Source organism: Butyrivibrio hungatei, assembly GCF_001858005.1.
Lineage (GTDB): Bacteria > Bacillota > Clostridia > Lachnospirales > Lachnospiraceae > Butyrivibrio > Butyrivibrio hungatei.
In genome coordinates, this window is record NZ_CP017831.1 from 2187128 (window position 1) to 2244798 (window position 57671).

The 57671-nt window shown below is 40.7% G+C and carries 44 protein-coding genes and 1 tRNA gene (2 of these 45 running past the window's edge); 9 read left to right on the top strand and 36 right to left on the bottom strand.

Features of this window, described 5'->3' with window-relative positions; genetic code table 11:
- Window positions 1-512: the 5' portion of a flagellar motor switch phosphatase FliY gene (gene fliY / locus bhn_RS10145; RefSeq protein WP_071176594.1), read on the bottom strand. Its footprint begins 94 nt before the window's first position; 512 of the gene's 606 nt are visible here — the first part of the coding sequence; its start codon is at window positions 510-512; its stop codon lies off the left edge, out of view.
- A gap of 293 nt (window positions 513-805) precedes the next feature.
- Between fliY and bhn_RS10150 the strand changes: the two genes are divergently transcribed.
- Genes bhn_RS10150 through ptsP form a run of 5 tightly spaced genes read left to right on the top strand, consistent with a single transcriptional unit; the run spans window position 806 to window position 6621 of the window.
- Window positions 806-1552 (top strand): DeoR/GlpR family DNA-binding transcription regulator, encoded by a 747-nt coding sequence (locus tag bhn_RS10150; protein WP_071176595.1) that lies wholly within the window; start codon window positions 806-808, stop codon window positions 1550-1552.
- A gap of 14 nt (window positions 1553-1566) precedes the next feature.
- Complete coding sequence (gene pfkB / locus bhn_RS10155) at window positions 1567-2472, top strand: 1-phosphofructokinase (protein ID WP_071176596.1); 906 nt, start codon at window positions 1567-1569, stop codon at window positions 2470-2472.
- Between the two features lie 15 nt (window positions 2473-2487).
- The gene (locus tag bhn_RS10160) at window positions 2488-4578 is read left to right on the top strand and encodes a PTS fructose transporter subunit IIABC (protein WP_071176597.1); all 2091 of its coding nucleotides are present in this window, start codon (window positions 2488-2490) and stop codon (window positions 4576-4578) included.
- A gap of 60 nt (window positions 4579-4638) precedes the next feature.
- Window positions 4639-4902 (top strand): HPr family phosphocarrier protein, encoded by a 264-nt coding sequence (locus tag bhn_RS10165; protein WP_071176598.1) that lies wholly within the window; start codon window positions 4639-4641, stop codon window positions 4900-4902.
- 12 nt (window positions 4903-4914) lie between these two features.
- Complete coding sequence (gene ptsP / locus bhn_RS10170; protein ID WP_071176599.1) at window positions 4915-6621, top strand: phosphoenolpyruvate--protein phosphotransferase; 1707 nt, start codon at window positions 4915-4917, stop codon at window positions 6619-6621.
- A gap of 65 nt (window positions 6622-6686) precedes the next feature.
- On the opposite strand, the gene bhn_RS15720 is transcribed toward ptsP, so the two are convergent.
- The 6 genes from bhn_RS15720 to bhn_RS10195 all read right to left on the bottom strand — a co-directional run bounded on the left by bhn_RS15720 (window position 6687) and on the right by bhn_RS10195 (window position 13420).
- On the bottom strand, window positions 6687-6845 hold the full coding sequence (locus bhn_RS15720; protein WP_161487320.1) for a hypothetical protein: 159 nt from the start codon (window positions 6843-6845) through the stop codon (window positions 6687-6689).
- A 150-nt stretch (window positions 6846-6995) separates the two neighbouring features.
- Window positions 6996-7907 carry a hypothetical protein gene (locus bhn_RS10175; protein WP_071176600.1) on the bottom strand — a complete coding sequence of 304 codons (912 nt, stop codon included), beginning with the start codon at window positions 7905-7907 and terminating at the stop codon, window positions 6996-6998.
- A gap of 152 nt (window positions 7908-8059) precedes the next feature.
- Window positions 8060-9394 carry an NADP-specific glutamate dehydrogenase gene (gene gdhA / locus bhn_RS10180; protein ID WP_071176601.1) on the bottom strand — a complete coding sequence of 445 codons (1335 nt, stop codon included), beginning with the start codon at window positions 9392-9394 and terminating at the stop codon, window positions 8060-8062.
- Window positions 9395-9588: 194 nt separating this feature from the next.
- Complete coding sequence (locus tag bhn_RS10185; RefSeq protein ID WP_161487321.1) at window positions 9589-10959, bottom strand: cell wall hydrolase; 1371 nt, start codon at window positions 10957-10959, stop codon at window positions 9589-9591.
- A gap of 32 nt (window positions 10960-10991) precedes the next feature.
- Window positions 10992-12107 carry a Gfo/Idh/MocA family protein gene (locus bhn_RS10190; protein WP_071176603.1) on the bottom strand — a complete coding sequence of 372 codons (1116 nt, stop codon included), beginning with the start codon at window positions 12105-12107 and terminating at the stop codon, window positions 10992-10994.
- Between the two features lie 26 nt (window positions 12108-12133).
- Complete coding sequence (locus bhn_RS10195) at window positions 12134-13420, bottom strand: SH3 domain-containing protein (RefSeq protein ID WP_071176604.1); 1287 nt, start codon at window positions 13418-13420, stop codon at window positions 12134-12136.
- A 176-nt stretch (window positions 13421-13596) separates the two neighbouring features.
- Here bhn_RS10195 and bhn_RS10200 point away from each other — a divergent pair.
- Window positions 13597-13668: transfer RNA gene (locus tag bhn_RS10200), tRNA-Arg, on the top strand.
- Here bhn_RS10200 and bhn_RS15455 read toward each other — a convergent pair.
- From bhn_RS15455 to bhn_RS10325, 26 genes are all read right to left on the bottom strand, one after another.
- The gene (locus tag bhn_RS15455) at window positions 13639-14325 is read right to left on the bottom strand and encodes a hypothetical protein (protein WP_148661939.1); all 687 of its coding nucleotides are present in this window, start codon (window positions 14323-14325) and stop codon (window positions 13639-13641) included. The genes bhn_RS10200 and bhn_RS15455 overlap by 30 nt on opposite strands.
- The gene (locus tag bhn_RS10205) at window positions 14322-15206 is read right to left on the bottom strand and encodes a DUF5688 family protein (RefSeq protein ID WP_071176605.1); all 885 of its coding nucleotides are present in this window, start codon (window positions 15204-15206) and stop codon (window positions 14322-14324) included. Before bhn_RS10205 ends, bhn_RS15455 begins: the two co-directional genes overlap by 4 nt.
- A gap of 125 nt (window positions 15207-15331) precedes the next feature.
- Window positions 15332-15889, bottom strand: a complete 558-nt coding sequence (gene efp / locus bhn_RS10210) for an elongation factor P (protein WP_071176606.1) — start codon at window positions 15887-15889, stop codon at window positions 15332-15334.
- 124 nt (window positions 15890-16013) lie between these two features.
- Window positions 16014-16256, bottom strand: a complete 243-nt coding sequence (locus tag bhn_RS10215; RefSeq protein WP_071176607.1) for a hypothetical protein — start codon at window positions 16254-16256, stop codon at window positions 16014-16016.
- Between the two features lie 13 nt (window positions 16257-16269).
- Window positions 16270-16509 (bottom strand): hypothetical protein, encoded by a 240-nt coding sequence (locus bhn_RS10220; protein WP_071176608.1) that lies wholly within the window; start codon window positions 16507-16509, stop codon window positions 16270-16272.
- 182 nt (window positions 16510-16691) lie between these two features.
- Window positions 16692-18932 (bottom strand): rhamnogalacturonan lyase, encoded by a 2241-nt coding sequence (locus bhn_RS10225; RefSeq protein WP_071176609.1) that lies wholly within the window; start codon window positions 18930-18932, stop codon window positions 16692-16694.
- A gap of 18 nt (window positions 18933-18950) precedes the next feature.
- A complete protein-coding gene (locus bhn_RS10230) occupies window positions 18951-19679 on the bottom strand; it encodes an SGNH/GDSL hydrolase family protein (RefSeq protein WP_071176610.1) in 729 nt (242 codons plus the stop codon).
- A gap of 10 nt (window positions 19680-19689) precedes the next feature.
- Window positions 19690-22275, bottom strand: coding sequence for an exo-rhamnogalacturonan lyase family protein (locus bhn_RS10235; protein WP_071176611.1), 2586 nt, complete (start codon window positions 22273-22275; stop codon window positions 19690-19692).
- A 71-nt stretch (window positions 22276-22346) separates the two neighbouring features.
- On the bottom strand, window positions 22347-23927 hold the full coding sequence (locus bhn_RS10240; protein ID WP_071176612.1) for an extracellular solute-binding protein: 1581 nt from the start codon (window positions 23925-23927) through the stop codon (window positions 22347-22349).
- 66 nt (window positions 23928-23993) lie between these two features.
- Window positions 23994-24908 (bottom strand): carbohydrate ABC transporter permease, encoded by a 915-nt coding sequence (locus bhn_RS10245; protein ID WP_236845906.1) that lies wholly within the window; start codon window positions 24906-24908, stop codon window positions 23994-23996.
- Window positions 24909-24925: 17 nt separating this feature from the next.
- Window positions 24926-25846 carry an ABC transporter permease gene (locus bhn_RS10250; RefSeq protein ID WP_071176613.1) on the bottom strand — a complete coding sequence of 307 codons (921 nt, stop codon included), beginning with the start codon at window positions 25844-25846 and terminating at the stop codon, window positions 24926-24928.
- Between the two features lie 165 nt (window positions 25847-26011).
- Window positions 26012-28285 (bottom strand): helix-turn-helix domain-containing protein, encoded by a 2274-nt coding sequence (locus bhn_RS10255; RefSeq protein ID WP_161487322.1) that lies wholly within the window; start codon window positions 28283-28285, stop codon window positions 26012-26014.
- A gap of 176 nt (window positions 28286-28461) precedes the next feature.
- Window positions 28462-28896, bottom strand: a complete 435-nt coding sequence (locus bhn_RS10260) for a type II 3-dehydroquinate dehydratase (protein WP_071176615.1) — start codon at window positions 28894-28896, stop codon at window positions 28462-28464.
- 15 nt (window positions 28897-28911) lie between these two features.
- Entirely contained in the window at window positions 28912-29574 is a 663-nt protein-coding gene (locus tag bhn_RS10265) for a DUF1961 family protein (RefSeq protein WP_071176616.1), read from the bottom strand.
- A 22-nt stretch (window positions 29575-29596) separates the two neighbouring features.
- Window positions 29597-32863: a carbamoyl-phosphate synthase large subunit gene (carB, locus tag bhn_RS10270; protein ID WP_071176617.1), complete on the bottom strand. Its 3267-nt coding sequence runs from the start codon at window positions 32861-32863 to the stop codon at window positions 29597-29599.
- A complete protein-coding gene (locus tag bhn_RS10275) occupies window positions 32863-34074 on the bottom strand; it encodes a carbamoyl phosphate synthase small subunit (RefSeq protein ID WP_071176618.1) in 1212 nt (403 codons plus the stop codon). Before bhn_RS10275 ends, carB begins: the two co-directional genes overlap by 1 nt.
- A 26-nt stretch (window positions 34075-34100) precedes the next feature.
- The gene (locus bhn_RS10280; RefSeq protein ID WP_071176619.1) at window positions 34101-37907 is read right to left on the bottom strand and encodes a phosphoribosylformylglycinamidine synthase; all 3807 of its coding nucleotides are present in this window, start codon (window positions 37905-37907) and stop codon (window positions 34101-34103) included.
- 78 nt (window positions 37908-37985) lie between these two features.
- Entirely contained in the window at window positions 37986-38582 is a 597-nt protein-coding gene (locus bhn_RS10285) for a TetR/AcrR family transcriptional regulator (RefSeq protein ID WP_071176620.1), read from the bottom strand.
- A gap of 91 nt (window positions 38583-38673) precedes the next feature.
- A complete protein-coding gene (locus bhn_RS10290) occupies window positions 38674-39141 on the bottom strand; it encodes a hypothetical protein (RefSeq protein ID WP_083385907.1) in 468 nt (155 codons plus the stop codon).
- A 1276-nt stretch (window positions 39142-40417) separates the two neighbouring features.
- Window positions 40418-42715: a mannose-6-phosphate isomerase, class I gene (gene manA, locus bhn_RS10295; RefSeq protein ID WP_071176621.1), complete on the bottom strand. Its 2298-nt coding sequence runs from the start codon at window positions 42713-42715 to the stop codon at window positions 40418-40420.
- Window positions 42716-42737: 22 nt separating this feature from the next.
- Window positions 42738-43883 (bottom strand): SGNH/GDSL hydrolase family protein, encoded by a 1146-nt coding sequence (locus bhn_RS10300; RefSeq protein ID WP_071176622.1) that lies wholly within the window; start codon window positions 43881-43883, stop codon window positions 42738-42740.
- 9 nt (window positions 43884-43892) lie between these two features.
- Window positions 43893-44915: a glycoside hydrolase family 130 protein gene (locus tag bhn_RS10305; RefSeq protein WP_071176623.1), complete on the bottom strand. Its 1023-nt coding sequence runs from the start codon at window positions 44913-44915 to the stop codon at window positions 43893-43895.
- Between the two features lie 16 nt (window positions 44916-44931).
- Window positions 44932-46101: a glycoside hydrolase family 130 protein gene (locus tag bhn_RS10310; RefSeq protein WP_071176624.1), complete on the bottom strand. Its 1170-nt coding sequence runs from the start codon at window positions 46099-46101 to the stop codon at window positions 44932-44934.
- 213 nt (window positions 46102-46314) lie between these two features.
- Window positions 46315-47328, bottom strand: a complete 1014-nt coding sequence (locus bhn_RS10315; protein WP_071176625.1) for a LacI family DNA-binding transcriptional regulator — start codon at window positions 47326-47328, stop codon at window positions 46315-46317.
- Between the two features lie 31 nt (window positions 47329-47359).
- Window positions 47360-49552 (bottom strand): alpha-galactosidase, encoded by a 2193-nt coding sequence (locus tag bhn_RS10320; RefSeq protein ID WP_071176626.1) that lies wholly within the window; start codon window positions 49550-49552, stop codon window positions 47360-47362.
- Between the two features lie 98 nt (window positions 49553-49650).
- Window positions 49651-50553: a hypothetical protein gene (locus bhn_RS10325; RefSeq protein ID WP_071176627.1), complete on the bottom strand. Its 903-nt coding sequence runs from the start codon at window positions 50551-50553 to the stop codon at window positions 49651-49653.
- 115 nt (window positions 50554-50668) lie between these two features.
- Between bhn_RS10325 and bhn_RS10330 the strand changes: the two genes are divergently transcribed.
- On the top strand, window positions 50669-51562 hold the full coding sequence (locus bhn_RS10330) for a LysR family transcriptional regulator (protein ID WP_071176628.1): 894 nt from the start codon (window positions 50669-50671) through the stop codon (window positions 51560-51562).
- A gap of 57 nt (window positions 51563-51619) precedes the next feature.
- Here bhn_RS10330 and bhn_RS10335 read toward each other — a convergent pair whose 3' ends face one another.
- On the bottom strand, window positions 51620-53335 hold the full coding sequence (locus bhn_RS10335; RefSeq protein WP_071176629.1) for a methyl-accepting chemotaxis protein: 1716 nt from the start codon (window positions 53333-53335) through the stop codon (window positions 51620-51622).
- A 241-nt stretch (window positions 53336-53576) separates the two neighbouring features.
- Here bhn_RS10335 and bhn_RS10340 point away from each other — a divergent pair, with 241 nt between their 5' ends.
- Window positions 53577-54872 carry an adenylosuccinate synthase gene (locus bhn_RS10340; protein WP_071176630.1) on the top strand — a complete coding sequence of 432 codons (1296 nt, stop codon included), beginning with the start codon at window positions 53577-53579 and terminating at the stop codon, window positions 54870-54872.
- Between the two features lie 682 nt (window positions 54873-55554).
- A complete protein-coding gene (locus bhn_RS15600) occupies window positions 55555-55743 on the top strand; it encodes a potassium channel family protein (RefSeq protein ID WP_071176631.1) in 189 nt (62 codons plus the stop codon).
- A gap of 117 nt (window positions 55744-55860) precedes the next feature.
- Here the strand turns inward: bhn_RS15600 and bhn_RS10350 are convergent, their stop codons facing one another.
- Together bhn_RS10350 and bhn_RS10355 are read right to left on the bottom strand one after the other, a co-directional pair.
- Window positions 55861-56790 (bottom strand): DNA/RNA non-specific endonuclease, encoded by a 930-nt coding sequence (locus tag bhn_RS10350; RefSeq protein WP_071176632.1) that lies wholly within the window; start codon window positions 56788-56790, stop codon window positions 55861-55863.
- A 127-nt stretch (window positions 56791-56917) separates the two neighbouring features.
- A protein-coding gene (locus tag bhn_RS10355) for a glycoside hydrolase family 28 protein (protein WP_071176633.1) crosses the window boundary here: on the bottom strand, window positions 56918-57671 show its final stretch. It continues 842 nt past the right edge of the window; only the last 754 of its 1596 coding nucleotides appear in the window; the start codon falls outside the window, past its right edge; its stop codon occupies window positions 56918-56920.

The following is a 57671-nucleotide window of genomic DNA, read 5'->3' on the forward strand; positions in this document are numbered from 1 at the left end:
GTCATCCTAAATGCTATTTTAACAAATTTATCGTAAGTAGTATCAAACATTTTTTCAAAAACTTTAATACTCTCAACATCAATCTGATTAACTATAGGCGTACTGATATCTGTAGCTATTCCAAGCATTGAAGAAAGAGATGTGGCACTTGTTCCCATCATCTGATTCATGGCTTCAGAAGCAGCAGAAAGATGAAGCTCTGTGATCTCTCCTGCAGTGTTTGTTCCATCTCCGCCCATCATCAGATCTGTCATAACCTTTACATCATGTTCCTTGAGCACAAGCACGTTATTGCCCTCAAGTCCTTTTACATAATGTATCTGTACGAAAATGCATGTCTTTTCATAATCATCGAGAGCTTCACTTCTCTTGATGATCTTGACATTAGGAGTTGTTATATCAACCTTACGATTAACCATCATGCTAAGGGTGGTCGCGGAATTACCCATACTGATGTTAGCTATTTCACCAAGGATATCAATCTGATCATTTGTTAAGATAATCTCTTCCAAGTTACGCACCTCCACCAAATTTAATGATAAACCATACATATATTTTAATTTATTATAGTTTACATTGTAAAGATGATTTACGTTATTACCGCAAGGTTTATTCTTTTTTAAGAATATTATGATGTCATTTATCGTCATACCTAGTATAATAAAAGAGAGCATTTTTGAACACTTATGAATTTCTATGATTATTATTCTTTTTGCATTTTGATTATTTTTGATTTTTTGTGATTGCCTTTGATTAAGTTTGATGTTATTATCAAATTATCAAAAAAATTATATAAGAGGCAAGTATGCTTACAAAAGAACGACGTGATCTGATAGTTTCATATATTAATGAAAATAATGCAGTTACTGTTGCGCAGCTTATGGAGCAATTTGATGCTTCCGCTGCCACTATCCGCAGGGATCTTTCAGTCCTCCACGATGAAAAGCGAATTCTTAAGGTTTTTGGCGGCGCAACTTCTTTAAGTTCTACTGATGTCAACACTATTGAGCCCACAGTATCAGCCAAGGCTTCACTTAATATTGCTGAGAAAGAAGCAATCAGCAAATATGCTGCTTCTCTCATAAACGATGACGACTTTGTATATATTGACTCTGGTACAACAACTTTGGAGATGATCAAATTCATTGACAATGCCAAGGCTAAATACATTACTAACGGTATCGTTCATGCCAAGAAGCTTCTTGAAAAGAACTTAAGCACAATGATAATTGGTGGCAGATGTAAGTTTGCTACAGAGGCCATAATTGGTCCTGATTGTATTGAGGGCATCAGCAAGTATCATTTCACCAAAGCTTTTATGGGAACTAACGGCATCTCTTTAACCGCAGGCTTTACTACTCCTGATGTAGACGAGGCCCTTGTTAAAGCAGAAGCCGTTAAGCATGCTTACATCTCTTATATTCTTGCAGACCACAGCAAATTCGGACTGGTAAGTTCCGTTACTTTTGCTGATATTACCAAATGTTGCATCATAACTGACAAAGAACCCAAGGCTAGTTATAGCAGCAAGACAATAATAAAGGTCGTATAAAAAGGAGGAAAGCAATGATTTACACCGTTACCTTTAATCCTGCAATTGATTATGTGGTACGAATGAGCGATGAGCTGCTCCCAGGAATGACCAACCGCTCCGATTCCGAAGAATGCTACTTTGGTGGCAAAGGAATAAATGTTTCTACTATCTTAAAAAATCTTGGACTTGATAATACAGCCCTTGGATTTGTTGCAGGCTTTACAGGCGATGCCATTGAGAAAAGCGTAAATGAAAGAGGCATCAAAGCTGATTTCATCAAGTTAAAAAATGGCATTTCAAGAATCAATGTCAAGATCAAAGGCCAGGCAGAAACTGAGATAAACGCTCAGGGTCCTATGATTCCAGAAGAGGATCAGAAAAAGCTCTTTGACAAGTTAAACACATTAAAAGATGGCGACATCCTTATCCTCGCTGGAAGTATTCCTAATTCTCTTCCAAGCGATGTATATGAAAAGATCATCGCCCTTGTAAATGACAGAAAGATCGAGGTTGTTGTGGATGCTACAAAGGATCTTTTGAAAAACGTCCTTAAATATCATCCATTTTTAATAAAACCAAACAATCATGAACTTGGTGAGATGTTTGGAACCGTCTTAAAGACAGACGAAGAGATTGAGGCTCATGCCAAGAAGCTTCAGGAACTTGGTGCCAGAAACGTCCTCATCTCAATGGCTGGGGACGGCGCAATGCTCATTACTGAAGCCGGCGAAAAATACAGAGTAGGTGTACCAAAGGGGAAGGTTAAAAACTCCGTAGGCGCAGGCGATTCAATGGTTGCCGGATTTGTAGCCGGATACCTCAAGACAGGTAGCTACGAAGAGGCACTCAAGATGGGTACTGCCGCAGGAAGCGCAACAGCTTTCTCAGACGACCTGGCAACAGGTGAAGCAATCAACGAACTGTACAATAACCTATAAGGTAAAGGAGGGTCTATGAAAATCACAGATTTACTTAAAAAAGAAGGCATTAGCCTTAACTGCAACGCAAATGATCAGATTTCAGCTATTGATGCTCTCGTAGAGCTTCACTCAAAGGTAGGCAATCTTTCAGATGCAAAAGAATTCAAAAACGCTATCCTTGAACGTGAAGGAAAGGGTTCAACAGCTATAGGAATGGGAATTGCAGTTCCTCATGCCAAGTCAGCTTCAGTTGCTAAGGCTGGTCTTACTGCTATCACTATTCCTGGTGGTATTGATTACAAGTCACTTGATGGCAACCCAAGTAATCTCTTCTTCATGATCGCAGCTCCTGATACAGCAGCTGACACACATCTTGAAGTTTTATCAAAACTCATGACTCTTCTTATGGATGCTACTTTTGCCAAGAAGCTTGTAGAAGCTAAGACAGCAGATGAATTCCTTAAGATCATCGATGACAAAGAAGCAGAAAAAGATAAAGAAAACGAAGCAAAGAATGCTACTTCTGCTCCAGCAAAGACAAGTTCAGCTAAAAAGCTTGTTGGTGTTACTGCCTGCCCTACAGGTATCGCACACACATTTATGGCTGCTGAAGCTCTTGAGCTTAAGGCAAAAGAACTTGGTATAGATATCAAGGTTGAAAAAGATGGATCAGGCGGAGCAAAGGATGTTCTGACAGCTTCTGAAATTGCAGAGGCCGATGCAGTTATCGTAGCTTGCGACAAAAATATCGAAATGGGCAGATTTGATGGAAAGCCTGTTATCATAACTTCTACAAAAGAAGCTATACACACTCCAGAAAAGCTCCTTGAAAAAGCTGCATCTGGTAATGTATCAATCTATCATCATACAGGCACAGTAACAAAGCGTGATGAAAGTACCGGAAACGAAAGTCTTGGAAGAAAGTTCTACAAGCACCTTATGAACGGTGTTTCACATATGCTTCCATTCGTAATCGGTGGTGGTATCATGATTGCTCTTGCATTCCTTATTGATACTATCTGCGGATACGGTGCAGATGGTGGTTATAACTTTGGTAACATGCTTCCACTTTCATCCTTCCTTAAATATGTAGGTGGCCTTGCAATGGGCCTTATGGTTCCTGTCCTTGCAGGATATATCGCTGAGTCAATCGCAGACAGACCTGGTCTCGCAGTTGGTTTCACAGGTGGTCTCCTTGCAGCCAATGGTAATGCTGCCCTTTTTGCAAATGACAAGCCAGCCTTCCCATGGGTTACAAGATTCTTTGGTGAGGGTGCTCCTCTCGATGGTTTCAACCATTTCATCGGATCATTTGCTTTCACAAATGAAGGTGCAACTGTTTCCGGATTCCTTGGAGGTATTGCAGCTGGTTTCCTTGCTGGTGCTATCGTACTCCTGCTCAAGAAACTTACAGCTAATTTCCCAAAGAGCTTAGAAGGAATCAAGCCTACACTCATTTATCCATTATGCGGTGTATTTATCATGGGTGTAGCAATGTGCTTTATCCTTAACCCAATTATCGGACTTATCAACACAGGTCTTTCAATCATGCTTACAGCCCTTAGTAATGCTGGTCTTCTTGCTCTTCTTGGTCTTCTCCTTGGAGCTATGATGGCTATCGATATGGGCGGCCCTATCAACAAGGCAGCTTACGTATTTGGTACTGGTATGCTGGATACAGCAGCTACTCTTATGGCTGCAGGTGCTCTGGCAACAGATCCTGAGGTACAGGCATGTTATATAGCAATGGCTTCTATCATGGTTGGTGGTATGGTTCCTCCAGTTGGTATCGCTATTGCATGTAAGTTGTTCCCTAACAAATTCACAAAGTCAGAACGTGATTCTTGGCTTTCAAATATCGTAATGGGAAGTTCATTCATCACAGAAGGTGCTATTCCATTTGCTGCTGCAGATCCACTTCACGTAATACCATGTACCCTCGTAGGTGCTGGTGTTGCCGGTCTTCTCTCAGCAATCTTCAAATGCACACTTATGGCTCCACACGGTGGAATATTCGTATTCGCAACAGTTGGTCATCCACTTCTTTACATCGTGGCTTGGCTTGTTGGTTCCATCATTACAGCAGTTATGCTCGGCTTGATCAAAAAGCCTGCAAATAAATAATTAACATAATCTACCCGAGGGACTTGTTCCCTCGGGCATTGAAAAGAAAGAGGTATTAAAATGGTTTCACAGGTAGTAAAAGTAACAAATGAACAGGGAATGCACATGCGCCCAGCAAGTCTTTTTTCACAGACAGTAACACCATTCACAAGTGACGTTAAGATTGTATTTAACGGAACTTCTTATGATGCAAAAAGCGTTATGATGCTTATGAGCGCTTGCATCAAGTGTGGTGCTGAGATTGAGATCCAGTGTGATGGTCCTGATGAGCAGGAAGCTCTTAAAAAGGCTGTTGAGCTTGTAGAAAGTGGACTTGGAGATTAATTGGAGGTACACATGTTTAAAGGCATTGCTGCTTCACGCGGAATCGGTATCGGAAGCGTATGTGTCATAAAAGAGCACGATCTCAATTATGAGGCAAAAAAGGTTGAAGATACTGCCGCCGAAAAAGATCGCTTTAATAATGCAATTGAAAAGTTCAAAAAAGAAACTTCAGAAATGGCTGAAGATATCAGAAAGAGAATTGGTCCCAAGGAAGCTGAAATCCTTGAGGGCCACCTTGTTATGATATCAGACCCTTCAATGTCCGGTGAGATGGCAAAAATGATTGACTCAGGTCAATGTGCGGAATCAGCTGTAGAAGCTGTATGCGACATGTTCATCAATATGTTTTCCAAGATGGATGATGACATGATGCGTCAAAGAGCCTCTGACATAAGCGATGTTAAGGTAAGTATTCTTAAGATCCTTCTCGGAATCGAGGACGTTAACATCAGTCAGGTTGCGCCTGGTACTGTGCTTGTTGCCAAGGATCTCACTCCTTCTATGACTTCTCAGATCAACAAAGAAAACGTAGTTGGAATCATCACAGAGGTTGGTGGAAAAACTTCCCACTCTGCTATTCTTGCCAGAGCACTGGAAATTCCAGCTGTTCTCTCTGTTCCTGATGCAACAGAGCTCGTAAAAGATAAAGAAACAGCAATCGTGGATGGAACAGAAGGCGTCGTGTTTGTAAATCCAGATGGTGATGTTCTTTCACAGTACATCAGAAAACGCGAAGATTATATACGCAAGCAGTCTGAACTTAAAGGATTCTACGGCAAGGAAACAAAGACCAAGGACGGAACAAGCCTTGAGCTCTTCTGCAATATCGGAACTCCTAAGGATGCCAAGAAAGCCATTGAATGCGATGGTGAAGGTATTGGTCTTTTCCGTTCAGAATTTCTTTTCATGGATAACAATCATATGCCAACTGAGGATGAGCAGTTTGCAGCTTACAAAGAAGTAGCTGAAACAATGGGCGGTAAGCCAGTCATCATCAGAACATTGGATATCGGTGGTGACAAGGATATTCCTTATCTCAACATGAAAAAGGAAGAGAATCCATTCCTTGGATATAGAGCTGTCAGATATTGCCTTGGTAACAAGGACAGTTATATGATACAGCTTCGTGCTATTGTTAGAGCAAGTGCTTTTGGAAAGATCAAGATCATGATCCCTCTTGTGACCTGTGTTGATGAACTTAGGGAAGTCAAAGCTCTTGTAGAAGAGATCAAAAAAGATTTCGATGCTAACAATATCGCCTATGATAAGGACATCGAAGTTGGATGTATGATAGAGACTCCTGCAGCATCTCTTATCGCTGATATTCTGGCGAAAGAGGCCGATTTCTTCTCTATTGGTACAAATGACCTCACACAGTATACAATGAGCGTAGATAGAGGAAATTCTGACGTTGCTTACCTATATTCTACTTTCCAGCCTTCAGTTCTTAGATCAATTAAGAACATAATTGAATGTGGTAATAAAGCAGGAATACCTGTAGGAATGTGCGGAGAGGCAGCTGCGGATCCACTTATGATCCCACTTCTCATCTCCTTTGGTCTTACAGAATTTAGTGTTAACCCTGTTCTTGTTCTTACAGCAAGATGCATAATCTCAAAGTGGAGCAAAGAAGAAGCTGATGAGCTTACAAACAAGATCATGGCTCTTGATAACGAACAGGACATCGTAAAAGCTTTAAAAGAAGCTTCAAAGGACTGATAAATATAGATATTAAAATGACCCCGGTATGATGATCATACCGGGGTCATTTGTTGTATATGAAATTAGTGCATATTCTGAAGTAATTCTATTGCTGTCTTGGGACGTTCCTGAGCTGCGTAGCCGTAGCTATTATATTTATCAAGAAGTCTTGCACGCATTTCTTCAGGATGGTTATATAATTGATCCATTATCCTATCAAAGGCTTGTTTCCACTCGCCCATATGGCCACCTCCATACTAACTCAACTACAGTAGCGGGATTAATATTATCGTTTATTTCCTATTATTTCAACAACAAATTGCACAAAAAACTGTGAAAAAATTGTGTCTTTGAAAGTAAAAATCAAACCTTTGAAGGTATCATGAATTAAATTACTGGATCTTTTTTGCAGTAGCTCTGATAACACCAAATACGCCTACAGCAGTGAAAACATAAAGAAGAACCAGTGATCCGATGAACTGTCCTGTAGCATCACTGTATCTGATAACTTCTGGTGTATAAAGGAATGCTTCAATAAATGAAATGTGTTCATCAGAATATACCTTGAACACTTCTATAGCCCACTCAATTCTCTCTGCAACATATACCATGAGTATCATGATAATAGATGAAATAATAATTCCTTTGTTACTCATATTCTTGGCAAGAAGCTCATATCCCTTAAGTGTTGCAAATCCCATTACAAGTCCTCCTGCAACAGCAACATAGCCAAGCTGACCAATAAGAACGATCACAAGAACACCAACAAGTGAACCAAGAAGTGCACCTACAATACCAAGTCCAACATTCTCGTTTGCCTTACGCTGCTCAATCTGAGTGTTAACTGTTGCTGTAGCTGCCTGAAGACAATCAGGACATGTCTGGTAAATCTTGCCTCCGATATTGTAAGGGGCGATATCCTGTCTTACTGCTCCGCAATACTCACAAACATCTACATAGCCGTACTGCTTGAGCTTCTCTGTAACTGAATTTATAGCATCTACAACGTTCTTGGTCAATGCATTCTTCATAGCGCCCTTAACTGACACTACAAGTCTATTTCCTTCCATTACAGCATTCTTAACTGCATCTGAACCGTCTATAAGCTCCTTTAACACTTCTGGTGTAGGAAGCATTCCATTTGCGCGAACAGAAAAACTAAGCTGATATGTAATAGTGTTGATAGCAAGTGTAACGTGATAACCGTTTGCTACTCCTGTAAGTGACTCTGCCTCTTCGCTATAAAATAATCCCGTTACTTCTGAAAGTTCACGGAAATAAGCTATTGTGTTAGCATCCATCATAATAAATCTCTCCTTTTTACTTCTCTTTTGAAAACTCCTATGGAAGAATATCGTAATACAGTTTTTTAGTCAATACTATATTCTTACAAAAAAGCGCAAAAAAAGGTCCGGTAATTTTCCATTACCGAACCTTAGATATTAAAGCCTATGTATTAGACAATACCCTGAGCCTTCATAGCTTCTGCAACCTTAAGGAAGCCTGCGATGTTAGCACCAGCAACATAGTTGCCTTCGCAACCATACTTCTTGGCAGCATCATCAATGTTGTGATAGATATTAACCATGATCTGCTTGAGCTTAGCGTCAACTTCTTCGAATGTCCATGAAAGTCTCTCACTGTTCTGGCTCATCTCAAGAGCTGATGTAGCAACACCACCTGCGTTAGAAGCCTTACCACATACGAAGAGAACACCATTCTTCTGAAGGTATTCTGTAGCTTCAATTGTTGTAGGCATGTTAGCGCCTTCACATACGGCTGTTACGCCGTTTGCAACAAGCTGCTTAGCGTCATCAATAAGAAGCTCATTCTGTGTAGCACAAGGAAGTGCAACATCACACTTGATTGACCAAACTCCTCTTCCTTCGTGGTACTCAGCTGACTTTCTAGCTGCTGCATATTCTGTAAGACGAGCTCTCTTAACTTCCTTTACTTCCTTAAGAAGTGCTACATCGATTCCTTCTGGATCATAGATCCATCCTGTAGAATCTGAACATGTAACAACCTTAGCACCAAGCTGCTGAGCCTTTTCGATAGCATAGATAGCTACGTTACCAGCACCTGATACAACTACTGTCATGCCCTTCATATCCTTGCCATGGCACTTAAGAAGCTCTTCTGTAAGGTATAAAAGTCCATATCCTGTAGCCTGTGTACGAGCAAGTGAACCACCGTATGTAAGACCCTTACCTGTAAGTACGCCTTCATATACGTCTTTGATTCTCTTGTACTGTCCGTACAAATATCCGATCTCACGTCCACCAACACCGATATCACCAGCAGGAACGTCTGTGTCTGCACCAATGTGTCTGTAAAGCTCTGTCATGAAGCTCTGGCAGAATGCCATTACTTCTCTGTCTGACTTGCCCTTAGGATCGAAGTCAGAACCACCCTTACCACCACCAATAGGAAGGCTTGTAAGTGAGTTCTTGAAGATCTGCTCGAAACCAAGGAACTTAATGATACCAAGGTTTACTGAAGGATGGAAACGAAGTCCTCCCTTGTAAGGTCCGATAGCTGAATTGAACTGTACACGGAAACCATTGTTAACCTGTACCTGTCCCTTGTCATCTACCCAAGGTACTCTGAAAAGAATCTGTCTTTCAGGAGTTACAAGTCTCTCTAAAAGAGCATCCTTACGATACTCTTCTTCATTTGCCTCAATAACAACACGAAGTGACTCAAGCACCTCTTTTACGGCCTGATGGAACTCAGGCTGAGCTGGGTTTTTCTCTACAACGTAGTTGTAGATCTCATCAACGTATGACATTTTTCATTCTCCTTCCTGTGCATAGCACATAGCAAATATATATATTTGCATAATAAACATCTTGATATACAAAAAGAGCGTAGAAAACCAAAGGTCTCCACGCCCCATTGCGCAAACACTGTCTGAAAAGCATTATACACTTTACTATTTTAAAGTGCAAGAGTATTTTTTAAAATTGTTACCACCATCATGCATCAATCAGAATTTTCTTCCGAATCATCATTATTTTCTTCATTATCACCATTATCAGTGTTTTCTTCCTGATTATTCTCTTCAGGAGGAGCCTCCTGTGGCTGTTCACTTTCATTGTTTTCCTCAGGTGCAGGCTGCTGTTCCTGTGGCGCTTCCTCCTTTGGCTTAGTAACCCACCTATAGAAAAATGCATGATGACCTATCATGTAATACTCACTGATTCCATAATAATCTGCCCAGTACTGCGTCATAAAGAATAGATAATCACCTACTCTGGCTCCGCCAAGAACTTCCTGAGCGGCCCTTATACAGGTTGAATTAGGACCATTAGAAATGATCAGTTCAACCTTACCTGAACGATAAGAAGCAAACTGCATATTTTGCGTAATAACACCAATAATGGTATTAGGGAAAGCTGAACTCTTAACTCTGTTCATAATAACAGAGCCAACACCAAGCTTACCTGTATATGACTCTCCGTCAGCCTCTGCCTGTATAGTAGCAGCAAGCCATGTAAGTTCATCTGCAGATGCTGAATATGATCCAGAAGTATCTTCCTTGGTAAGAGCAAGTCTGTCAGCAATCTGTTGAGCGAGAGCAGCATTCGCTGCAGCTGTCTGAGATTCCAATGATTTCATCTTGGCATCTAACTGCTGAAGCTGCTGATCATAGTTTGCAAGCTTATTCTTTTCAGAAGAAAGACTACTATTAGTAGTATTAAGCTGTCCCTTGACCTGATCTGTAAGACCCGCAAGCTCATCGTGCTTTTCATCGAGCGCTTCCTGATATTTATCAAGTTCTGCTTCTTTTTCTTCTACAACTGCCTTCTTGGCCTCGATCTCATCTTGAAGAGCCTGATACTCCCCAATCTTCTTTTGATCGTAATCAACAACAGCATTCAAATATTCAAATACGGTTAGGAATTCCTGGATAGATCCTGACTCCAGGAGAATACGGATAAGCCCCTGAGTACCACCCTTTTCATAGGTGGTCTGGATACGCTTTTTTAAAGCTTCGTATCTCTCCCTCTCTTGTTTTTGGGCTTCCTGAAGTTCATTATTGAGTTTGACAATCTCTGATGAGACTTCAGCCATAGCAGCTTCTGCTTCTGAAATCTCACCATTGAGTGTATTTAATTTGCTATTATATCCATTGATAGTGCTCTGAAGAGCATTACTTTGACTTTGAAGATTAGTAACATTACTCTGAGTCTGCGCCTTCTCACCTTCTAAGGCCTTTATCGCATCCTGAGTTTCTTTGGTCTGTTTCTCAAGATTTGATATTGTTTCCTGAGTCTCTTCTTCCTTTTGCCTCATGGAAGCAATGGTCTCATCAAGTTCGTCAGCGTAGCTGTCAAAAGAAAAAATATTCACAAATAAAAGAGAAAATAATAAAATCCCCGCGATTACTTTTCTTCGCATATTTCAGTAGTCTCTGTTCCTTCCGGTGTATCACTGGTATCTGCTTCTTCAATAACAGCTGGCGCTTCGGAAACTACTGTTTCCTCCTGCACAGGAGCTGCAGATACTATCTCAAGCTCATTTTCTCCAGGGAAAATGATCTTATTGGTCTGTCTAATGAAATCCATCATATTGAGCATCTTAAGTGACTCAGAATGAGGCATTTCAGGACATTCGATCCATTTTTCAGCAATTGCTCTAACACAGGCCTCGACTTCATACTCGTAACCAGTCTTCTGCTTTGGTCTCTTGTAATATGCAATCTTCTTGTGGTCGGAATCATATACTGTGATTCCTTCAAAATTGTTGATATTATCTACAACAATATAACCTTTGCTTCCGTAGATAACTCCGCTTCTATCACTTACTGATAAGGCTGAAGCATTTAAAACAGCCATCTTACCATTTCTATATCTAAGTGTGATGCTGTCATGAAGATCCATCCCTAGGTCATTAAATGAACACATAGATACAATATCTGTTACATCATTTCCAAATACCATGGATGCAAAGTTAAGAACATATACTCCAAGATCAAGTAATGCTCCACCACCAAGCTCTGGCTTGTTGATCCTATCTTTTGCTGAAATATTGTAGCCAAGATTAGCTGTAAGCATTGTAGGTTCGCCGATCACATTGCTGGCTAAAACCTCCATGAGTTTGTTTCTCATTGGCATATATCTGGTCCACATAGCTTCTGTAACCAAAAGATTTTGCTGTTCAGCATAATCAAATACTGCCTTGGCCTGTTTTTCATTTAGCATAAAGGCCTTCTCACACAGAACATGCTTACCAGCAGAAAGAGCCAGCATTACATTCCTGTAATGCTCTGAATGAGGTGTTGCAACATATATAAGATCAATCTTAGGATCACCTACGAGTTCTTCATAAGAGCCGTAAGCTTTCTTGATTCCAAATTTAGAAGCAAATTTGTCAGCACTTTCCTTAGTTCTTGAACCTACTGCATAGCAGGCAACTCCGCGTGTATTCTTGAGGGTAAGGGCCATAACCTCGGCAATCTTACCAGTTCCCATAATTGCTACTCTGAATTTTCCAAACATGAAAGTTACCTCCCTATAAACTAATATCAGTCTCCTAGGAATTCCGACTTAATGTATCCTGTACTTCCATTATACTCTACTTTTGCCCAACCATTTGAGTACTGTTCAATAACATTTACTGTTGAACCTGAGTAGACCATAGCAAGAACATCAGAATCTGTACTTTGTTCCTTACGAAGTCTAACTGAGTCATTGACCTGCATCTTGCCGGTCTTGGCTGATGTATCCTTAGTAGCTTTGTTATCTGCTCCTGTCTCATCAGTAGCAGTTTTATCATCCTTATCGTCGGCAGAATCTGTTCCAGCCTCTACTACCTGCTCATCAATAACTTCAAAATACTCTGTCTTAACATATGCTACTCCGCCCTTGTACTCGATCTTGCTCCAACCATTTGCAAGAGCTTCAAGCTGTTTGAATTCCTGTCCTTTTGTAGTCTTATCAAGAACATCTGCTGTTTCAGAATCTGAGCTTCTGATATTAACTACATCTGTAGCTCTGATAGTATGAACTGTTACAGTCTCTTTCTGCTCCTCTGTTGTAGCCTCTGCAGCAACCTCATCTTCTTCACTTGAAGCTTCTGAGCTAGCTTCTGAACTTGCAAGCGCTTCACCTACAGAAACCTGTAAACCTGTTCTCATCTTAGTAAGGAACTCTGCAAGCTCCTCATCTGCATTTACCATCTCATTGTAGCTGGATGCCACTCTGTTATTTAAATCAATGACATCTTCCTGAACACTGATAGTCTTGATGTACTCAAGCTCATTCTCATCAGCTATATCGCCATTAATATAAAGACCTTCATCATTAGTACAGATATAAAGAGTCTCAAGTCCAGGTACTGGCTTGCTATAATCATAGAACTTAACTTCATTGTACACATATGCAATGTAGCTTCCTGCTACAGGACCAGGCTTTGTATATACTACGATATGCTCATAATCCTCAATATACTCAGCAGTAGCGACAGCCTTTAACACTTCTGTCTCTTCAAGGCCAACATATATCCTAGCAAGAGTATCTGAATCACCATTAGCCATTGCTGTGTAATATGTCTCTATAAGTGCATTCACATCTGGATATGCATTCTCTTCTAATGCTACATCTGGAATCTCATAGGTTGCTGCCACATCAGCATCACTAGGAGTCTGAGCCATCTCAACAGCTCTGTGATTAGCACTTAGCGCTATCACAACCGTAAGGCCAACAGCAACGATCAGCATTGCCGGCATCAAAAGTCTTTTATTATCACCAAGTATGGCAAATATATCTTTCTTTTCATTTCTCCAAGAATTTGGATTTTTCTTTTTTTTCATTATTCGAACCTCGAAATACAAAGTGTAGTAATCATATAAATATGCACGAGTATACATAGTGCAACATTTAGATTTTAAGCCATATAGTCCATATAGTCAAATTTGTGAACATCCTATGAAGCCAGTCCCTTATTGAACTGAGCCCATACGTTATGCTATTATAGACAAGGTACTTGGCACCCGTAGTCTAATGGATAGAACGAAGGCCTCCGACGCCTTTAATGCAGGTTCGATTCCTGTCGGGTGCATTTTTCACTATTGACATCCATAACATCTTTTGTTACGTTATCCATATAAGGAGCTATGCCATCACGCACGGAATTGAGCGATTCGCTCACCGCGGAATTTGGGTTGCTCCTTAAATAATTTCTAGCAAACTTATCGTTGTTAATCTTCCATCCATTTCGAAAAAGCAAACTCCCCCTAGATTTCGAAGCAGTTTCAATCATGATAACATGACCATCTTCAGATGAAATCCCTAATGTTACTGTGCGTTCTCCAGTGATGTATTTTGTCACTTCCAACACTTTAGCATCATTTGTATTCTCAAATGCTAATAAAAGTTCATATTCACATAGTGGCAAGTCATCTAGTTCTTTAGGTTCTGTATGATTTGCTATTGCATGACCAGCATGCCCTTTTTCCACTTCCAGATATCCACCATATAAGTCATCAATCACCCCATCAGATATCATTCTGATTTCATCTGCTAATCTTTCTGACACCTTGCCAAAAGAAACTGTATCTGCATATGCATCATTATTACCATATAAAAACTCTCTCAATTCATCTTTAGATGTGAGTATAATTCGCTTTCCCTCATAATAAGCCTGAAGTCGATTTTTATTATTCCTTCTACCGCTCTTGAGATAATCAAAAATATCATCATAAGTAAGGTACATCACAAAATTCTGATTTCACCTTTCGTAGCTTCATACAGATACACACTATCACTTAGTACATCCCCATCACTAACGACCTGTGAATTTATATCCTTTACCATTGAATAAAGAAATTCTCGCTTACCCTCTTCATCAAAATAAGGCATGACAATAGCTTCATGTATAGATGAAGGCAGAATTATGAAATCTCCTCCAAACTTTCCTGAAATGCTCTCTGATACACCAGGATAAAGAAATACTCCTGCGCCATTAACCTTCTCTTTATTAGTAATGACGAAGGTGTTCATCTCACGTAAAAATGGCTCACATTCCTTTCCTTTTTCTCCAAGACTCTCAAGAATATGCTCCATCAAAAATGGCTGAACGCGGGGAGCATTCTCATAAACATTTTCCCAAAGCTCATCCTCTGAGATCTCCCACCTTAAAACATGTTCTTTTTTGACTACAATAACTCCAGACCCAATAAATCTGTCATCCACCTTAACAAGAGGCACCTGCGCCAGGTCCTGGAATCTGACATATGGAACATCTTCCAGAAACTTTTTGTTTTTTTCATAGTTGATCACTTTGAAAAAGAGCTTGTCACATATCTTAGAAAACTCCTCATAATAATTCACGTCAATAAGACCTTCCGGAGCATGTTCATTATAAAAATCCAAGATGTTTCTGATTATCTTCATCAGTACTATTCCACGCTTATAGTCTTCAAAATACTGATCAAGATAGATTGCTGGAGCAACATTTTCACCTTTTTTCTTGATCAGAACTGCATGACAGATAATACCATTATTTTTCAGTACTTCTTTATAACTAACTTCCACATTATCTCCAAGCACATCTGCTACTTCTGCCACGATAATATTTCCAAATTCTTTAATATCCATTTACTAAATAAACCTTTCATTTCCATTTGAATTTCTTATTTTTGAGCAAAAGAAAAGACAATAGAAAAACGCATTTCGCGTTTAACTATTGTCTTACGTTTAGTTTCTATATTCAGTATTACAGATTAAACTCTTGAGAGATACTCACCTGTTCTAGTATCGATCTTGATAACATCACCTTCGTTAACAAAGAGAGGTACTGATACGTTAGCACCTGTCTCAACAGTAGCAGGCTTTGTAGCACCTGTAGCTGTATCGCCCTTGAAACCAGGCTCTGTCTCTGTGATTGTAAGTTCTACGAACATTGGAGGCTCAACTGCGAATACGCTTCCGTTGTAAGACATAACCTTACAAACCTCGTTCTCCTTAACGAACTTAAGAGAATCACCAATCTGATCTGATGTAAGTCCGATCTGCTCATAAGTCTCTGAATCCATGAAGTTGTAGATGTCGCCATCCTGATAGAGATACTGCATATCCTTCTTGTCAATTCTAGCTGCAGGGAACTTCTCAGTAGGACGGAAAGTTGTCTCCTTAACACCGCCGTTGATGATATCCTTGAGCTTTGTTCTTACGAAAGCAGCGCCCTTACCAGGCTTAACATGCTGGAATTCAATAATCTGACATACGTTGCCATCAATCTCGATGGTTACACCATTTCTGAAATCACTTGCAGAAATCATAAAAATCCTCCTAAAATAACGGCAACGGCTTTCAGACGTCCGTTCGCCAAATATTATCACATCAAACAACTAACTTAGTTTATACTAAAAGTCTTTTTTTTTCAACCATTTTTTGCGTACATTTTTACATCATCGCAGATTCTTTTTTCATTCTATTGTGTCTATTTACTGACTCAAAGAAACCAGTCTTTTCTGTAATGAACTCTAAGATGTCCGATGATAATGCTTCAGGATGTTCAATGATAAAGTTTTTGATCATATCAATCTTCTTTTCATTACCTTCTATTTTCACATATGCGATAACTCCGAGAACAAATCCCTCGTATGTATCCTCTACGTTATTTAATAATTCCAATAATTCATCCATACTTTTTCCCTTTCTAATCTTTTAACTCAACTCTAGCAAAAATATTGATATCATCAAATCCATGATTTTCAGTGTAATAGATATAATACTCATCATCTATTCCTAATGATGGATGCGCTATTATCTTTTTGCCCTTGTATCTAAAGTAATTACTATTAATCTCATGTCTGATCTTTTCTTTTTCTCTCCAGGGAATATCAGCCTCTGGATAAGCAAAGAAATGCCCATTTGAATCCATAGGATAAAAAGCCATTAACCCTCCTTAATTATAAGATAATATCTTTTTTTGTTAAACAATTTCTTTGTTTGAAAAAGCCATATGAATTGCGGGAATCCGCATATAGCTTCTGTTCCGAAAAGGAACTGAATAATAAAAGAAACAGCATGTAATAAATTATCACATGCTGTTTCTCTTGTAAAGAGAGCCTTATGAAATCAATAGTCTAGAGGTACTTTTCCAAAATCCATATCTGATGCGTAGTAATAGCTAGTATACCCAGTCTGGTTGTAGCAGGTGTTCTGCCAGGCGACGCTTACGCGGTACATGATATCATCCATTGGTGTATAGAGTTTGTGCTCAGTGATATCTGTGTTGGTATATATACGAAGAGCTGAATTATCCTCAAGGCGCAGCACTATCTCTTCTCTGAAGTCTCCAAAGAGATCTGCCACAAGGCAGGGATTACCCTTTGTTCCGTTGTTGGTGAGAGTATTCTCAGGAGCAAGCATCACGCCATGAGTTATGTCATTGATGACACCTCTGTGCTCGCCATCAATATAGTCGGGTCCATCGATCACCTGAGTAGAAAGATCTGCTGCCCAGCGAATAGCCTGATTGGTTGATGGAGCCTTCAGGTCAAGCTTCTGTCCCTTGCAGGAATAAACATCATTTACCCAGCACTGAAGTCCTCTGACATGAGGATCAATATCTCCTATCATGCATCTTCCAAGATCAGACTCAGCATAAACGCCAAATTTACCTGTATCTTTTCCTTCAAAATCTGTTCCGCGGATTACTTCACCTGTTCTGGCATCTCTCAGGGCATAACCATAAGGAGCTGCCTTGGCGCCTTCAAATACGTTGAATATCTGGAAGCCTTCTCTGTCCGGGTCAATATGAGCCACATGCATTGAATCTCCATGTCCCATCTTGGCGTAGGTTCCATCAGGAAGATAGTCATAGCTTGAATATAAAACGCTGCCATCATGGTCGATGCAAGCTGCACCATAGATGATCTCCTGCTTGCCATCATCATCAACATCAGCTACAGCAAGAGAATGATTGCCCTGACCAGCCAAAATGCCGTAAACAGGATCACTTCCTACTCCGCCATGTGGGTTATCATTGAAAGGATTCTTCATTGGCACATGTCCGCTGTCCACAAGCCACAGTGGAATAAATCTTGTGCCATCAAAATTGTAAGCTGCAAGAGTAGTTCTGGTATAGTAACCTCTGCACATGACAAGGCTAGGATGCTGACCATCAAGATATGCAACACCAGCAAGGAATCTGTCGACTCTGTTGCAGGGTTCTATCCTCTTCATGGCATAATCACCCCACATAAGCCCGTCATCGCCTCTTGGCACAGGATAATCTATTGTGCAGAGCTCTCTTCCGCCACCTGAAAACATTGTAAGATATTCAGGTCCTTCATATATAAAGCCCTCAAACTTATCAAGCTCGTTTCTAGGACTCTTTTCCTTGGCAAATACATTGATAAAATACTCTACAAGCTCTTCTGCGTCCTTCCTGCTAAGAGGATAGCTGTATTTAACAGGGATTCCAAAGCACTCTTCCAATGTAGCCGGCCAATGTCCAGCCTTAACCTCAGGATGCTCAGTCCAATACATGAAAAGAGCTATCATATGCTTTCTGTAATCCTCAGCTGAGCATACGTATCTATTGGTATGTGCAACGCCCTTTAATACGTCTTTTTTAGGAATTGTTATGAATTTAGTAGATGTCTCTTTTCCTGATTCATCATACCTTGTGATCTTGGTACCGGGAGCTGTCTTGACTGCCATCTCAGCCTTGCCATCTCCATCAAAATCATAGACCATAAACTGAGTGTAGTGAGCACCAGCTCTGATGTTAGGTCCCATATCAAGTCTCCAGAGGATCTGGCCTGAAAGCCTGTAGCAATCAATTATGCATCTGCCGGTATAACCCTTGATAGACACGTCCTGAGAATTTGTAGGGTCCCATTTTACGATGTATTCATACTCTCCATCACCGTCTACATCGCCAACACTCATATCATTCAGAGTATATTCAAATTTCTCGCCAGCAGGTGTCACGCCTCCCTCTGGCTTTTTTACAGGAATATCGATATAGTTCTTGCCACTTGTAAAAGCAGTAACTTCAGCGCTCTTTCCCTCGGCATAAAGAGCCTTCATACACTGACAGTTACTTTTGTAATGTTCCCTTAAGACTTCCGGAATCACCAATTCCACGCAATATCTAGAGTCTTCCGTACCATCTTTATCCAGATAATTAGTTGAATCATTTACGTTGGCTATAAGGTCTCCATCCCTGTATACATTAAAAGAAACACCAGTTAAGCCTGTATCATTATGTCCAAAGGCCTCTCGTTTAAATAGTCTCCAGGATAAAAAGATTCCTGTGTTAGTCTTTACTGCTATAAGTCCTCTGCTTAGGTTTTCTCTCTGTTCCATTTGTCTCCCTTTGGTGCCTTACACACCAATTATTTCCTTTAGTCTCTTTGCAACAAAACCTGCATATACAAAAGCGCCTTCAAATTTTAGATGTGCATTATCTTCTTTTCCTAAAGGTGCACTTTCAAACATGTCCTTATCAAGGTTCATGTATATTCCCTTGCAGGCTTCTTCCCCAATCTTCGTGTTGTACTGCGCTGTCTCTTTTCCAAGATCAATGAGTTCAAGCTTCATCTCTTCTGCCAGCTCCATCATCTTGTCTCTATATTCAGGAAAAGAGATCCTGCATACCTTATTGTCATCAAAATCCTTCATAGCTATGGCAGTCACTAGAACCGGCACAGCGCCTTTAGAAAGAATCGCCTCAACATATTCTTTCTTTAGCCTTTCCTTGTACTCAGAAGGAGAAAGATATCTCTCTTCCTTTTCCTTGTAGGCATCATTGTGGGCTGACTGGATAAGGACATAATCGCCATTTGAAACGTCTTTTATAAGGTCTTGCCATCTGCCCTCATCCGAAAAGCTCTTTAAACTCCTGCCTGCCATGGCTCTGTTATCAATAATCACACTAGACGTCTCATAAGAAACAGCATTATCGAAGCTTGAACCTTTCGAATGTCTGATACATACATCTAATGCATCAAAGTATTTGTAAAGCTCCGCTCCCCAGCCGCACTGCGGAGCATCACTTAATTTGTAGGTCTGAACTGTGGAATCCCCAGCCAAGATAATCTTTGTCTTTTTCATCTGCATCCTCCTATTTAAAGCTCTCTGGAAGGTCATCTCTTACAAATTCAAGGGCCACAATGGCGTTAAGGCACCACTGGGCAAAGACATTTGTAGATACCCATGGAATCTCTTTTAGCACCTTCTGATTACCAGCAAGAGGCACATCTACTGCCTTGATGGCACCATCTTTAAGTTCAGTCTCAAGGCTCTCCTTAAGGATCTCCCAGACTTTTTTGCCAAGTTCTCTGTCCTTATTATAGTAGGCACCATAAGCTATGACACCTGCTGCCATAAATGGATATGCAAAGCTTCTGTTACCTATCCTGCCGCCTGAGAGCTTATTTTGTGTCTCATTATCAAGTGGATAAAACGTTCCATAGTAAGCAAGCATCTCATTCCACTTAGGATCATCCAATAGATCTGTCAGCTCAAGCCATGTCTGCTCAGATCCCTGACAGATGGAAAGATGACTTCCTCCCGTTGCTCTATCTCCAATATACCTCAAATGACTTGTCTTTGGATCATATTCGAAATCTGTTCCTGAAAGAAGTCTTAGAGGTGTCTGCTTCAAGTCTTCAATGCCAGTCTTTATCTTATCAAGATATGCGTTATTTTTGTTTATCTCCCACTGAGTCAGCCAGTTGGAAACATAACTGCTCCAGTCCGGGCCGGTTCTTGCATGTGTAGGATAGACCATTTCTTTTTTATCAAAGAAAAATCTAAGAGGATCAGTCTCAATTGTTGAAAAATCTGCATCCTTTACTTCATCAAAAATGTCTCTTAATCTGAAATCGCCAGTTAAAAAGTACATCATCCTGTTGTGACCAGCCATGGCAATCCTTGGCTCTTTACAAGGACATCCCCAATGGCGTACATTGTGCCTTGAGCCAAGTCCCTGATACTTACCAAAATGGTAGATATCAACCTCAGAGCAATGCCTTGTCATAGCTTCGCATATAGTAAAGACGTCCTCTCTCTGTGTCCTTAGGAAATAAAACCAGAGCCAGAAGGTTGGCACAAGCTCAGTGTTCTGCCAGGCGTATCCACCCATATCATAACGCCAGGAATGTCTTTCCTTGTCATAGGTATGCATGAAATCACCGTAATCAAACATTCCATACCATTTTCTTACTTCTACTTCATCTTTGTAGAATTCAAATGCGCTTTCAAGCTGGTCTTCAAGCCAGTTCTCGGCTTCACTATCTCTTCTAACAAGGCTCCAATAGCCAAATGCACGCAGATCGTGATAGTACTCTGGTGAAGCTATGTAAAGAGCTTTCTTTTGAATGCTCTCACAGAAATCCGAAAGCTCAGTATCTGATGGGATCACATTCTCGTTAAATCGAACCGCAAACTCAGAGGTATTGGCAATTCCATAGGCACTGGCGCCAAATACGTCAAAGCCCTCGTAGTAAGTTTGTGAATAGCCTGTATCTTCATAGTGCCTAAAGTCCATGGCGTCTGCATCAGGAGTCACAAGCCAGATGGTTCCAGTAGCCATGTTTTTAGAAATATTCTTAACTGATAAGGTTGAAGGATATTTCTGCCAGAAATCCTTGAGCCCCAGCATGACACTTCCTTCATCTGAGCCAAAAGAAATAACGCCAGGGGCTCTGTGTCCGTGAAGGCCGTCTATAAGGCATACATTTTCTTTGGCAGTTCTTTTCCTGATAACAAAGTGTTCAGAGCTGTCCTGATAGAGTCTGTACTCATCCCACACAGGCATCATTTTGGAAGCATCTATAGCATTTCTGCCCTCTTCGCTCTCTGGATCAAGTACGATTTTCTCGCCCTTTATCTGTTTGTGATAGATCTCATCAGATACTCTTGGATGCCAGCAAAGGAGCATTGCTCCAGCTTCTGAAAAAGCTCCATTATCTGCAAGTGCCTTGAAATGTCTGTTATACTGCTCTCCACTTACAGGCACGTCAAAAGAGATCCCTACACCCTTTATAAACTCTTTTGATTCATCTATATCCAAAAAGAAAGTGTGTGTAAACCTAAATTCAGGGCAATCTCTGTAGATTTCCATATAGATCGTGAATGGAAGTCTTTTGGACTCCTTGTTTTCAGTACTGATGTGGGTTCCAGAGAGCTTAACAACAACGCGCACATCTCCTTCTTCCACTATTTCTGCATTTTTAACGATTCCCTTATATGAATTAACTTCTTTGTTATATTCACCCTTCCGATTCTCAATTAGAGCATCACATCTGGCAGACTCTATGTATTTCTTGCCCTTAAAAAGAGCTTCTTTAAACAGCTTATCTCCGTCCTTGCACACGAGCACAGAGACAGATCCCGCTTCTATACGGAATCCGTCCTGTCCCATGTCAGAAACCTCGATCTTACCTTTGCCATAATTGATTTCCTGATTCAAAACCGGATCTATAACAGCTTTTTTGCCCATAGCTTCCGCATCTGCAGTATGAGCGGCCCACTTGATACTTCCATCAGGCCAATACGCTGTAACCCTTGACTGAACTGGAACCTGTCCATTTTCACCTTTCAGGGTAAAAGAGATATTATCTCCATGAAGTTTTCCTTTTTCCCACATACTTCCAAATGTTGTATAGCCCTTTGAAGATCTGTTTTCTAATCTTTTTACTTCCATCTCTTTTTCCCTTCATTAAACACCCAAGCCGCCGCAGACTTTGCGACGGCTTGAGATTCAATCTTTACTTATTATTTTACCTGTGCATTTACTTCATCAATGATCTGCTGATATCCACGATCAAGAACATCCTGCCAAGCTGCCTTGAGCTCGTCCTCATTGATCTCGCCGCAGATATACTGTGTACGAGCCTGTGAGATCTTGTCATCAAGGTCCTTACCCTGTGAAGCGTATGTAGCTGAGTTGATAAGGTATGGAAGAGCTGGGTTAAGAACTGCATACTTCTCAGCATCTGCCTTTACATCAGCCTCTTTGATCTGACGCTCTGTCTTTTCCTCTGTAAGTTCTGACTCTGTTCCAGGAATGTAAGCAACGAGCTGGTTAAGTCCGTTGTAGTTAGCCTTAAGAGCATCATCAGAAGCATCAAGACGAACTACATTGCCGTTCTCGTTAATCTCGTATGTAACGCCCTCAAGACCATAGTTTGTAAGGATAAGCATCTCCTCATCACACATCTTGTCGAGAAGTGTAAGAGCTGCCTCGATCTTCTCTGGTGTGTCGCAAGTTGAAGCTGAAAGTGTGAAGTATCCGTTGTAACCTGATGTAGCCATTGTCTTGCCGTTGATGTTGCTAAGAAGGTTCATTGAAGCGAACTGTGAAGGATCTGTAACTGATGGGATCTCGTTGTTTACAAAGTAATCCCAGATACGTCTTCCGCCATCAAGAACGTCGATATATACACCGTTCTCACCATTCTTACATCCATCTGACCATGTGTCTGTTGTACGTGAAGCCCAGTCTGAAGGCATAAGTCCTTCTTCATAGCACTTCTTGAACCAGTTAAGAGCCTCAAGGTACTCATCCTGCTGCCATACTGGAATAAGCTTTCCATCTTTCTCAGCCCATCCGTTACCGCAGCCAAACCATGTCTGCATGATATCAAAAGGACCTGTGTAAGATGTCATCTCAAGACCGATTGTATCGTTCTTGCCGTTTCCATCTGGATCGCCATATGTGAACTGGTAAAGCATGTTGTAAACATCATCGATTGTCTTAGGCTCAGCAAGTCCAAGTGCATCAGCCCAGTCCTGACGATATGAAAGACCATAACGACCAAGTACACGTGCTCTGTAGATACCGATCTGCTTGCCATCTACTGTAAGAGACTCTGCTACTCCTGGGTTCTGCTGTGAAAGGTTAGGATACTTTGTAGAATCCTTAAGGTACTCTGTAAGGTCAACAAAAGCGCCCTGCTTAGCTGCTGTTACAACTGTTCCTGTTACAGCGCCGTTCCATGTCATGATCATTGGCATAGACTTAGGATCCTGCATTGCAAGTGTTGCCTTCTCTTCAAGTACATCACTCTGTACCCACTGGATCTCAACGTCAACGCCTGTATGTTCCTCAAGCTGCTGCATAACCTGCTCAGCGTAGTCACCTGTGTTAGATGCACCTGAGTTAAAGTCGATTGCCATAAATGTTACAGGTGGATACTCTACAGGTGCATCAGAAGCTGTATCTGCCCCCGCATTGTCAGCTGTCTGTGTTGATGCTGTAGAATCTGTTCCTGTTGTCTGTGTGTTTGAGCCACACGCTACTACCCCAAGTACCATAGAAGCACTTAGTAATGTTGCTAATAACTTCTTTTTCATAGAAATCCTCCTTCGTTGGATGAAAAAAATATATGCAAGCTTCCTTGAAATAAGGAAGTTCTGCTCTCAGCCTTTAACCGCACCAACCATTACGCCCTTCGTAAAGAACTTCTGTACGAATGGGTATATTACGAGGATAGGTACAGTTGCAATAAGTGTTGTTGCCATTTTAACTGCCTTATCTGGTGGAGCTCCATTCTGGTCATAGTAGTCCATCATGATATCACTGATAGCACTTGCCTTAAGAACGATATTTCTCAGCATGATCTGTACTGTGTATTTGCTAGGTGTCTGAAGATAGATCATAGCGTTGAAATAATCGTTCCAGTAGCCTACTGCGTAGAAAAGAGATATTGAAGCAAGTACTGGTTTGGAAAGTGGAAGAATGATAGTAAGGAATGTTCTAAACTCACTTGCTCCATCCATATATGCTGCTTCCTCAAGCTCCATAGGAAGCTCCTGGAAAAAGTTCTTTATGATGATCATATTGAATGGGCTGATGGCTCCGATAAGGATAAGTGCCCAGTATGAATCATAAAGTCCATAGGCTCTAAGTACCATGAATGTTGGAATCATACCGCCTGAGAAAAGCATTGTTACGATTACCATGTTAAGGAAGAAGTTTCTTCCCTTGAAATGCTTTTTGGAAAGTGGATAAGCGAATGTAGTTGAAAGAACCATGTTCACTACTGTTCCAAAAAGTGTAAGGATAAATGAATTCTTAAGTCCCAGTAAGATGTTTCCATTATTGATAGAATATTTGTATGCGTTAAGAGACCATACTCTTGGAATGATGAAGAATGCTCTCTCCGTCAACTCTCTGTCTGTAGCAAATGAACCTGCTGCAATGTAGAGGAATGGAAGAAGTGTGATAATTCCAACGCATCCCATAAGCGCATAGATGATAACGTCTGTAATTCTATATCCAAGGCTCATCTTTACGCCGCGGGCATCTCTTTTAATGATCTTTGTTTTAGCCACGTTTTCTTCCTCCTTCCTTAATAGATTCCTGACTCGCCAGCTTTTTTAGCTGTCCAGTTAGCACCAAGTACCATGATCATTCCGACGATGGACTTAAACATACCAGCTGCTGTTGAGAATGAATACTGTGCGTTCTGAATACCTCTTGTATAGATGAAGGTATCAAAAACTTCTGCATAAGCTACGTTAAGATCGTTTCTCATAAGGAAGATCTGCTCATAGCCTGTGTTAAGAATTGAACCAACTCTAAGGATCAACATGATGATTACTGTGCTCTTGATCGCAGGAAGTGTGATGTGCCACATCATCTGCCATCTTCCGGCACCATCTACTCTGGCTGCCTCGTACATTTCCTGATCAACACCAGCAAGAGCTGCCAGATAAATGATTGTTCCATAACCAGTTTCTTTCCAAATGTCCTGCCCAACGATCAGTCCCCAGAAGTGCTTGGCACTTGAAAGAATAGGGATTGCTGATCCGCCCATCATCTTAATGAGCATATTTATAAGACCGTCATTTGTGTTAAAGAGCTGATATGAAAGTGAAGCTACAATAACCCATGATACAAAGTGAGGGATATAAATAAATGTCTGAACAAGCCTCTTGTACCAGTTGTGTCTGATCTCATTAAGTAAAAGAGATAAGATGATCGGAGCTGGGAAATATAAAACCAACTGGGTTAATGAAATACCAAGTGTATTTCTAAGTAATATCAGGAAGTCCTGATTTGAAAAGAACTGTTTAAAGTTATCAAACCCTACCCAAGGGCTTCCCCATATTCCCTGGAATGGGGAATAGTTTTTAAAAGCGATTACGAGACCTGCCATTGGCACATATCGGAACATGATGAAATACAAAAGTCCCGGAAGCAGCATCAGATATAATCCCTTGTGACGCCACACGTATGCCAGTAGCTTTCGATCTTTACTACTATTCATACCTACCTCCTAAAAGCGTTTTAGTAATTGTGTCTTTATTTCAAGCTGTTCGCTTTGTATGTGGAAATTATATGAATGCTCATCTCATAACGTCTATAATCAATTTCTTGCATAATGAAAAACACCCGATTTCTCGGGTGTTTTTAGAAGCAATCAACAAAATGATTATATCTGTTTTGCCCTGGAAACCTGTCTGAATTTACCAGGAGTGATTCCTACCATCTTGTTAAAGAATCTGATAAAGTTCTGGGCATTTGTATAACTAAGTTTCTCAGCTATGGCTCCAACTGTCATATCAGAATTTGTCAAAAGATCTTTCGCAAGCTTTAACTTATACTGCTCCACATACTCTGTGAAGGTCATATTCTTCTCTTCTTTTAAAACTCGCCAGATGTAGCTTGTATGATAGCTAAGTATCTCTGAACATTCATTAAGAGTAATGTTTCCAGATTTTGATTCAACCAGCTGTTCAATAGTAGCCATTATTGTTCCCGACTGATTCTCAATGAGCTGATTCTGCTTGTAGATCACAGGATCTATCATATTAAACTTAATATACTTTCTAACTCTGTTAAGATCATGGTAATCAATGATTACAGGATAAATATCTTTAACTTCTTCTCTAAATACATCCATTCCCAGGCCAGAGTTCTGAGCTTCCATTACTATGGAATTAACCAGCTGTAATAGTATTGGTATTGTGTTATCACGTGTTATTTTTTGTCCTATGAGATTAGCAAAGATCTCATCAATCAACCTATAAGCTGATTCTTTATCCCCAAGCCTTAATGCTCTTTGAAGTTCCTGTTCCTTGTCTTCATCGTACTTAACAAGTGCAAATCCAGAATCTTCACTGTAGCGGCTTATAAAGCTTCCTGTATCTATCTTTCCAAGCTGTATAGCCTGAGCACTTTCTGTGTACGCCTCATTTATCTGGTAAATATTGGTGTATGGTCTGCTGATACCTATTCCAATGTTCATACCGTACTTGTTGTAGATGTACTGCCTGATGTAATTGTAGTTCTTTAACATGATCTCCCTGAACTCCTCAGTATCCTTCGTTTCCACAAAGGCAACAACTGATCTTGAGTAATACACCATAGGAAGAAAGTACTTTCTGGAATCAACATTCCTTTTGAGCTCATCTATGATCTCTGTGCATATTCTCTTCTCTTCATCAGCTGAGATAACAGTGTCTTCATTTATCATCTTAAGAACAAGTGTTATTATCAGGTAATTCTCTGGAATCTTGTCCGATAGAGAAAGTCTGTAGATATATTGATCTATCTCTTCTTTGGTAAGCTCATTTCTGTAAAGCCTCATTGCAAATAGATTTGTTGTGTGTTCAATCAGCGCTTCATTTTTGTTATCGAGCCTTTTTACGCTGTTAGTCAAATATTTAAGCTCGTCCTCTCCAGGAAGGAGCTGTTCTGAGTTTTCCTTGGCAATCTCAGATGCAGCGGCGTGAATTGGCTTGTATATGCTATAGAAAACGATTATCGATATCAATAACAAAAGTAATACAACGATCACAAATCCAAACACCTGATATATATTAGTAAATATCTCAAGTCCTTCATTGTAATAAGAAACATAAAGCTGAAGTCCTGCCACTGAATAGGTACTTCTGCTTACATAAACTTTTTTGCCTTTTCCTATATTAAGAATGTGACTGGTCTCATCTGACTCGTCTAGTTTGTACTGATCTATAAGCTTCACCAGTTCGTCATTTGTTGAAAAGATAACCTCTCCATCAGCAGAGTAAAGAACTGCATCCTGATTCTTTTGAAGCTGTTTTTTCAGATCAGTCGTTATCTGTTTCATATTCATATTTATGACAAAGAGTGCATATGGAGTGACCTCTGAATAAGGAACAAACAGTATCAGATCAAGACCGCTGATAGGGACTGTCATCCTGTAGTCCCTTGAATTCTTGTCTGGAGCTTCGCTGTCTATATATATCCAAAGGTTCTTGGTGTAGGTTTCTATGTAGGTATCATAGATATCTATGATCTCATCAAGGTTAAGGACCTCGCTTGTTGGATATCTTCCCCTACTACCCAAGACAGTGCCTGTCTTAAAGTTTACAAGCGTATAAGCAGAAACATAATCAGAAACTATATTATTACCAGAAAGAGTATCCGCTGCATCAGTTATGGCGCTGACCTGATCATAACCAACATCGTTCTCAACAATATACTTGACCTCATCATTTGTCTGAGTTGCAAGATAATATTTATATACGGTAACAAAAGTATTCTCCAAACTTGCCATGATATTATCAGTATCTTTAGATAGTTCTGAAACCCTAAGTTCCGTATTTCTTTCTATATAACTGCGCACAAAAATAGTGCCAAAGGACACCACTGTCACAATAAGAAACAGTGTTATCGCAATTAGCACTCTATACTTGTACCTCATATTCTTAATAATTTTCAACACCATAATCCCCCAAAAATGATATTTGCTAGGATTATAGCATTATTTGTTTTACATTTTTATAAAAATATTGACATAAATCTGTACATAATTGCACAAATATTATGTAACCCACTCCGTTTCCATTTTTTATCATAAAAGCATCAAGATAATGCCCTTTAAGAAACCAAAAACGCTTAGTGGGTTTCCTTGATGTAATCCATAGCCTCCAGATATCCGTCAAGGCCGTGGCCGTAGATCTGCTTGTCACAGGCAGGTGCTGTTACTGAGATCTTGCGGAATTCTTCACGGGACTGGATGTCCGAGATGTGAACCTCTACTTTGGTGATGTTCTCGATGCTCTTAAGGGCGTCGTGGATGGCGTAGCTATAGTGTGTGTAGGCACCCGGGTTTATTACCAGGCCTTCTGTGCCATCACTGTAGGCTTCCTGGATTCTGTCAATTATGGCTCCTTCGTGGTTTGACTGGAAAAGAACTACTTCATCGCCGTCTTTTTTGGCTTTTTCGCTAATAAGATTGCAAAGGTAGTTATAGTCCTGATTGCCATATACTGCCTTTTCTCTTATTCCAAGAAAATTTAAGTTTGGTCCGTTAATTACAAGTATCTTCATCTCTTATCCTCTTTATCAGATCCAGGTCACTTTAAGGTTTCTATACTCAGCGATCATAGGTGCAAGCTGTCGAAATCCTACGTTTCCACCTGTCAAAAGATCTCCATAGGTCATACCATCATCGACAAATTCAAATATCTGAAGGTCATTTACAAAGAATACAACTTTGTTCTTGGTCTTAAGAACAGTTATCTTGTACCAGTCAGAATCAACCGATGCATCAGGAATAGGATCTGCTCCCTGACATACCAGGTGAAAACCATAGCTTTTTCTTAAGTTACAGGTATGAAAAGCTCTTTCATCTGGCTCTTTTCTTCTGAAATATGAAACGTGGAAGGCATTGATGTCACCTGAATGGTACTGTCTGTACTCACCAGTTCGTTTTTCAAGTCCCTCGTCAAAGATATTTCCAGCTCCGTTTCTTGCTTTAGCTGCAAAAAACATCATGGCAAGTCCAGGCTCTTTTATTGGCCTGAACTCCCATTCAATCTTAACATCTGATGGAAAAGACACTGGACACCATAAAACAAAGTTGGCTTTCTGACCTTCCTCTGCAGAAAGCTCATTCTCAAGTCTCATGGCTCCGTTATCAAAAGATATCCTGGCTTTTCCTTCCAAAATAAAATCTTTAATATCTTCCTGTGAAGAAAGCCTATTTTCATAGATTATTTTTGACATTGTAATCCCCCAAATAACATTATCAAAGTTTAGCAATATCTACGAGTTCAAGACCTTCTTCTGTTCCTTCTGTTTCCAAGCTTGTTACAAGAGCTCTTGCTGTATCAAGGGCTGTGATAACGTTAACACCTGTCTCAATTGCAGTTCTGCGGATAAGGAATCCATCACGGCTCTTATCTCTTCCCTGAGTAGGTGTATCGATAACAAGGTCAATCTTGTGACCAAGAATAAGGTCGATAACTGTAGGTGACTCCTGGCTGATACGGTTGATCTTTCTTGCTTTTACGCCATTCTCGTTGAGTGTATCAGCTGTAGAACGAGTTGCATAGATGATATATCCAAGCTTTTCGTATCTACGTGCGATATCGATGATCTCGCCCTTATCAGAGTCTTTTACTGTAATGATCATCTGTTTGTATTTAGGAAGCTTGACGCCTGCTCCAACGAAAGCCTTATAAAGAGCTTCATTGAAGTTCTTGCTGATACCAAGACATTCACCTGTACTCTTCATCTCAGGTCCGAGGCTGATCTCAGCTCCTCTGATCTTCTCAAATGAGAATACTGGCATCTTGATAGCCACATATCCAGCCTCTGGCTGAAGTCCAGGCTTGTAACCAAGGTCCTTAAGCTTTTTGCCCATCATAACCTCTGCAGCAAGGTCAACGATCGGAATACCTGTCACCTTACTGATATAAGGAACTGTACGGGATGATCTTGGGTTTGCCTCGATGATGTAAACCTCATCTCCTACAGCGATGAACTGAACATTTATAAGTCCGATTACATGAAGTGCCTTGGCAAGTCTTCTTGTATACTCAGCAATTGTCTCTTTTACCTTATCAGAAAGAGACTGTGCAGGATATACAGAGATTGAATCTCCTGAGTGAATACCTGATCTCTCGATATGCTCCATGATACCTGGGATTACGATGTCCTCGCCATCACATACGGCATCAACTTCTGTCTCAATACCCTGAAGATACTTATCTACAAGGATTGGGTGATCCTGAGCATATCTGTTGATGATATTCATGAACTCTTCAATCTCAGCATCTGAAAGAGCTATCTGCATTCCCTGTCCGCCAAGTACGTATGAAGGACGAACAAGTACAGGATAACCAAGTCTGTTAGCTACTTCCTTGGCTTCTTCCGCTGTATAAACTGTAGCACCCTGAGCACGCTTTATCTGTGTCTCTTCAAGGATCTGGTCAAAGATTTCTCTATCTTCGGCAGCATCCACATCCTTAGCATCTGTTCCGTAGATCTTAACTCCCATCTTCATAAGATCCTGGGTGAGCTTGATAGCAGTCTGACCACCAAACTGAACTACCGCACCGTCTGGTTTTTCAAGACGAACTATATTCTCAACATCCTCCGGTGTGAGTGGCTCAAAGTAGAGCTTATCTGCAATATCAAAGTCTGTGGATACAGTCTCTGGGTTGTTATTAATGATGATAGTCTCAAATCCGGCTTTCTTGAACGCCCATGTTGCATGAACTGAACAGTAGTCGAACTCGATACCCTGTCCGATCCTGATAGGACCTGAACCAAGTACAAGAATCTTTTTCTTGCTGCTGTTTGCACTAAGTGCTGCTTCATCCTCAGAGTCTTTTCCGTTATATACTGAGTAATAATATGGTGTTGCAGCCTCAAACTCAGCAGCACAGGTATCTACGATCTTGAAAGTAGCATGAATATTGTATTCATCCCTAAGCTCTTTTAACACATCCTGTGTAAATCTTGTAAGTCTTGAGATAACTGCATCCGGATACTCTAATCTCTTAGCCTCAAGAAGTGTCTCGTAAGAGATGATCTTCTTGGCATCTTCTAATGTACCAGCCTTACCTTCACTGTTCTTTTCACCAATCCTGAGGAGTTTGAGCTCCATCTTAACAAGTGTATGAAGCTTGTCGATGAACCAGTGATCGATCATTGTGATGTCATGGATCTGATCATGGCTGATTCCTCTTCTAAGAGCTTCAGCAATAACCCAAATTCTCTGGTCATCAACGATCTTAAGTCTCTCTAAAAGGTCTTCGTCATCAAGTTCAGAGAAGTCATAACTTGTAAGGCAGTCAACGTGCTGCTCCAAAGAGCGGATAGCCTTCATCATAGCACCTTCGAAGTTAGTGCAGATACTCATAACTTCACCGGTTGCCTTCATCTGAGTTGTAAGAGTTCTCTTAGCTGTAATGAACTTATCGAAAGGAAGTCTTGGGAACTTTACTACGCAGTAATCAAGTGTTGGCTCGAAACTTGCGTACGTCTTTCCTGTAATTGCATTCTTGATCTCATCAAGTGTATAACCAAGAGCGATCTTGGCTGCAACCTTGGCGATAGGATAACCTGTTGCCTTGGAAGCAAGAGCTGATGAGCGGCTAACTCTAGGATTAACCTCGATTACGCAGTACTCAAAGCTTGTTGGATGAAGAGCAAACTGTACATTACATCCACCTGTGATCTGAAGCTCATCAATGATGTTAAGAGCTGCGCTTCTAAGCATCTGGTATTCCTTATCAGAAAGAGTCTGAGAAGGAGCAACTACTATTGAATCACCTGTATGAACACCTACAGGATCAATGTTTTCCATGTTGCAGACTGTGATGCAGTTACCCGCACTGTCTCGCATTACTTCGTACTCGATTTCCTTCCAACCAGAGATACAACGCTCTACGAGTACCTCGTTGGCACGTGAAAGTCTAAGACCATTTTCAAGGATCTCTTCACATTCAGCCTGGTTATAAGCTATACCACCGCCTGATCCACCAAGTGTGAACGCAGGTCTGAGAACTACTGGGTATCCGATCTTGTTGGCAAAAGCCACACCATCTTCAACGTTATGAACAACTAATGAAGCTGCGCAAGGCTCACCGATCTTTTCCATGGTGTCCTTGAATTCCTGTCTATCCTCAGCTTTTCTGATTGTTTCAGCTGTTGTTCCAAGGAGCTTGACTCCGTGAGATTTAAGGAAGCCTGATTCATCAAGCTCCATACCAAGATTAAGTCCTGCCTGTCCTCCAAGAGTAGGAAGGATTGAGTCTGGCTTTTCCTTTTCAATGATCTGTTCAAGGACCTTTACTGTAAGAGGCTCGATATAAACCTCGTCAGCAATATCCTTATCTGTCATGATTGTAGCTGGGTTTGAGTTTACAAGTACTACTTCTATTCCTTCTTCTTTGAGGGAACGGCAGGCCTGTGTTCCAGCATAGTCAAATTCTGCGGCCTGTCCAATTACTATAGGACCGGAACCGATGACCAGTACCTTTTTTACATCCTTATTCTTTGGCATCAGTTCTTTCCTCCTTCTTTGATCATGTTTATAAATCTATCAAACAGATAGCTTGAATCCTGTGGTCCAGGGCATGCTTCTGGATGGAACTGCACTGTGAAAATGTTCTTGTCTACATATGCAAGACCTTCATTTGTTCCATCGTTTACATTTATGAATGCTGGCTCGGCAACATTCTTATCAAGCTTATCCATGTCTACTACGTATCCGTGGTTCTGGGATGAGATATACACTCTGCCAGTAGCAAGGTCTTTTACCGGATGGTTACCACCTCTGTGGCCATACTTCATCTTGAAGGTATCAGCACCAGTTGCAAGAGCCATGAGCTGATGTCCAAGGCAAATTGCAAAAATTGGCTTGTTTGAATCATAAAGCTTCTTGATCTCAACTATGATATCCTTGCATTCCTTTGGATCTCCAGGACCGTTTGAAAGCATGATTCCATCTGGATTATCCTTAAGAATCTCTTCTGCTGAAGTATTTGAAGGATATACTGTTACATCACATCCTCTTGCAGCAAGAGAATCTGCAATGTTTCTCTTCGCACCGAAGTCTAAAAGAGCTACCTTAAAGCCTTTACCATTAAGTTCCTTAACGATTGCAGGCTTTTTCTCTTTCTTAGAACTGTCACCTTTACGTGATGCTTCGTAATCTTCTTTATTAAAGACCGCACTGCCTGAAAGTGGTCCGTTCTCGCTAAGATCTGAAACGCCTTTTACAAGGTACTTTTCTTTGCAGGAAACCTTTGAAACCACATCTCCTGTTGTATAGGCTTCGAGCTTAGCCTTGATATCCTCGTATTTGATATTCTCATTAGTTGTGATATATCCGTTCATTGTGCCCTTTTCTCTAAGGATCCTTACAAGGGCTCTTGTATCTATTCCTTCGATTCCTGGAATCTCATATTTTTCAAGGAATTCCTGAATTGACATGTCACATCTGAAGTTAGAAGGAATATGAGACAGTTCACGGACAATAACCGCATCTACCCAGATTCTCTCTGACTCCATATCCTCTACGCACACACCGTAGTTACCGATCAGCGGATATGTCATGCAGACTGCCTGACCTGCATAAGACGGGTCTGTAAATACCTCTGTATATCCAGCCATTGATGTGTTGAAAACAATTTCGCTAACAACATCTTTGTCTGCACCTATATGTTTTCCCTCAAAGACGGTTCCGTCTTCTAAGATTAAGAAAGCTTTCATTTATTTCCTCCGTATTATTTCTATGATTAAGAGAAGTATCTTACTCCAGATTCAAAGATCTTGAGATCCTGTTCTCCGTAGATGTTAACTGCTACGCCGTTACCTCTTCTCTCTGAGTGAGCCATCTTACCAAGGCATCTTCCATCAGGTGAAAGAATACCTTCAACAGCTCTGTAAGATCCGTTGATGTTCCACTCATCATCCATTGTGATATTGCCATCAAGGTCGCAGTACTGTGTTGCAATCTGTCCATTTGCAAAGAGCTTATCAAGCACATCCTCAGGAGCAACAAATCTTCCTTCACCGTGTGAAGCAGGGTTTGTGTACACTCCGCCAAGCTCAGCCTCTGCAAGCCATGGAGAGTTATTTGATACTACCTTGATAGTAGCCATCTTGGAAATGTGTCTACCAATAGTATTGAATGTAAGTGTAGGTGAATCTGGTGTCTGACCTGTGATCTTGCCGTTTGGAACAAGTCCCAGCTTGATCATAGCCTGGAATCCATTACAGATACCAAGTGCAAGGCCGTCTCTATTCTGTAAGAGGTCTTCTACAGCTTCTTTTATCTCTGCATTCTGGAATGCAGTTGCAAAAAACTTTGCACTTCCATCAGGTTCGTCACCAGCTGAGAATCCACCTGGGAACATGATGATCTGTGCGTTCTTGATTGCTTTCTTAAACTCTGCTACAGATTCTTCGATATCTGATGCATTTCTGTTTCTGAAGATTCTGATCTCAGCATTTGCTCCAGCTCTTTCAAAGGCCTGAGCACTGTCGTATTCGCAGTTTGTTCCTGGGAATACCGGGATGAATACTGTTGGCTTAGCAACCTTATTCTTGCATACGTAGATGCTGTCTGCTTTGAAAAGACCTGTATCTACCTTATCTTTTTCTGCATTAACTGTTGAAGGGAATACCTTCTCGAGCTTGTTCTTCCAGCTATCAAGTGCCTCTTTTTCTGACATTGAAGCGCCTGCAAGTGTAAAGGTTCCATCAGCTGTTACTGTACCAACCTCTCTAGAACCTGCAACCTTAAGGGCATCAGCAAGGCTCTCTGCAGGTACCTCGGCAATGATGTCTGCTATATCGTTCTTGAAGAATTCTTCTGCCTTAAGGCTGTCACTAAATGCAACTCCAAGGCCATTACCGAATGCCATCTTACTTGCTGCTGCAGCAAGTCCGTATGCGTCCTCAGCGTATGCTGATACGATCTTTCCATTTCTCATGAGCTCTGTGATCTGGCTATAGAGCTCCATAGCCTTGTCATAATCAGGAAGATCATAGCTATCTCTTGGAAGCTTGAACTGTACAAGCTTGTTGCCTGCAACCTTGAGTTCAGGTGTGATCACATCTGAAAGCTTAGCAACATCTACTGCAAAAGATACAAGTGTAGGTGGTACGTTTATCTCATTGAAGGATCCTGACATAGAGTCTTTTCCACCGATTGATGCAATTCCGAAGCGAAGCTGTGCTTCAAATGCTCCGAGAAGTGCTGTAAATGGCTGGCTCCAACGCTGTGGATCTTCTGTCATTCTCTTGAAGTACTCCTGGAATGTGAAGTGGAGGTTCTTGTAATCACCGCCGCTTGCAACGATTCTTGATACAGACTCTGTTACGGCATAAGCTGCTCCGTGATATGGGCTCCAGCTTGAAAGATATGGGTCAAAGCCATAGCTCATCATAGTTACTGTATCTGTCTTTCCAGAAAGAACTGGTAATTTAGCGATCATTGTCTGTGTCTCAGAGAGCTGATACTTTCCACCGTAAGGCATGAGAACTGAGCCTGCTCCGATTGAGGAGTCGAACATCTCAACAAGGCCTTTCTGTGAGCATACATTAAGATCTGAAAGTGTCTCTTTGAAGGCTGCCTTTACGTCTCCCTTTGAAAGTGCCTCTTTTACCTTATCAGAAGCAATCTGCTCAAGGTAGTTGTCTGACTTAGAAGGAATCTCAACCTTTACTGAAGTCTCCTGATGAGCTCCGTTTGTATCAAGGAAAGCTCTCTTGATATTTACGATCTTCTTACCTCTCCAGCTCAAAACAAGGCGAGGCTCCTTAGTAACTACTGCAACCTCTACAGCTTCAAGGTTTTCTTCTGCTGCGTATGAAAGGAACTGCTTAACATCCTTAGGAGCAACAACAACTGCCATTCTCTCCTGTGACTCTGAGATTGCAAGCTCTGTTCCATCAAGGCCGGCGTATTTCTTTGGCACAAGGTCAAGGTTGATATCAAGACCTGGTGCAAGCTCACCGATTGCTACTGAAACTCCGCCTGCTCCGAAGTCGTTACACTTCTTTATAAGTTCACTAACTTCAGGTCTTCTAAAGAGTCTCTGAAGCTTTCTCTCTGTAGGTGCATTACCTTTCTGAACCTCTGCGCCGCAGGTTGTAAGTGACTTTGAATCATGAGCTTTTGATGAACCTGTTGCTCCGCCGCAGCCATCTCTACCTGTTCTTCCGCCGAGGAGGATAATGATATCTCCTGGATCAGCGCTTTCTCTGATAACATGCTCCTGTGGAGCTGCACCCATTACTGCACCGATTTCCATTCTCTTAGCTACATAACCTGGGTGATATACCTCTTTTACATAGCCAGTTGCAAGTCCGATCTGGTTACCATATGAAGAATAACCAGAAGCAGCGCCTCTAACAAGCTTCTTCTGTGAAAGCTTGCCCTTCATTGTCTCTGCTACAGGAACTGTAGGATCAGCTGCGCCAGTTACACGCATAGCCTGATATACATATCCTCTTCCTGAAAGTGGATCTCTGATCGCTCCGCCAAGACATGTAGCAGCTCCACCGAATGGCTCGATCTCTGTTGGATGGTTGTGTGTCTCGTTTTTAAAGAACACAAGCCAGTTCTCAGTCTTAACGCCATTGCCGTAGTCTACATCTACAGGAACTACTACTGTGCAGGCATTGTTTTCTTCAGACTCTTCCATGTCTGTGAGCTTTCCATCTTTCTTGAGCTTCTTCATACCCATAAGGGCAATATCCATAAGAGAAATGAACTTCTCTTTCTTTTTATCCTCTGACTGATAAAGGGCATCTCTGGCTGAGAGGTACTCATTGTATGTATTCTCAATAGGAGCTTTGTAATCGCCTTCGCCGAACTCTACATTCTTGAGCTCTGTTCCGAAAGTTGTATGACGGCAGTGATCTGACCAGTATGTATCAAGAACTCTGATCTCTGTCATGGAAGGATCTCTCTTCTCATCCCCAGAGAAGTACTCCTGTATCCACTTGAAATCATTGAATGTCATAGCAAGTCCAAGTGACTCATAAAGACTCTTAAGCTCTGCTTCAGACATGTTGATGAAACCATCGAAGATCTTTACATCTTCTGGATCTTCATAGTTTGTTACAAGTGTTTCTGGCTTGCTCTCTGCAGCAATTCTTGAATCAACCGGATTCATTGTATAATCTTTGATCTTGGAAAGGTCCTCATCTGAGACATCTCCCATGATCATATATGTAACAGCAGTTTTGATAACCGGTTCCTCGTCACCTTTAATAAAGCGAACACACTGCTCAGCAGAATCAGCTCTCTGATCGAACTGTCCTGGAAGAGCTTCTATGCTAAAAACATGTGCGCCCTGAGGGATTTCAATGTTTTCTCTGTAGAGAATATCTACAGGAGGCTCTGAAAAAACTGTAGTGCATGCTTTTTCAAAAACATCTTCTGAAACATTTTCTACATCATAGCGAATGAATATTCTGACGTCACTTACGCTTTTTACGCCAAGGTAGCCCGAGATCTCAGACTTAAGTTCTTTTGCCTTGCCTGCAAAAGGGGCTTTCTTTTCAACATAGATTCGTTTTACACTGCTCATAATATCTCCTCATTTCTGATATTTTGTGATTTGTATTTAAAATAAAGAGTGCTCTTAAACAAGCACTCTTTATTAATACTAACTATTTGATTCATCGGGCACTAATCCCTCTAATACGAACATTAATTCTCTATCAATGGTCTCTTCTGTAATACCAATAGTATTAGCAGTGATCTTGAGCCCTTCTACAACATACATAAGATTACGAGCACATCCAATAGGATTCTCGCAATAGAACTCACCACTGTCAATTCCATTTTCAATAAGCTTTTCAACTATTCTAACAGCTGTATCAAATTTTTCTTTAAGGGGATTTTCTTTTGTCGATACTTTATTAACGGAAAAATATTCATATGTAGCGACAGTGAGATTATTCTTCTTCCTGAGTATTTCTTTTTTCTGCTCCTTCAGGAAAAGAGCTAACATATCGCCAGCGGAAGCATTACCGGAAAGCGCTGCTCCAACTGCCTCTTCGTCGTCCTCGTGGACGTCCGCGGATAGAACTTCTAGAAATAATTCTGACGTACTGGAAAAATAGAGATAAAGACCCCCGCGACTAATGTCACAGGCATCTACAATGTCCTTCATGGTAACATCCTTGAAGCCTTTTTCAGAAAAAACTTCCCTGGCTTTGTCAAGGATATACTGTTTCTTTTTCTCTGACTTCTCTCCCATTAAATCTCTTCCCCAAACCTACAGTAATCAAGGAAGTTCTGCCTCATGTTCCCTGGCAGAACACGTTCAAATCAGACTCGATATTATCTCGTCAGACTTTCACAGACCACATTTTCAAAAGTTCATCCATTTTGTTAACTACCATGTATAAAACTCCATTATATACACCCTCTGCCCAAACAGTACCTTTGGTCATTCCTGAGAGGATATACTTGGAAAGAATACCAGCAAGGTCATCCATATCTTTGATCTCTGCGTTCTGGATGAATAAGATCTCATCCTTTGCGTTAGCAAGACGGTTCCTTGTGTATACATAGACATAATTGCGATCTAGCAGATTAGTACTCTGCGCTGCCTTTACAAAGGCAAGAAGATTGGAATCATAAATAGGAAAAGGCATAGACTTAAGGTCACTATTGGAATAGCTCTGAGCAACTTCATGCTTGGCATTTTCCTTGAGCCAATGAAGATGTGGCATCAATTTATCAACTTCTGGACGATACCTGGAAACAATATCTTCTATACTGTTCTCATTGAAAGTACGATCGTTCTCCATCATAAAAGACACTCTCCTTTCCCAATTCCTCACCAATTATAACAAGGCTGTCATAAAAAGTACAGACCAATTTTTTGATAACAAAATTTTCCTATCGAGACTAAAAATGTACAAAATTTACTAGGGGTGAGTCGAGTTTTTGCTTGGCTTGCTACTATGTTGCCAGGGGCTTGCTCGACTTGATACTACTCTATCAGAAGAAAAATTCTAGTCAACCCTGCGCATGCGCACTGCTTCGCAGCTTCGGGGTTGACTAGACTTTTCTTTCTGATAGATGGTAGTTAAGCCGAGCAAGGGGGTGATGAGCGTCTACGCCGCTACAGAATTGAGACCAGTTACCTGCATCGCGGCTCATGGTGTCTATGCAGGTAATGTTTTTCTCCGCAAGTTTATCTCAGCCCTCTATTTCTTACCTGCATTTACTCTTTGAGTTAACTTGCAGGTAACTTTTCTCTCTGCAAATCTTTCCCAGCCCTGCATTTCTTACCTGCATTTACTCTTTGAGTTAACTTGCAGGTAACTTTTCTCTCCGCAAGTCTTTCTCAGCCCTCTATTTCTTACCTGCATTTACTCTTTGAGTTAACTTGCAGGTAACTTTTCTCTCCGCAAGTCTTTCTCAGTCCTTGATCTATTACCTGCATTTACTCTTTGAATTAACTTGCAGGTAACATTTTCCCCCGCAAGTCTTTCTCAGCCCTGCATTTCTTACCTGCATTTACTCTTTGAGTTAATTTGCAGGTAACTTTTCTCTCCGCAAATCTATCTCAGCCCTTGATCTATTACCTGCATTTACTCTTTGAGTTAACTTGCAGGTAATATTTTCCCCTGCAAATCTATCTCAAGCCTTGATTCATTACCTGCATTTACGCTTTGAATTAACTTGCAGGTAACTTTTTTCTCCGCAAATCTTTCTCAGCCCTGCATTTCTTACCTGCATTTACTCTTTGAGTTAACTTGCAGGTAATAATTCTCCCTGCAAGTCTTTCTCAGCCCTGCATTTCTTACCTGCATTTACGCTTTGAATTAATTTGCAGGTAACTTTTCTATCCGCAAGTTCTTCTCGCCCCTATAAACCGTGGCGACGGAGACGCTCACTAATGCTTTGCCTTGCTTAGCTACTTTATATAATAAAGAAAAGACTAGTCACACCCCGTAGCTGCGAAGCAGTGCGCCTGCGCAGGGTTGACCAGTCTTTTCTTTATTATAAAGTAGTATTAAGCAAGGCAAACTCACTTACAGGCCTACATAGTGCCCAAAGCAAGCTCAGCCTAGATTCATCTCACGCCTCTGATGATACGATAAGCTTCATATTTCCGCTAAATACAGCCTTGCCGTATCCTACAGGAAGAATGAAGTGATCACCAAGCTTTATAGGATGACTTCCAAGAAGTCCATCACCTTCAATTACTGATACCAAGATGTAATGTTCATTTACATCAATTTCAAGTTCAGAAGTAACATTAACTCTTGATACATTGTAGTATTCACAGCTATTAAGAAGTCTTATGCCCTGCGCCTTATCTGTATCATGCACGATTGCTGCTGATACATCTGTTGCAGGAACTGTAATGACGTCCTTACACTTATCAACATGAAGCTCACGCTTAGCGCCATTCCAAAGCCTGTCATAATCGTAAAGTCTGTAAGTGATATCACTGTTCTGCTGTGTTTCAAGGACAACAACTCCACCCTTTATAGCATGAACTGTGCCAGGATCGATCTGAATGAAGTCTCCCTTAGAGATCTTAACTTCTCTGATAAGGTCATTCCACTTGCCCTGATCCATCATATCGCAGAGTTCCTGTCTTGTAGCTGCGTTATGTCCTACAACAAGACTTGCATCCTCATCACAGTCAAGTACATACCAGCACTCCATCTTGCCAAGAGAACCATTCTCATGCTCTGCAGCATACTTGTCATCTGGATGAACCTGAATGCTAAGATCAGACTTTGCATCAATTATCTTGGTAAGAAGTGGGAATCTGTCATGATGAGTTCCAAAGAGCTCATTATGGCTATCATATAATTCATCAAGTCCCATTCCTCTATATGGACCGCTCTTAACTACAGCTGCACCGCCTTTAAGAGCTGAAATTCCCCAGCACTCTCCAATATCGTCGCCTTCAACATCATATCCAAAGACTTCTCTAAGTTTAGTTCCGCCCCAGATATTATGAGTAAAATGAGGTGCAAGGAAAATTGGTTCTTTAAAACTATTATTAATAGAAAGATTTGCTCCGTTTGTTTCCATAACCTTTTTAAACCAAAAGCCAGAATCCTTGATAGTACGCTTAAGACTTGGATAATCAACATAAACAAGTCCAAATCTCTTAGTATATCCATCAGCCCACTCAAAGTTATCGCAGTAGCTCCAATGGAAATATCCTATTATAGAAGCTCCTTCATCTGCTGCCCTCTGAAGCTCACTGATGTACTGGTCAAGGAATGCTATCCTGCTGCCGTCATGAATGCCTCCGTCAGGAGCCACGATATCGCAATCAGCCATACCATTTTCTGTAATAAGGATATCTTTGCCATATCTCTCGTAGAGGAACTTAGGTCCCCAATAAAGTGCACATGGAGTAACAGGCCATGTCATAGCAGTCTGATTGTAGCCTCTGTCTCTGTCAGCATAAACAATCTCACCATTTTCTCCAGCACTTACTGGATATCCGTTGTAAATATTCTGTCCAATGAAGTCTATAGGCTGATTGATCAGCTCCAGATCTTCCTTGGTAATCTCAAACAAGTCATCCTTAAAGAGCTCAATTCCATCCTCAGGATATTTGCCAAAGATAACAGGATCAAGGAACCATGTAACATTCCATGCCCAATTGCCCTTATCCTCATCAAAGCCAAAGTATCTCTTCTTGGCTGCCTCAATATCAGCTGCTGAATTAGTATTTGGATAAGCTACGCCGCATGTTGGAGCATATCCGATCTTGGCATTTGGAGCAAGTCTCCTAAGTGCCTTAACAGCAAGGCCATGAGCCTTCAAGAGATTATGTGCTGCAAAAAGAGTATCCTTAAGTGGAAGCTTCTTGCCAGGAGCGTGATATCCTCTTACATAGCCAAGACCAATCGTGCACTGAGGTTCATTAAATGTAATGAAATCATCACAAAGATCTGCGAAGTTCTCACCTACTACCTCAGCATATCTCTCAAACCACTTTGAACTCTCTGGGTTAACCCATCCGCCTTTTTCTTCAAGGGCAAGTGGATATTCCCAGTGGAAAAGAGTCATAAAAGGTCTGATACCATTTTCTTTCATGCAGATAAGCATATCTCTATACAGATCAACTGCCTTCTGATTAACTTCGCCAATACCATCAGGAATAAGTCTACTCCAGCTGATAGAAAATCTGTAAGCCTTAACTCCCATCATACGCATGATAGCAAAGTCTTCTTTGTATCTATGGATGAAATCACATGCCACATCAGCATCTGAGCCATCGACAATAGTCCCTTTTTTGACAAAGTCGTCCCAGATATTGAGTCCTGCGCCGTCATTTGCATCTCTTCCTTCAATCTGGTAAGAGCTGGTAGCAACTCCCCATATAAAGTCATTTCTGAACATAACTTTTCTTCCAATCTAATAATTATTTGGTGATGATGACTGATACCAGGTTAAAAGGCACTGCCTTTCCATTCTTGTCATCTATAACTTCGATCTCGAGCTTATGAGGCCCCTTCTCTCCATGTAAAAAAAGCTGTTTGATATCAAGCAGGTCACCCCATGTTTCATCGAATGCCGCATCTATTATAGTCCTCTTTGCTTCATTGCCATCAACTATAGCCGAAACAACAGGAGCAGGACGCTTCATAGTCTTGTCATACTGGACAGCGATTCCAGAGCATTCATTCTCTCCATCAAATTCAAAAACTATCTTATCATTTTGTTTTGAACCAAGCCACCCATTTTTGAAACAATCTGTGACATCCTTCTGAACTGAAGTATCTGTTACAAATCCTTTAAGCTCAGGCTCAAAAACCCTGTTGTCTATTCTCTTTGCTGATTCAAAGGAATTAACAGTAAGTGGCGCAAGTTCCTTTTCATCATCACCACCAGCTAATATCTCATCTCTTTTACCCTTGTATTCTTCATATAAAGAGCCAAAGAGATTAGCTAATACCCTACTAAGTAGGTCATGTCCCGTGTCATTTGGATGAAGTCCATCAGGAGAAAGAGTCTGAACATCCTCGATCTTGCCTGATAAGATATCCTCGTAGATGGCACCATGCATTGATGCTGCAGGAATGCCGTAGTATCTGGCAACCTTGGAATGTATCCTCTCTGCAGTCTTGCCATCCTGATAAAAGAAATTAAATAATGAAGCTACAGCTGGTCTAGCGTCGCTATAAAGAAGCTTTCTGATGAGCCCTTCGTAGCTTTCATAAAAATATTCATTGCACTCGTCATTGACAGAAAACTCAACAAGCACAAGATCGGGATCATGCGCAAGTACATCTCTGTCACATCTTGCAGCACCAAAGGCTGAAGTTGTTCCGCCGACACCTGCATTTACATAGGTAATGTCTGCTTCCTTAAATGTCTCTTTAAACCACTCATATGTCTTGTAGGCATAGCAAGTTGTGGGCAAAGAAGAAAGGCTTCCCTGGGTGATGGATCCCCCAAGGAAGCATATGGTAGCTTTTTTGCCTTCTTCAAGCTTTCTAAAGAGTTTAGAAAACCTTGTCATGTCACCATGATTTGCTATAGCCTTTGTTTTATCAAACGCTATCATAGTTTTTCCTTATCTGATTCCGAGCTCTGTATCACTCTCACGCACTACAGAGTGCTCTTTGATGTAGTCAATAATGTCGTCAAGTCTTGTGAAGGCCAGGGCTACGTAGCTATCAGCAGCGCCGTAGTAGATTGCGATCTTGCCAGTCTCACTGTCATGAAGTGTTGCGCATGGGAATACAACGTTAGGAACAAATCCTCTCTCCTCATACCACTCCTCCGGAGTTAAGATGAATGTCTCGCAGCGATACTTAACCTTTGAAGGATTGTCGATATCAAGGATTGCACCACCGATAGAATAAACAAAACCGTTACATGTGCTGCTTACGCCGTGATAGAACATAAGCCAGCCTTCGCTTGTCTCAATAGGAGCAGCTCCGCCGCCGATCTTAACTGACTCCCACCACTCTGGTGAACGTTCCATAACATGTCTGTGATGTCCCCAGTACTCCATATCTGGACTCTCAGAAAGGAAGATATCACCAAAAGGTGTATGTCCACTATCTGAAGGTCTTGAAAGAAGCATGTACTTGCCATTAATCTTTCTAGGGAAAAGAACTGCATTTCTGTTAAATGGAATGAATGGGTTCTCAAGTCTCTCGAAAGTCTTGAAGTCCTGTGTCTTAGCCATTCCGATAGAAGCTCCGTAGAAATCCTGGCACCAAATGATATAGTATGTATCCTCAACCTTTACAAGTCTTGGATCATAAGCATATCTTGGCATGAAAGGATTGCCCTCTTTGTCGATGAAAGGAATCTTCTCAGTCTCAAACTCCCAGTGAATAGCATCTTCACTGTGTCCAAGATAAATGTAAGGAATTCCGTTAGTCTGCTCTCCTCTGAATACACCGATGAATTTTCCTTCATAAGGCATAACAGCGCTGTTGAAGATTCTGGCAACACCAGGAACTGGATTTCTTCCGATAATAGGGTTCTCTTTATATCTCCAAACAGGTGCTCCCTCGAATTTCTCTGGGCCTTCCTGCCATGGAATGTTCTTTAATGGTTCACTGATCATCTTATACTTAGACATTTTTTCATTCTCCTTTTCATTTACCTAAAAGTTCAAGATTCTTTGAAATAAGCTCGCATCTCTGTTTTACACAATCTGGGCTTCTGCCAGGATCCTGTGGTGTGTTGAATACATAATCCATGAGCTTATCGATCGTTGTTGTAGCTACATGAAGTCTTGTATCTGATGAAGCATAGTAGATGAATACTTCATTCTTTTCATTAACAATTGCACCGTTTGTGAATACTACGTTGCTAACGTCTCCCACTCTCTCGCCCTGTCTTGGTCCGATCAAAAGACCTGATGGCTCTGCGATAACCTTAGAAGGATCCTTAAGGTCTGTTGCAAATGCGTAAATAACATATCTGAGACCTGCTGCTGTATTTCTAACACCGTGAGCAATGTGGATCCATCCCTTTTCAGTCTTGATAGGAACAGCACCTGCACCGTTCTTGGCTTCTGTGATCTGATGATATCTGCGAATTGAGGTCATCTTCTCTTCATCGATAACTGCGTGCTCGATATCATCGCAAAGTCCAAATCCGATACCGCTTCCACTTCCAGTCTCAATAAAGTCATCCATAGGTCTTGTGTAGAAAGCATACTTGCCATCCACAAACTCAGGATGAAGAACTACATTTCTCTGCTGTGGAGAGCGCTTTGTTACAAGGTTTGGAAGTCTCTCCCATGTCTTAAGGTCTTTGGTTCTAACGATACCAGCCTCAGCTATTGCAGCTGAAAGATCGGCATTCTTTGTATCTTTTGACTCAGAACAGAATACGCCGTAAATATAGCCATCCTCATGCTGGGTAAGTCTCATATCATATACATTTGTTTCATTTGCTACTGTATCAGGAAGTACAACGGGATAGTCCCAGAATCTGAAGCCTTCTGTACCATTGTCACTTTCTGCAACTGCAAAGAAAGATTTTCTGTCAGCCCCTTCTACTCTGGCCACAAGGTAGTACTTGCCATCTAAATAGATAGCACCTGAATTCATGACCGCATTGATGCCAAGTCTCTCCATAAAGTATGGGTTTGTCTCTTCATTAAGATCATATCTCCAGAAAAGAGGAGCATGCTCTCTTGTCAGAACCGGATTCTCATACCTGTCATAGATTCCGTTGTAAAAGTCACTTTTTTTGTTTGGTCTTGTAATGAGTTCTTCCTGACTTTTTAAAAGCTCGTTATACTTTGGGTGTATCATCTTTCATTCTCCAATCTTTTAATAATCTCAAAGCACATTCTTATTTTATTAGTTGATTTTTATTAGTCAATAATTTAGCTAACTTTTTACTTAACATTCTACTTAATAAACAAAAAGAGCATCTTGACTTTGGTAAATTTACCTATTGCAAGATGCTCTCTATATACCTATTTTAGCTAAATTATTTTTTAGCTTAGCAGTGATTAATTTTAATTAAATTTCTTTTACACTTTCTCTTTCTATAAGGTAACCCTCTACAATGCTAAGTCCTCTTCTGTATCTTTCGCCATGAAGTGTATGAAGGATGCGCTTAAGTGTTCTGCGAACCATTTCCTCCATATCTACCTTATAAGTAGTGATACCGATCTCAGCGCCGTTTGTATAAACAAAATCATCGTAACCCACTACTGAGATATCCTCCGGAACCCTAAGCCCCTTATCTTTTAGATACTGGATAAACTTGCTTGCAGTAAGGTCGCAGTTACAAACAAAGGCTGTAGGAAGCTTTCCTTTTGGCCACTTAACATTTTTCTCAATATCCATGACCTTATTGTCTGAATCACGGTCATCAAGCACCCAAGCCGGATTCACCTTGATTCCGTGTTCCATTAGTGCCCTCTCATAACCCAGATATCTGTCTGTAATAGAAGGTGTTGTCAGCAGTGTTCCCACATAACCGATATCCTTATGACCTTTGTCAAAAAGATAATTTGTCAAAATATAAGCTCCATAAAAGCTTCCAGATATTACTGAATCTTTTTTGTGCTGCCTGTCTGTAAAATCCATGTAGAAAGTAGGAGTTTCAAGTTTATCATCAAGCATTTCCAGATAATCTTCCCGTAAAGTTCCCATTATTACTACGGCGTCTACATTGCCATCTCCAATGAGTTTTGGATAAACGAGATTTTCCTCTTCCTCAAGGCTTAGGACCTCTAGCATTGTAAAAGAGCCAATCTTTCCGGCTTTGGCTGAAAAGATCTGATACATGTGTCCATAGAAGGAATCTATGTTTCCAAGATACCTGGCACCAATAAGAACCCCAATCTTGAAGCTGTCAGAAGACCTGTTTGTAAAAGATTTCTGGTAGCCCCTCTCTTCCGCCAGATCAATGATCTTCTGACGCATTTCTTCGCTTACACCCTTTTGACCAGACAATGCTTTGGATACTGTTACAGTACTGATCCCCAGGGCAGCAGCAATGTCCGACATCGTAATTTTCTTTGGCATTGTATATCTCCTCTAACAATTATTATCTAGATCAATCTTTTGCTACAAGATAGATCAGTTCAGACCTAAAATCTCCGTTAAGTGATGGCATTACAAGTCCAACCTTCCTGATGGTAGCCCCCAAAGCTTCCACATCAGTTCCTTCTATCCTATATATTTTTTTATCATCAAGCCCCTTAACCTTAAGGATTCTATTAGTCGTGTTCGGTTTCGCCATAACCTGAACATAGGTTATAAGAGCTTTTTTCTTGTCCTTACTGATAACTCCATAGGCGTCAAATTCGTGGTTTCTCTGATATGACGCATAGCGGTAGTAATCTCCAGTTCTCACAAGCTCATTATACTTGTGATATTCTGCAACCTGCCTTGGGATATCATCCCTGTCTTCCTGAGGAATCTTGGTGATATCAAGTTCATATCCAAAGGTTCCTGCAAGAGCCACATTCCCTCTTGTCTTAAATGGCGTTGTTCTTCCAACTGTATGATTTGGACAGTCAGAAACATGTGCCCCCATAGTACTAAGTGGAAAGATAAGGCTTGTGCCTTCCTGGATCTTTAATCTTTCAATTGCATCTGTGTCATCTGAGCACCAGATCTGTGGGCTATAGTAGAGCATACCCGCATCAAATCTGGCTCCGCCCCCAGAACAGTTCTCCAGCAAAAGATCTGGGAAATCCTTAACTAATCTCTCCATGAGATCATATACTGCAAGAACATATCTGTGGGAAAGCTCTCCCTGACTATCCGCTGAAAGTCCCAAAGATCCAAGGTCGCATAATTGCCTATTCATATCCCACTTGAGATATTCTATATTTGCTGAACTCAATATATCCTTTATCCTGCTATAAACATAGTCAGATACTTCTTTTCTTGTAATATCAAGAACATACTGATTTCTGCTCCTGCAAGGCTCTCTGTCTGCTGTCTTGATTGCCCAGTCCGGATGCTCATCATAGAGCTTGGATACAGGAGATATCATCTCTGGCTCCATCCAGATACCAAACTTAAGGCCTATGGCATTTACGTCATCTACCAGTTTCTTAAGTCCGCCCTTAAGCTTTTTCTCGTTGACATACCAGTCTCCAAGGCTTGAGTTGTCGTCATTTCTTTCTCCAAACCAGCCATCGTCCATGACTAGCATCTCTATGCCGCTTTTCTTTGCCTCTCTTGCTATTGCAAGGAGTTTCTCATTATCAAAATCAAAGTAAGTAGCTTCCCAGTTGTTGATAAGGATTGGTCTTTCTTTATCCTTGTACTTGCTTCTAATAAGGTGATTTCTATATAGGTCATGGAAGGTTCTTCTCATCCTTCCAAGCCCTTCAGATGAATATACCGTCACTACTTCTGGTGCCTGGAACTCTTCTCCTGCCCCAAGCTTCCATCTAAAGTTCTTTTGACAGATGCCCATGTAGAGTCTCAAGCTGTCAAACTGTGATCTGCACACCCCAGCTTCAAAATTACCTGAGTAGATAAAAGAAAAACCGTAGACCTTACCTGTATCCTCTGAATCACCATTTTGTACAAGAGCCATAAATGGCTGGAGCTGGTGTGAAGACTCACCTCTAAAGGACTCAATAGAGGTATCGCCATAACCAATCTCTCTAAAATCCATAGCTCTTTCTCTAGCCCATGATCCGTGAAGTGTAAGAAGCTCATAGCCTTCATTGTCCATATCCATGGTCATAGACATAGCTTTATCTAGCATGATCGGCGCATTAGAAGTATTTACAAACCTAATAGACCTTGTAATGGCATCAATTCCTTCAAATACGCTGTATGAAAGAACTGCCTTTAAGCCTGTAGCCTTGTCTATTGCTGTGATGTCCAATGTCATGGAATCAGCTTCCGATCCAAATGTAGCTGGAAGGCCTTCTAATTTCTTTTTACCCTTATAAATATTGTGAGATTCATAGCTAAAGGATACACTGCTGTGTCCATTTACGTCAGTTATCTCTATGCTACTTTTCCTGTAATCTCCAACATTATTTGTAGAATATTCAAATGGGAATCTATCGAGAAAAGAACTTCTATCACGCATGACACTTGAAGGTGTGCCATACTGATCAACTAATTTCAAAAGATATGATGCATCTGCAATTTCCAACTTGTCTCCGTAATAGAGATGAGTAAGGAACCCCTCGTCGTAGAGTGCACCTATGCAGTAGCTGGTGTTCTCTGTCTCAATGACAAAGATCTTGCTCTGCTCAATATACCTGATATCCATAAGAAAACCCCTGCTTTTTAGTCTAGTCAAATATAATTAACTTAATTTTAACTTTTATTAGCTAAAAAGCAAGGGGAAATATTTATTATTTACATCATTTAGAAAAAGAAAATACGAAAGGCTATGAGAGCGATAATACTTATCAAAAATAATACTCCAACTAGCACATACATGATTTTTACTGCCACGTTTACCACTTTATAAGCTCCGTAGCCTTCATCTTTTTTGACCAAAAGATATATGATATAAGGGATAGTTCCTAAAAAACTTACAAAAGTAAATACAGCTATAGTAAGTGGAAAAAGAACTATGGAAGTAACTCTTACTGATTCCTTTTGGTTCTCAAACCACATAATAAAGAACACATACAAAAAGCCCACGAAAAATCCTAAAACTCCGCTTAAAGGAATATTTAAAAGCATTCTAAAAGTAATGACATTACCTGCCATATCTCCCATGTGATTGAAGGGATCAAGGATCTCTATTGATGTAAGGAGCATTCCCATCATAGCTACCATAAGAGGAATCCTGAACCTCTGAGCAAGTGGCACCTTTCTCTTTACTGCATTATCCTTGTTTATCTTCTGCCAGTATTTTTGCTGTGCCTTTCTGTCGAACTTTACAACAGTGTCCTGCTTCTTTTCTTTAGCTTTGTTCTTGGCCGCGCCTTTATTTCCATTCTTTATAAGCCTAAATAGCTCTTCTTCTGATCCTTCGGTAAAAGAATTTCTTTTAACACTATAAACATAATCTCCAGCCTGAAGAAAAATAAACTCGTCTGTCTTCTGGATCTTACCTATCTCAGTGATGTTATTTGAAACATCCTTGAATACGCCTTCCTCGCCTTTTATCACTTCTCTGATCTGGTCATTATCTATAGTAATTTCGCTCGTTGCACCGTTTCTTGCGTACATTGAAGCGTCGAGATTGTTCTTGCCTTTGGCCTTACTGTTTATCTCTTCAGCGATTTCATTATTGAACGTAAAAACAATTTTATTCATGATCATCTCCCTGAATTTTTCCAACTTAGATACTTTACCTTTATAGACAAATGAATTCAAGGTTATGTTACAAATTCATGTTATAATATAAGCAGAACTTATGGAGGTGAATTTCATGATAAGTAATATGGAATATTACAAAGTCTTTTACTATGTTGGAAAGTGGGGAAGCATCACTGACGCAGCCAAAGAGCTGAATATATCTCAGCCTGCCGTGAGCCAGTCCATACACCAGCTAGAAAAGGGCCTTGACTGCACTCTCTTTCAGAGAACAGCAAGAGGTATGAAGCTTACAAGTGAAGGAAACCTCCTTTATAGATATGTCAAAAGAGGCTATGAGCAGATAGACCTTGGGGAGCAGCGCCTTGGGCAACTCCTTCACCTTGATGCCGGAGAAGTCAGGATCGGAGCCAGTGACATGACTCTTAGATTCTTTCTTTTACCATATCTTGAGAAATTCCATGAGCTATATCCTGGCATTAAGGTTACCGTTACTAACGGTCCTACTCCAGAAACCTTGCAGTACCTATCAGATGATAGGATCGATTTTGGCGTAGTTTCTACTCCTTTTGAAAACCTCCAGGGATTTAAGACCACACCGGTTTCAGAGATTGAAGATACCTTTGTGGCAGGTAGAAAGTTTATTCAATACAAGAACAGAATGCTTGATTTTGCTGATCTAAAGAAGGTCCCTATGATAACCCTTGAAGGTAGGACCAGTACCAGAGATTATATGGAAGCTTTTTTAGCAAAAGAAAATGTGGAGATCCATCCTGAGTTTGAGCTTGCAACCAGCGACATGATCGTTCAGTTTGCCCTGCGTAATCTGGGAGTTGGCTGCGTGGTTAAGGACTTTGCAAAAGAGTATCTCGACAGTGGTATATTATTTGAACTTAGATTCAACAAGATGATCCCTAAGCGTCAGATGTGCGTAGTAACTGATGAGTCTAGACCACTTCCAATTGCTGCTGCAAATCTGCTTGAGCTTATAAATAAGGGCAATTTTTAAGCCCCTCACGCAGGGTCTTTGCCTACGCAGGGGGCTTAAAGGGGCTTATCAACTAACTTATTCGTTAATTGTAAACTGGCTTATGAGGCTGTTGAGACTTGCTGACTGTTCTGAAAGTTCCTGAGATACAGCACTTGATTCTTCAGCAGTTGCTGAGTTGTTCTGTACAACGTTGGATATCATCTCGATACCCTTATCGATCTCATCCATGCTGTGAGCCTGTTCTTCTGCAAGATCTCCTGTCTTAATGATCATATCTGTGATCTCTTCTACGCTATGCTGCATTGCGTCGAGAGCTTCTGTGGTCTCAGCTACAACTGAGTTACCATTCTTGATCTCTTCCATAGTATCTGCAATGAGCTGATGTGTATTCTGAGCCGCTTCACTTGACTGATCTGCAAGCTTACCGATCTGATCAGCAACAACTGCAAATCCTTTTCCTGTTTCACCTGCTCTTGCTGCCTCGATAGAAGCATTAAGTGCAAGGAGTGAAGTCTGGCTGGCAATCTCTTCAATAGTATTTGTAACCTGTTCGATCTCTGCTGATGCCTCAGTAATCCTTGTCATGGCGTCTGTAACAAGATGCATCTTTCTGGCACTTACTTCTGCATTATCTCTTACTTCATTAGCCATGCCTCTGCTCTTCTCAGCTACTTCAGCAAGCTGCTTGGTCTGCTCTGTTACTGAGTTAACTGAAGCTGTAAGTTCTTCTACTGCTGCAGCCTGATCTGTTGTACCTTCAGCAAGATCAGTTGATCCCTGTGACATATTAGCTGCACCCTGTGATACCTGTGAAGAAGAATTCTTAACTTCAAGAAGAGTGCTACTTAAGTTATCTGAAATATCTGAAAGTGCTTTTCTGATTGCTTCATAATCACCAATATAAAGTGCTGAATTTCTTGATCCTGATGAGAAGTCACCACCTGACATACGCTTCAAGGTCTCATCAATATCTTTTACGATATCAGCAATAGCGCTTGTTGATCCCTTGATATCCTTTGCAAGCTTTCCAAGCTCATCTTCAGAATCTGTTTCAATCTCAATCTCAAGTTTACCTTTGGACATATCATCCGCAGCTGCTGATATTGCTTCGATAGGTCCAAGGATACTCTTTGTAAGCGCTGCTCTTGCCTTATTAGAATAAAGGATAGCGTAGATTACAACTACAAGAGAAATGATCGTCATGAAGATAACACTTCCAAGAGCCATCACATAAGCTTTCTTAGCCTGAGCTTTTGCTTCAAGGCCTATAACTTTGAAGTCTTTTACTACTACCTTAATGGCTTCATTCACCGTTCCTACATAGTAGGTATATATCTCTTCATGGGATGCCCCGCTGTTCATCATTTGTATCAGCGTATCATCCGCCGAATCTATATCTTTCAAGTGCTGACGAGCTGTACTCAAGTCTCCGTTATAAACTTTACTTAGTTCATCAAGACCATCATTCATTTCCTGTATCTTTTCAGCAGCACCATCAATCTGTTCCTGTCTGTCAGCATCTTCAGTTGCAGACATAGCCCAGAGATAATACTTTGCAAGAGCCTGAATTGTGATTCTTATCTCTCCTTGCTGAGAGTTCTGCTCATAATAAATAGCATAGATATTTCTCAGATTGAAAAGAGCTACTATATCGATCAGGATAATGACAATAAAGATAAGTATCAGATTCAATCTGAACTTTCCAAATACCTTCTTGAATTTTTCAGATACAGGTAAGCTCTTGAAACCTCCCTTATCAAATTCGTTGTTTTTCTCAACTATGTTTGCCATATAGACCTCCTAATTCACCATACGCCTATCATGCATGTATTTTCGACAAGTTATATATTTAATTTTATTGCTTTTATATAAAAAAATACACAGAAATGCGCAAATTTATATAACTTTTCGGTAAATAAGTAAAACTTATAGCTCATATAATAAATATCGATTTTACTTATATTGTTTTTGAGAGTAATATAATCATGCAATAGAGATTGCTAAATGTTTTATTAAAGAGAGGAACAAAAATATGGTTAAAGCAGTAGTCGGCGCCAATTGGGGCGACGAAGGAAAAGGAAAGATTACCGATACTCTTGCTGATCAGGCTGACGTAGTTATCCGTTTTCAGGGAGGCGCCAATGCTGGTCACACAATTGTAAATGATTATGGTAAATTTGCACTTCACACAATGCCATCTGGTGTCTTCCATCAGAACATCATGAACATCATTGGTAATGGAGTTGCATTTGATATTACTAAATTTATGAAGGAGCTCAATGAGGTTACATCTAAGGGTGTTCCAATGCCTCAGATCATGATCTCAGACAGAGTTCAGGTTATGATGCCTTATCATGTTCTCTTCGATACTCTTGAAGAAGCCAGACTTGCTGGTAAGTCATTTGGTTCAACAAAGTCAGGAATTGCTCCTTTCTATTCAGATAAGTTTGCTAAGATTGGTTGGCAGATCAATGAGTTCTTCCAGGACGATGAAGTTATCAAAGAAAAGATTGCAAGAATCGCTGAGATCAAGGACGTTATCCTTGTTAATCTTTATCACGCAGATCCTATCGATCAGGAAGCTCTGTTCAACCAGATCGTAGATTGGCGTGAGCAGGTAAAGCCATACGTTGGAAACGTATCTCTTTATCTTGATAATGCTATTAAGGAAGGCAAGACTATCCTCCTCGAGGGTCAGCTTGGAACAATGAAGGATCCAGATCATGGTATCTACCCTATGGTTACTTCATCATCTCCTCTTGCAGCTTATGGTGCAATCGGCGCTGGTATTCCTCCTTATGAGATCAAGCAGATCGTAACTGTATCTAAGGCTTACTCATCAGCAGTAGGTGCTGGTGCATTCGTATCAGAGCTCTTTGGAGATGAAGCTGAGGAACTTAGAAGACGCGGTGGTGACGGCGGTGAGTACGGCGCTACAACAGGAAGACCTAGACGTGTAGGCTGGTATGACTGCGTAGCAAGTAAGTATGGTTGCAGACTTCAGGGCACAACTGATGTTGCATTCACAGTACTTGACGTACTTGGTTACCTTGATGAGATTCCAGTTTGCGTAGGATACGACATCGATGGCGAAGTTACTACAGAGTTCCCTGTAACTCACCTTCTTGAGAAGGCTAAGCCTGTATTCAAGACTCTTCCAGGCTGGAAGTGCGACATCCGTGGTATCAAGAACTACGAAGATCTCCCAGAGAAGTGCCGCAACTATATTGAATTCATTGAGGATCAGATTGGTTACCCTATCACAATGGTAAGTAACGGTCCTGCAAGAACAGATATAATCTACAGAAAGAGCAAGTTTAGTAAGTAATACTTACTATTCAGTTGCTAGCTGATATTCAGTCAGCAACAACGTGAAATTAGTCATTCGGCATGCCTTTTAGCTTGATTAAGCTTTAAGGCATGCCTTTTTTCTTGTTTTCTTCCTGCCCCGGCATGCTCCTGCCCCAGCATGCTCCTGCCCCGGCATGCATTTCTTCTATTTTCGAGCAAAAGGCATGCCATTTCTCAGCTTTTCCTATATTTCCGGCATGTCTTTTTTATATTTCTGTAAGTTTTTACATGCCGTATTCTTACGTTCTCTTAATATTTGGCATGTCTTTCTTGTAATTTGCTACCTTTGACATGCTCAGCCATCCGCTTAACTTCTATTTCCCCGATGCCCATCCCCCGCATAGGCACTGCTTTTCTCCTTGTCACCGTTTTGAAGGCAATATTGCTATTTTTTCAACAATTCTTTACCTACATCAGCCGAAAAATGGGTAAAGACTTCCTTGCATTCCCCTCTCATTTACATGCGCATCATAAATCAAGGCAAAAAACAGACCAAATGGGTAAAGATTGTTTCAAAAAAGCTTCATATTGCCTTCATTTTGCTAGCAAACTCTCTTATACTATATTGAGGGGGAATAAAAATCTTGCAATTGGATATATCTTAGTTTCAGCATTAGTCATCTTTAGCGTTGAAGGTGATTCATTTAATTCATTCTTTGATGCAGTCACTTACTACTGTCGGTTACGGAGATATTTATCCAGTAACTACCGCTGGCCGAGTGATTACAATGATATCTTCAATATTTGGTATTGCTGTTGTAGCACTTCCAGCAGGAATCATTACCGCCAGATATTTAGAAGCACTGACAGAAGAAAAGAATAATAAAGCCAATAATACTAATCCTTAAACTGCTTAACTACAAAATAACTGCCATATAATATTAGTCAACCCCGGAGCCGCTTTGCGGTGCGCCTGCGCAGGGTTTACTGATATTATATGGCAGTTATCGTAGTTAATTAGCAGTTTATGGATTACACTTCTTGCAAGGCACATACCCTTGCTCTATCAAATCTTCCCTTGATCCTTCGTAATATAACTTGTTCTTTTCTTTCATATCCTTAACACTACTACAGGATGGATAATGAAATTTCTTGGTATTCTTGTTTGCGATATATGCTGTAGTTTCAGCCTCAGCAGGCATTGATCGATCAACCTGCGTACCATTGTCTGGTGCTGTTACTTGAAAATCATCCGCCGAAACTGATTTTGTATAGTTCTCATCCAGCTTGTTACTTCCATCTTTACTGTCAATGACTACACCAGGCTGCACATTATAGCAATATACATTAAAAGAAATACCTTTTCCCTTGTCTTCTACTGAATATGCCTCTATCTGCACTCCAGAGCAAAGAAGATTATTTCCTTCAAAGACAGGCGTCACACGGTACATTACATGATTACCAGTACTCTTAATGTACTCTGCCACCTTATTTTCATATGGAAGCATTCCTTCCACATTCATATATCTGGTACCGGTGATAAGATTCTTTTCATTAGCATTCTCGCCGGTAAGCTGATAGCCTATCATGTGACATCTGTTGTACAAATACGGTGGATCTGAATCCACAAGTCCTGGATACTTATTTTGTTTCCATCCTGTAGGCTTGACCATTCCAATAGAGTCACGTTCCTCAGTTGGCATCAGGTCTTTTCCTATACAAGCTGTCGCAGTAGTGCATCTTCCAAGCTTGTCCAGAGCTCCATAACTTTCAAAAGAACTAGTCGTAATCTCATCGCTAGAAAACTGCGGTTTATTATCATTTATAGCTACTGACGGTGCTCCACTGTACTCAGGAATCCCGCTTTCAGCTCTACTATCCACTCTGTACGTACATACTAGAATTATAGTAGAAATGATCATAAACAATATAAATGCAATCCTTGTTTTCTTCATATCTCCTGCCTTTCTAGTATTGTCATCGTTACAATATGAATGATAACCCCAAACGACAAATCTTTAAACAAAATCCATATTAAAAAAACATAAAAATACCTGCTCCATCATTGAAGCAGGTATTTACTCACTCTTCCACTATACACTCTCTTGTATTCATGCTCCTTGGTACCACATGAACATTTGAATACTCGCAATCTGCGTGTCTGATATAGATTCCATAGGCAGGTACATCACCCATGGCACTGTTCTCTGGATAGTCCGTTACATTCTCATGAACTTCAGGTAAAAGATTTATCTCTTCCTTGTCATCTCTATAAGTAACATCAAATCCATTTATCTTGATGTTGCCAAGATTTTTTCCAAAAACATCGGATGCCTCAATCTTCTCAGCCACATCCTTAGGCAATGACTCTTTTGCCAAAAGATCTAACTTCTCTTCTTTAGTCATCCTGTACCCGGTGATAATCGATGGCACCTCGGCGTTAACAGCCTTGATATTTTCAATCACGACGCCATCAATTGATCCGCCATAAAACTTATCTTCTTCGCATCCATCTTCATATCCAAACTTGTTTCTTTTACAAAGACAGATAAATAGCGGGCACGCAACATTATCCATTGTAATATTGCGGACAGTTACGTTTCTAACATTACTTCCATCGGCGGACTCAATAGCAATTCCAGAACAAGAACCTGGATAGATATCCAAGAAGAAATGACAATTCTCACAAGTTATATCTTCTATATCATAGAAGGTCTCTGTTCCAATCTTGAATGCGTTGGCAACGGTAAGTACCGTGCAGTCAGAAAAGTACACTCTCCTGGTACCGCGAAGCTTGCCTTCGCAAGCAACGTTAAGGCCATCATGTTCATGACCG

Bases quoted from the DNA above. Each gene is read 5' to 3' on its own strand.
- bhn_RS10150 (WP_071176595.1), top strand. From the start codon at position 806: ATGCTTACAAAAGAACGACGTGATCTGATAGTTTCATATATTAATGAA.
- pfkB (WP_071176596.1), top strand. From the start codon at position 1,567: ATGATTTACACCGTTACCTTTAATCCTGCAATTGATTATGTGGTACGA.
- bhn_RS10160 (WP_071176597.1), top strand. From the start codon at position 2,488: ATGAAAATCACAGATTTACTTAAAAAAGAAGGCATTAGCCTTAACTGC.
- bhn_RS10165 (WP_071176598.1), top strand. From the start codon at position 4,639: ATGGTTTCACAGGTAGTAAAAGTAACAAATGAACAGGGAATGCACATG.
- ptsP (WP_071176599.1), top strand. From the start codon at position 4,915: ATGTTTAAAGGCATTGCTGCTTCACGCGGAATCGGTATCGGAAGCGTA.
- bhn_RS15720 (WP_161487320.1), bottom strand. From the start codon at position 6,845: ATGGGCGAGTGGAAACAAGCCTTTGATAGGATAATGGATCAATTATAT.
- bhn_RS10175 (WP_071176600.1), bottom strand. From the start codon at position 7,907: ATGATGGATGCTAACACAATAGCTTATTTCCGTGAACTTTCAGAAGTA.
- gdhA (WP_071176601.1), bottom strand. From the start codon at position 9,394: ATGTCATACGTTGATGAGATCTACAACTACGTTGTAGAGAAAAACCCA.
- bhn_RS10190 (WP_071176603.1), bottom strand. From the start codon at position 12,107: ATGTTTGGAAAATTCAGAGTAGCAATTATGGGAACTGGTAAGATTGCC.
- bhn_RS10195 (WP_071176604.1), bottom strand. From the start codon at position 13,420: ATGAAAAAAAAGAAAAATCCAAATTCTTGGAGAAATGAAAAGAAAGAT.
- bhn_RS10205 (WP_071176605.1), bottom strand. From the start codon at position 15,206: ATGGATATTAAAGAATTTGGAAATATTATCGTGGCAGAAGTAGCAGAT.
- efp (WP_071176606.1), bottom strand. From the start codon at position 15,889: ATGATTTCTGCAAGTGATTTCAGAAATGGTGTAACCATCGAGATTGAT.
- bhn_RS10215 (WP_071176607.1), bottom strand. From the start codon at position 16,256: ATGGATGAATTATTGGAATTATTAAATAACGTAGAGGATACATACGAG.
- bhn_RS10220 (WP_071176608.1), bottom strand. From the start codon at position 16,509: ATGGCTTTTTATCCTATGGATTCAAATGGGCATTTCTTTGCTTATCCA.
- bhn_RS10225 (WP_071176609.1), bottom strand. From the start codon at position 18,932: ATGGAACAGAGAGAAAACCTAAGCAGAGGACTTATAGCAGTAAAGACT.
- bhn_RS10230 (WP_071176610.1), bottom strand. From the start codon at position 19,679: ATGAAAAAGACAAAGATTATCTTGGCTGGGGATTCCACAGTTCAGACC.
- bhn_RS10235 (WP_071176611.1), bottom strand. From the start codon at position 22,275: ATGGAAGTAAAAAGATTAGAAAACAGATCTTCAAAGGGCTATACAACA.
- bhn_RS10240 (WP_071176612.1), bottom strand. From the start codon at position 23,927: ATGAAAAAGAAGTTATTAGCAACATTACTAAGTGCTTCTATGGTACTT.
- bhn_RS10250 (WP_071176613.1), bottom strand. From the start codon at position 25,846: ATGAATAGTAGTAAAGATCGAAAGCTACTGGCATACGTGTGGCGTCAC.
- bhn_RS10260 (WP_071176615.1), bottom strand. From the start codon at position 28,896: ATGAAGATACTTGTAATTAACGGACCAAACTTAAATTTTCTTGGAATA.
- bhn_RS10265 (WP_071176616.1), bottom strand. From the start codon at position 29,574: ATGTCAAAAATAATCTATGAAAATAGGCTTTCTTCACAGGAAGATATT.
- carB (WP_071176617.1), bottom strand. From the start codon at position 32,863: ATGCCAAAGAATAAGGATGTAAAAAAGGTACTGGTCATCGGTTCCGGT.
- bhn_RS10275 (WP_071176618.1), bottom strand. From the start codon at position 34,074: ATGAAAGCTTTCTTAATCTTAGAAGACGGAACCGTCTTTGAGGGAAAA.
- bhn_RS10280 (WP_071176619.1), bottom strand. From the start codon at position 37,907: ATGAGCAGTGTAAAACGAATCTATGTTGAAAAGAAAGCCCCTTTTGCA.
- bhn_RS10285 (WP_071176620.1), bottom strand. From the start codon at position 38,582: ATGGGAGAGAAGTCAGAGAAAAAGAAACAGTATATCCTTGACAAAGCC.
- bhn_RS10290 (WP_083385907.1), bottom strand. From the start codon at position 39,141: ATGATGGAGAACGATCGTACTTTCAATGAGAACAGTATAGAAGATATT.
- manA (WP_071176621.1), bottom strand. From the start codon at position 42,715: ATGTTCAGAAATGACTTTATATGGGGAGTTGCTACCAGCTCTTACCAG.
- bhn_RS10300 (WP_071176622.1), bottom strand. From the start codon at position 43,883: ATGATAGCGTTTGATAAAACAAAGGCTATAGCAAATCATGGTGACATG.
- bhn_RS10305 (WP_071176623.1), bottom strand. From the start codon at position 44,915: ATGTCTAAGTATAAGATGATCAGTGAACCATTAAAGAACATTCCATGG.
- bhn_RS10310 (WP_071176624.1), bottom strand. From the start codon at position 46,101: ATGATACACCCAAAGTATAACGAGCTTTTAAAAAGTCAGGAAGAACTC.
- bhn_RS10315 (WP_071176625.1), bottom strand. From the start codon at position 47,328: ATGCCAAAGAAAATTACGATGTCGGACATTGCTGCTGCCCTGGGGATC.
- bhn_RS10320 (WP_071176626.1), bottom strand. From the start codon at position 49,552: ATGGATATCAGGTATATTGAGCAGAGCAAGATCTTTGTCATTGAGACA.
- bhn_RS10325 (WP_071176627.1), bottom strand. From the start codon at position 50,553: ATGAATAAAATTGTTTTTACGTTCAATAATGAAATCGCTGAAGAGATA.
- bhn_RS10330 (WP_071176628.1), top strand. From the start codon at position 50,669: ATGATAAGTAATATGGAATATTACAAAGTCTTTTACTATGTTGGAAAG.
- bhn_RS10335 (WP_071176629.1), bottom strand. From the start codon at position 53,335: ATGGCAAACATAGTTGAGAAAAACAACGAATTTGATAAGGGAGGTTTC.
- bhn_RS10340 (WP_071176630.1), top strand. From the start codon at position 53,577: ATGGTTAAAGCAGTAGTCGGCGCCAATTGGGGCGACGAAGGAAAAGGA.
- bhn_RS15600 (WP_071176631.1), top strand. From the start codon at position 55,555: ATGCAGTCACTTACTACTGTCGGTTACGGAGATATTTATCCAGTAACT.
- bhn_RS10350 (WP_071176632.1), bottom strand. From the start codon at position 56,790: ATGAAGAAAACAAGGATTGCATTTATATTGTTTATGATCATTTCTACT.